The organism is Thermomonas fusca DSM 15424, assembly GCF_000423885.1.
Classification (GTDB): Bacteria; Pseudomonadota; Gammaproteobacteria; order Xanthomonadales; family Xanthomonadaceae; genus Thermomonas; species Thermomonas fusca.
The window spans coordinates 56,576-111,509 of sequence record NZ_AUIV01000001.1; the positions used below are offsets into that span (position 1 = coordinate 56,576).

Consider the following 54,934-nt stretch of genomic DNA (forward strand, 5'->3'; position numbering starts at 1 on the left):
GATGCCGGTGGGGTGGAACTGCACGAACTCCATGTCCTGCAGGCCCAGCCCGGCGCGCAGGGCCATGCCGCCGCCGTCGCCGGTGCAGGTATGCGCCGAGGTCGCGGAGAAATACGCGCGGCCATAGCCGCCGGTGGCCAGCACCACACCCTGGGCGCGGAACAGGTGCAGGGTGCCGTCGCTCATGTCCAGCGCCAGCACGCCGCGGCAGGCGCCCTCCTCGTCCATGATCAGGTCGAGGGCGAAGTATTCGATGAAGAAGCGCGCGTCATGCGCCAGCGCCTGCTGGTACAGGGTGTGCAGGATGGCGTGGCCGGTGCGGTCGGCGGCGGCGCAGGTGCGCTGCGCGGTGCCCTTGCCGTAGTGCGTGGTCATGCCGCCGAACGGGCGCTGGTAGATCTTGCCTTCCTCGGTGCGCGAGAACGGCACGCCGTAGTGCTCCAGCTCGATGATCGCGGCCGGAGCCTCCTTGCACATGTATTCGATCGCGTCCTGGTCGCCCAGCCAGTCCGACCCCTTGATGGTGTCGTAGAAATGGAAGCGCCAGTCGTCCTCGCCCATGTTGCCCAGCGCGGCGGAAATGCCGCCCTGCGCCGCCACGGTGTGGCTGCGGGTCGGAAAGACCTTGCTGATGCAGGCGGTCTGCAGGCCCTTCTGGGCCAAGCCGAAGGTGGCCCGCAGGCCGGCGCCGCCGGCCCCGACCACGATCATGTCGAACTTGTGTTCCTGAATCTTGTAGGCGGACATCGCAGGTCAGCTCCCGAGCGCGATGCGCAGCACCGCAAGCACGCTGGCGATGGCCGCCAGTGCGCAGATGAAAAGGACGGCAAGTTGGGCAACAGCGCCAGTCAGCGGCGTGTGCACGTAGTCTTCGATGATGACCTGCAGGCCGAGCTTGGCGTGCCAGAACATCCCCAGCAGGAAGGCCACCAGCACCGTGGCGTTGACCGCGTCGGCCACCAGCGCATGCACCACCGCGTAGTCGGCGGTGCGCAGCGAAAGCACCATGCCCAGCAGCCACAGCCCGCTCAGGCCGGTGGCAAGCGCGGTGATGCGCTGCCAGATGAAATGATGGGTACCGTCCTTCGCCGAACCCAAGCCGCGGGCGCGCTTCAGCGGCGTGCGCAGATCCTTCGCGTTTCCGTTCATGCCTGCCCCCAACGCGTCAGCACGATGCCCCAGGCGAGCACGGTGAACACCACGCTGCCGATGATCGAGATCCAGCTGCTGCGGATGAAATCCGGGATCGCGAAGCCCAACCCGCCGTCCTGCAGCAGGTGGCGGATGCCGTTGATGAGGTGGTAGGCCAGCGCCCAGCTGAAGCCGAACATCAGCAGCTTGCCCAGCGGCGAACCGAGGCAGGTGGCGAAAGCGTTCCAGCGGGCGGGCCCACCGGCCAGCGCCAGCAGCCCATAGACCAGCGCCAGCGCACCGACGGAAAGAGCGGTGCCGGTGGCGCGGTGGATGATCGACGTCATCATCTGCATCTGCCAGCGATAGACCTGCAGGTGCGGTGACAGTGGACGTTCGCGGATGCGAGGTTCAGGAGCAGCCATGAGCTGTGCTTTCTCCGGGCTGGGCGGCTTGCGCCGCGTGGCGGTGGATCAGAAGTCGATGCAGCGGCCGTTCTTTTCCCAATCCCCGTAACGGGTGGGATCCAGACCCCCGCGCCCGCCATGCTCTTCGGCGGCGGGCGGAACGTCCGGAACCGGTTGCGGCGCGGGCGTTCCGGGCGCGGCCTGTGCAGGCGCGGACTCGGGTGCGGGACTGGATTGGCCTATGATCGACACGTTCACAACCCGCTCAGTTTACGCCTCGCAACCGATGCACGACAAGCCGCAACCCGCACCAGACCACGAATTCCGACTGCCCGGCCATCGCCTGCTGTCCATATGCGGACGCGATGCAATCGCATTCGCGCAGGCGCAGCTCATGAATGACGTGGCTGCGCTGGCCGATGGGCACTGGCAATGGAACGGGTGGCTGACCGCCAAGGGCCGAGTGGTGGCGCTGTTCGCACTGCTGCGGCTGGACGCGGAAACGCTGTGGCTGCTGCTGGCGGATGCGGAGCCGACCGAGCTGGCCGCGCAACTGCAGCGCTATGTGTTCCGGAGCAAGCTGAAACTCGCGCCGCTGGACTTGCAGGTGATCGGTAGCTTCCAGCCGCCGGTACTCGCGCGCGGTTCCGCACTGGCGGCGTCCGCCGCCGATGACATCGAACTCGACATGGGCAGCGACGAAGCACCGCGCCGCCTGCAGATCCGTCGGACCACCGCCGTCGACGACGACGCCGCGCGCGAACGCTGGGATGCATTCGATCTTGCGCATGGCTTGCCCCGCCTGCCCGAATCGCAGGCCGGCCAGTGGACGCCGCAGCAGCTGTCGCTGGAACGGCTGCGCGCCTTCAGCGTCAGCAAGGGCTGCTACCCGGGCCAGGAAATCGTTGCCCGCACGCACTTCCTGGGCCAGGCCAAGCGCGGCCTTGGCCTGTTCGAAAGCGCAACGCCGCTGCCCGCCGCCACCGAGGTGACCGACGACGGCCGCGGCATCGGCACCATCATCGCCAGTGCCGGCAACCTGTCTCTGGCGGTATTGCCGCTGGAGCATCCCGATGCCGGCATCGTCGCGGCCGGTTTGCCGTTGCATCGTCGCCCGCTGGCGGACGGCCTGGCCCGCTGATCCGCACGCGGCCTCCGCTACGCAGCGGATCTCCGCCGCCGAACCGATACGGATTGACCCACGTGCTGCGCGTTGGCGTGACGGTTCGCCAATTGCCTTGGGGAACCGCTATGGTTGAGATCGCTGCAGCAACCGGCACGTGACCATGGCATTCCGGGGAATGGCCACATGGCATTACTGAATTCCGATGTACTGGTCGTCGGCGGCGGCCTTGCCGGCATCGTCACGGCGCTGGAACTGCTGCGCGCCGGCCACCGCGTGGTGCTGGTGGACCGCGACACGCCGGAGCGTTTCGGCGGGCTGGCGCTGTGGGCGTTCGGCGGCATGGCGCTGGTGGGCACGCCGCTGCAGGCGCGCCGCAAGATCATCGATACGCCGGAGATCGCGCTGCGCGACTGGATGCGCTTTGGCGAGTTCGATCCGGCCGACACCCACGCCACCGCGTGGGCGCGCCATTACGTCGAACACTCCCGCACCGACGTGCACGACTGGCTGCAGGCGCACGGCATCAGCTTCATGCCGGCGGTGAACTGGGTGGAGCGCGGGCGCGACGGCGACGGCAATTCGGTACCGCGCTATCACGTCGTCTGGGGCAGCTCGCGCGAGCTGGCGCGGCGGATGATCTCCGCGCTGCGCGAGGCTGGCGCGAACGGCAGGCTCACGCTCCTGCATCGCCACCGCATCACCACGCTGGAAACAAGTGACGGGCGCGTGGCCGGCGCGCGGGCCGTCGACGAAGCCAGCGGCAGCGAAGTCCGCATCGACGCGCCGGTGGTGGTGCTGGCCACCGGCGGCCTCAACGGCGGCCACGCCGAAACCCGCCGCAACTGGCCGCTGGAACGGCCGATGCCCGCCGCCATGCTCAACGGCGCGCATCCGTATGCCGACGGCGCCATGCATCACGCCGCCGAAGCGCTGGGGGCGCGCATCGTCCGCGCCGGCGAGATGTGGAACTACGCCGCCGGCTTCCCGCATCCGTTCCCGCATTTCGAGGGGCACGGGCTGTCGGCGATCCCGTGCAAGTCGGCGCTGTGGCTGGACCACGGCGGTCGGCGCATCGGTCCGGAGCCGCTGGTGACCGGCTTCGACACCCACTGGCTATGCCAGCGGGTGGCCGAGCAGGAAAAACCGTGGACCTGGCACCTGCTCAACTGGCGCATCGCGGCCAAGGAGTTCGCGATCTCCGGCGCCGAGCACAACCCGCGCATCCGCGACAAGCAGTTCCTGCGCTTCCTCAAGGAAACACTGCTGGGCAACCACCGGCTGGTGCGGCAGATGCAGCACGAGAGCGCGCACTTCCTGGTCGACGACACGCTGGCCGGGCTGGCGGACCAGATGAACGCGCTGACCTGCTCGCACGACGTCGATGCGGCCACGCTGCAGGCCACCGCCGATGCCTTCGATGCGAACTTCGCGGCAGGCGCGAACCCGGAGGCTGACCCGCAGGTGCAGCGCATCCTGCATGCGCGCCAGTGGGGGCCGGATGCGCTGCGCACCTGCAAACCCGCGCCGCTGCAGCAGCCTGGTGCCGGGCCCTACATCGCCATCCACATGCAGCTGATCACCCGCAAGAGCCTGGGCGGGCTGCGCACCGACCTGCATTCGCGCGTGCTGGACGCCGCCGCGGCGCCGATCGCCGGCCTGTACTGCGTGGGTGAAGCCGCCGGCTTCGGCGGCGGCGGTGCCTGCGGCAAGCGCTCGCTGGAAGGCACCTTCCTGCCCGGCTGCATCCTCACCGCGCGCGCCGCCGCGCGTGCCATCCACAGCGGAGCCTGAGCCATGAACGGCGCGCAAGCCCTGATGAAAACGCTGGCCGACGCCGGCATCGAGGTCTGCTTCTCCAACCCCGGCACCAGCGAAATGCACTTCGTCGCCGCGCTCGATTCGGAGCCGCGCATGCGCGCGGTGCTGGCGCTGTTCGAGGGCGTGGCCACCGGCGCCGCCGACGGCTATGCACGGATGGCCGGCAAGCCCGCCGCCACCCTGCTGCATCTTGGCTGCGGCCTCGGCAATGGCCTCGCCAACCTGCACAACGCGCGCAAGGGCAAGGTGCCGGTGGTCAACATCGTCGGCGACCACGCCACCCACCACGTGCCGTTCGACGCACAGCTGCAGTCCGACATCGAAACCGTGGCGCGCAACGTCTCGCCCGGCTTCGTGCGCACATCCAAAACCACCGCCACGCTGTGCGCCGATGCGGTGGCCGCGATCCAGGCCGCGCGCGGCCTGCCCGGACAGGTAGCGACACTGATCCTGCCCGCCGACGTCAGCTGGGGGGAAGGCGGCACGCCTTGCCCGCCTCCGCCCGCGCCCGCGCCGCCGCCGGCGGACGACGCCAGCGTTGCCGCCATCGCCAGCGCCATCCGGAGCGGCGGCAAGGCCGCCCTGCTGCTGGGCAGCAACGCGCTGCGCGAACCGGCGCTGCTGGCTGCGGCGCGCATCGCCGCGCAGTGCGGGGTGAAGCTTTTCTGCGAAGTCTTCCCCACCCGGCTGGAACGCGGCGCCGGGCTGCCGGCGGTGGAGCGCATCGCCTACCTGGCCGAACTGGCCACGCTGCAGCTCACCGGCATCGAGCACTTGGTGCTGGTGGATGCGAAACCGCCGGTGTCGTTTTTCGCCTATCCCGGCAAGGCCAGTGAGCTGGTGCCGGACGGCTGCCGCGTGCATGTGCTGGCGACGCCGGCGCAGGACGCCGGCGCCAGCCTCGACAGGCTCGCCGCCGCGCTGGGCGCGACGCAAGCGACGCCTGCGCTGCAACCCGTTGCGCGGCCTTCTCGCCCACGAGGCCGGCTCAGCGCCGCCAAGGTCTGCAAGGCGGTCGGCCACCTGTTGCCGGAGCGCGCCATCGTCATCGACGAGGCCATCACCTCCGGCCTGCTGCTGGGCGCGATGACCGCGGGCGCGCCGCGCCACGATCTGCTCACCCTCACCGGCGGCGCCATCGGGCAGGGCCTGCCGAATGCGGTGGGCGCGGCCATCGCCTGCCCGGATCGCCCGGTCATCGCGCTGGTCGGCGACGGCAGCGCGATGTACACGCTGCAGGCGCTGTGGACGATGGCGCGCGAGCGTCTGGACGTCACCACCATCATCTTCAACAACGCGTCGTATTCGGTCCTCAATGTAGAACTCGAACGCGTGGGCGCCGACGCCGCGCCGGGCCCCAAGGCCCGCTCGCAGCTCGACCTGCACGGTCCGGTGCTGGACTTCTGCCGACTGGCGCAGGGCATGGGCGTGCACGCCGCCCGCGCCGACAGCGCGGAAAGCTTCTGCAAGGCGCTCGAATACGCGCTGGCCCGGCCCGGTCCGCACCTGATCGAAGCGGTCGTGCCGGAAGCGCTGGGCGGCACCAAGCGCCGCATGCTGCCCTGGCTGCTGCGTTCGCTCCCACGATTGCCGCTGCCGCTGGCGCGGACGCTGAAACACAAAATCGCGCCCTGATGATCCAGATCAATCCTCGCGCTGGCGCCACGGACCAAGATCCCGAATCCATCCGTGTCCAAGGAGTCGTTATGCGCCTGCTCGCTGCATCCTGCATCCTCCTGTGCCTGTCCCTGCCGGCGCTGGCCGGCCAGCGCGTGGATCCCTCCAGCATGGATCGCGCCCCGCTGGTGGCCAATCCCGGCGCACCCGAGGCGGCCATTGCCGGCAGCTGGGACGTATGGATCCCGGGCGCGGTGATGTACTCCAGCGACGGCCGCAACGTCTACCAGCACTACCAGGCCGGCGCGGCGATGAACCGGTTGGAGATCGCCGCGGACGGCCGCTACCGTTGGGGCGGACGCAGCGGACGCCTGGAGGAGGTGCGCCCCTGGCACCACCAGCCCGGTCGCCGCTATTACCGGCTGCTGCATCCCTCCGGCGGCGAATACGAGTTCTATCGCGCCCCCGACGACCGCTTGATCGTCCTGTTCGGTGGCGTCGGCGGCCACGCGGCCACCGGCACCCGGCTGGGCGGCAACAGCGCCGCCGCAGCGCCACCGGCAGCTGCCAGCGGCGCCTACGCCCCCGGGGCGCGCGTGACCGTGGAATGGAGCGGGCGCTGGTATCCGGCGCAGATCCTGCAGACCCGCGACGGCCGGTCCCTGGTGCGCTACGACGGCTACGGCAGCAACTGGGACGAATGGGTGCCGCCAGGCCGCATCCGTTCCGGCGGCGACGGCGGCGCGCCCGGTGGAAACGCGACGGGCAGCCGCAGCGGCGGCAGCGCGACGCCGGCGTCCGGCAATCCGCTGGGGGTGCAATGGCAGGGGGGCTCGAGCGCCGCCCCCGCGCCGGCACCGGCATCGCCCGGCAATCCTCTGGGCGTGGAATGGCAGGGCCGCCGCGCTGGTGCGGCGCCCGCAACCGGGGCGTCGGGCGCCTCCAACCCGCTCGGCGTGGAGTGGGCAGGATCCACTCCCCGAACGGCAGGGCCCGCGCCCGCCACGCCGGCAACGCCGGCAACGCCGGCTCCGGCTCAACCGCGGCCTGCGCCGCCAGTGACCGCACCGCCCGCACCACCGGTCGCAGGACCGGCGCCAACGCGTCCCGCACCCAATACGCCGCCTGCCGCCGCGCCCTCGCTGGCCGATCGCTGGTTCTACCGCGCCGCGGCCTTCCACGACGCCAGCGGCGTGACCAGCGAACATCTCGACACCCGCGGCACCCTCACCCTCAAACCGGATGGCAGCTACGAGCAGAACCTCTACATCGGCGGCATCCTCAACGCGATGAAGGGCCGCTACACGCTCGCGGGAAACCGGCTGACCACCCACTACTCCTGGCGGGGGCAGCCGGCCAGCGACGACATGCAGGTGCAGCTCAGTGCCGACGGCAACACCCTGACGCTGCTGCGGCAGGGCTCGCCCACGGTGTACTACACGCTGGAACGGGCCGAATGACCGGCCCGCTCCCGCGCTGAAGCCTCGCCCGATGCAGCCGGCCCTCAGGCCAGCTGCTGCGCCGCCGCGACGATGTCCTCGTCCTTCGGGATCACCAGGAACGCCGCGCCGGCCAGCGGCGTGTAGGTGTCCGCACCGACGACGCGCCTGATCGGCTTGCCGCCGAAGCCGCCTTCCGTGATCGCGGTGATCACGCCTTCGCCAATGCCGGCGCTGAAGCGGCCTTCATCGACGACCAGGATGCGATCGCATTCGCCCGCGTGCCGGGCAATCGCGGCATGGTTCAGCGGCACCAGCCAGCGCAGGTCGACCACGCGCACCTTCCAGCCGTGCTTCTTCTCGATCTCGCGCGCGGCGCGCAGGCTCATCGGCACGCCGTTGCCGAAGCTGAAGATCACGCAATCGGTGGCGTCCGGGTTGTAGGCGCGCTCCTCGCCCAGCACCAGCGCCTGGTCGGGCGCCGGGTACTCGGTCAGCCACTGGCCGTCGCCAGGCTCGTACAGGTCCTTGGTCATGTACAGCGCGATGGGTTCGAGGAAGGCGGTGACGCGCCCGTCCACCTTCGCCAGCGCCGCCAGCGTGCGCAGCATCATCGCGGCGTCGTCGCCGCGCGAGGGGCAGCCGACCACCAGGCCCGGGATGTCGCGCAGCGCGGACACCGAGTTGTCGTTGTGGAAGTGCCCGCCGAAGCCGCGCTGGTAGCCCAGGCCGGCGATGCGCACCACCATCGGGTTGCGGAACTGGTCGTCGCTGAAGAACTGCAGCGAGCAGGCCTCGCCGCGCAGCTGGTCGATGGCGTTGTGCAGGTAGGCCAGGTACTGGATCTCGGGGATCGGCAGCATACCCATGTTGGCGAAGCCCTGCGCCATGCCAAGGATCATTGTTTCGTCCAGCAGCGTGTTGAACACGCGACGGTTGCCGAACGCCTTGTGCAGGCCCTTGGTGACCGTGTACACGCCACCCTTCTGGGCAACATCTTCGCCGAACAGCAGCGTTTCCGGATACTTGGCGAACAGGTCGTGCAGGGCCTGGTTGATCTGGATGGCAAGGTGCTTCGGCACCTGCTTCTCGGGCAGCCTCTCCTCGCTGCCGAAGGCCTTGATGCGCGCCTCATGCGACGGCGCGCGCGTCGCTTCGGCCTGCACCTTGTCCGGCGTGTACGGCGCCAGCGGCCGCATCACGTGCTCCAGCGTCTCGATGCGCGGACGGCTGTCGGCGTCCTCGGCGGCGGCGAAGCACTTCTTCCGCGTTTCCTCGTACAGCGCCAGCACTTCGTCCTTGCTCATCGCGCCGGACTCCAGCGCGATCGCGGCCGAACGCAGCAGCGGATCGCCCGCCTCCACCGCGCACAATTCCTCGATGCTGCGCCACTCGATCTCGAAGTCGGTGCCGGCGTGGCCCATGATGCGCTGTGTGCGCAGGTGCAGGAAGGTCGGCCGACGCGTCCGCCGGCAATGCTCGACCGCGCGCAGCACGTCGCCGTAACCGCTGGCAAGGTCGAGGCCATCGGCGAAGAAATAATCGAGGTCCGGACGGTTGCGGAAGCTTTCGCCGATCCAGCCGGTGGGCGTCTTCACCGAGATGCCGATGCCGTTGTCCTCGCAGACGTACAGCACCGGCGCCGGCAGCTTCTGGTAGGCCGTCCAGCTGGCGGCGTTGAACGCAGTCTGCGCGGTGGCGTGGTTGGCGGAGGCATCGCCGAACGAACAGATGGCGATGGAATCGTCCGGGATCGGCAGGCCCACGCCGAGGCGCTTGCCGGCTTCGATCGCCACCGCAGTGCCCAACGCCTTCGGCAGATGGGATGCAATCGTCGAGGTCTGCGGCAGCACCCACAGCGGCTTGCTGCCCCAGACCTTGTGGCGGCCGCCGCTGGCCGGATCTTCCGCGCTGGCGGCGAAGCTAAGCGCCGAATCCATGACCGGATCCATCCCCGGCAGCTTGCGGAAGCGCTCGGCCATGAAGCCGCCGCTGCGATAGTGCAGGAACGCCGGGTCGGTGTGGCGGGCTGCGCGCGCAACCATCGCGTTGCCTTCGTGGCCACTGGAGCCGATGGTGTAGAAGACCTTGTTCTGCACCCGCAGCACGCGCGCCATCAGGTCCAGGTGGCGCGAAATCAGCTGCGACTCGAACAGCTCGCGGAAGCCGCGGGCATCCAGCGCGCTGCCGTCGAGGATGGCCTCGTCCGGCGCCGGCCTGGGCTGCGCATGGCCGTTCCAGCCGCGCACGAATTCCTGGAAATTGACGTCGCAGATCTCGGCGCGGTTGAGGCCCTTCATGCGGGCCGGGATGGGGTTGGGAACGGTATTGAACATGCGGGTCTCCCCTCCCCGCCGCGCGGGAAGGACGATGGGAATGAAGGTCAGGTGGACTGGTCGATCAGCGCCTGCGCCGCGGCGTCCGGCGCCGGCATCGGCACGAAGCCGGGCGTGGCCTCGACGCGGGCCAGCCAGTCGCGCACGGCCGGGTACGCGTCCAGCGCGATGCCGCCGTGCGGGGCCACGCAGGTATACGCATACAGGGCGATGTCGGCGATGCCGTAATCGCTACCGGTGAACCACGGATGCGACGCGAGGTGCTGCTCCATCACCGCCAGCGCGGCGTGGCCGCGTTCGCGCAGCGTGGGCAGGCCGGGACGGCGCGGCGAATCCAGCGGCGTCCAGCCACAGATGAAGCGCGCCACCGCGATGCAGGGCTCGTGGCTGTACTGCTCGAAGAACATCCACGACAGCGCCTGCGCCTTCTGCCACGGATCGGCCGGCAGGAACGGCGTGCCGTCGGCCAGCCAGCACAGGATTGCGTTCGACTCGACCAGGACGCTGCCGTCCTCGCGCTCGACCATCGGCACCTTGCCGTTCGGATTCTTCGCCAGGTAGTCCGGCGTCCGAGTTTCGCCGATCGCGCTGTTCGTTTCGATCCAGCGGTAGTCGTGGCCAAGCTGCTCCAGCAGCAGCTTCACCTTGTGGCAATTGCCCGAAGGCGAGAAGCCGTGCACGGCGATCATGCGAAACGCTTCCGGTTTTCCGCCCAGTCCGCGCGGCTCTGGCCCCAGGCATCGGACGGCGCGTCTTCGTAAGGCGCCGGCAATTTCACCGCACCGAGGTTGCGCGAACCAAGCCGCTGCGCCAGCGCCTGCGACGCGGCGTTGACCGGATCGATGCAGTGGATGACATCGTCCCAGCCGAGGTTGGCGAAGGCCCAGTCGAGCGCGGCGACGGCCGCTTCGGTCGCATAGCCACGGCCCCAGGCGTCCGGATGGAAGGTCCAGCCGATCTCGTTGCCCGGCCAGCCATCCGGCTTCCACGGCCCGACCTGGCCCAGCCAGCGGCCGCTGGCCTTGTCGATCACCGAGAACATGCCGAATCCCTGCACCACCCAGGCACCCGGCATCTGCAGGAAGCGCCGCCACGCCGCGGCGCGCGGCTGCTGCCCGCCGATGTAGCGCGCGGCCTCCTCGTTGCCCAGCACCTCGGCAAAGCGCTCGAAGTCGCCCGCCTGCGGCACGCGCAGGCGCAGGCGAGCGGTTTCGAGGGTGGGACCGAACTCCATCGCCGGCCTCCGCCGAATCAGAACGCGTTGATGCCGGTCAGCTCGCGGCCGATCACCAGCTGGTGCACGGTTTCGGTGCCTTCGTAGGTGATGACGGACTCGAGGTTGAGCGCATGTCGGATCGCCGCGTGTTCGGTGGTGATGCCGGCGCCGCCAAGCAGGTCGCGGCATTCGCGGGCGATGTCGATCGCCATCCGGCAGTTGTTCCACTTCGCCAGGCTGACCTGGGCCGGCTGCATGGTCCCGGCATCCTTCAGCCGTCCCAGCTGCAGCGAGAGCAACTGCGCCAGGGTGATGCGACGGGCCATCTCGGCCATCTTGATCTGCGCGCTCTGGGTTGCGGCCACCGGGCGGCCGAACAGGATGCGCTCCTTGGTGTAGTGGACGACTTCGTCCAGGCAGGCGATGGCGGCGCCGATCGGACCCCAGGTGATGCCGTAGCGGGCCTGGGTCAGGCAGCCCAGCGGGCCCTTCAGCCCCTTCACGTTGGGCAGGCGGCTGGAATCCGGCACGCGCACGTTGTCGAAGAACAGCGCGCTGGTGACCGAGGCGCGCAGCGACATCTTGTGCTTGATCTCCTGCGCGCTGAAACCGGGCGTGCCCTTCTCCAGCAGGAAGCCCTGGATGCCGTCGTCGGTCTGCGCCCAGACAATGGCGATGTCGGCCAGGTTGCCGTTGGTGATCCACATCTTGCTGCCGTTGATCACCCAGTCATCGCCGTCGCGCTTGGCGTGGGTCTTCATGTTGGCCGGGTCTGAGCCGCCGTGCGGTTCGGTCAGGCCGAAGCAGCCGATCACCTTGCCCGCCGCCATGTCGGGCAGCCAGCGCATGCGCTGCTCCTCGCTACCATAGGCATAGATCGGGTACATGCACAGCGAGCTCTGCACGCTGACGAAGCTACGGATGCCGGAGTCGCCACGCTCCAGCTCCTGGCAGATCAGGCCGTAGCTGACGCCATTGAGGCCAGCGCAGCCGTATTTTTCAGGCAGCGACGAACCCAGCAGGCCCATTTCCGCGATCTCCGGCACCAGTTCCTTCGGGAAGCGGCCCGCGTCGAAGGCCTCGCCGATGATGGGACGCACGCGTTCGTCGGTGAAGCGCGCCACGGTGTCCTGCACCGCGCGTTCTTCCTCGCTCAGCAGGGAGCGGACGTCGTAGAGATCGTACGGATGCAGGGCCATGTTTTGACGGTCGAATTGGACGAACCGCCATTGTAATCGCGCATGCCGCGCAATCGGTACGTACGATTCGCCAATCCCGCTCAGGCGTAACGACGGGCTTTCCGCAAAAGCCGTGCGTTTCGCCGGCATCGCTATTTTGCCGGCAGCCAAACGCAGGCGGGACCGGATCGCTCCGGCCCCGCCATGGCAACTGGATGGGTTGAACTACGTGGGATCAGCGCAGCGTCGCGCCTTCAGCCGAGGCCGTCTGGGTCACTACCCGGCCATCGATCACCGGCAGCTGCGTGCCCGGATCCTGGTCCATGCGCACGGTGCGCTGCTGCCCATCCCAACGGTAGGTCACGTCATATCCCACCGTCTTCTCGGCATCCCCCAGGGCGATTCGCTCGCCGGGCTTGCTGTCGGTGCGCATGCTGCCGGTGGTGCCGTCGGGGTTGCGATAGGTCACGTTCCACGCCACGGTGCGGGCGCTGGTGGAGGTGCTGTTGACGGTGCGGCAGCGGCGATCGGTGCGATTGACCACCTGGCCGCCGACGTGGCGCCGGTCGACCTCGCGGCCTGCATAGCCACCAGCCACCGCGCCAGCCACGGTGGCCAGCTTGCGGCCATTGCCGCCGCCGACCTGATTGCCGACCAGGCCACCGATGACCGCACCGGCGACGGTGCCGCCGACGTTGCCATCGCGCTCCGGCAGGCGCTCCTGCACCGTCACGTTCTCACAGACCTCACGCGGCGTGCTGGTCGTATTGGATTCCCGGATCGGCTCGCTGCCGATGACGGTGGCGTACAGCGGCTCGCGCTCGGTCACCGGCTTGACGCCAACGACCTCGGCGAAATCGACCTGCGCCCGCGTGGCAGCGCCCCCGGCCAGCGACGGCGCGGTAATTCCCTCGTTGCTGCGGCTGTTCATGTAGCCCGCGGTGGCCACACCGCCAACCAGCAGCGCGGCAAGCGCAACGGCAAGAGTGTTGTTCTTCGGCATGGTGGTTCTCCCGCTGAAAGTTGAGTGGTCCCTGTTCCGCGACCGATTGCACCACGGGCAATCTGAATCGACCCCGAGCAGGCCGGCATGGCACCGGGCTGCGTTCAGCTTCACACACGCGATGTTTGCACCGCGTGCATGCTAGTTTCCGGACATGGCCAATCCCCTTGTTTCGCCGCTGATGCGCTGGTTCGGCAGGCTGAGCTTCCCGCGCCTGTTTCTGCTGGCTGCCGCGCTGTTCCTGCTCGACCTGGTGGTCCCCGACTTCATTCCGTTCGCGGACGAGATCCTGCTGGGCCTGGGCACCTTGCTCCTGTCGCGCTGGAAGAAAAAGCCGGGCACGCTCCCGCCCCCCATTGAAGGGCGCGCAAGCCGGCGCTGATGGCCTGATGCGCCTGGTCGACAGCCACAGTCATTTCGATGCCGCGGAGTTCGACGCCGACCGCGCCGATGCGCATGCGCGCGCGCTGGCGGCAGGCGTGCGCGTGCAGATCGTGCCCGCCGTGGACGCTGCAGGCTGGCCCAAGCTGAAAGCCGTATGCGCGCAGTTTCCCGGCCTGCACCCTGCCTACGGCCTGCACCCGATGTACCTGGCCGAGCATCGCCCGGAGCATCTGCACCGGCTGCGCGACTGGATCGAGCGCGAAAGGCCGCTGGCGGTCGGCGAATGCGGACTGGACTATTTCGTCGAAGGGCTGGACCCCGGGCGCCAGCAGCACTACTTCGACGGGCAGCTGGCGCTGGCTGCCGAATTCGACCTGCCGGTGATCGTGCACGCGCGCCGGGCGGTGGACGCGGTGATCGCTGCCGTCCGCCGTTTTCCGGGCCTGCGCGGGGTGGTGCACAGCTTTTCCGGCAGCGCCGAACAGGCCGCGCAACTGCACAAGCTCGGCTTCCTGCTCGGCATCGGCGGGCCGGTCACCTACCAGCGCGCCAAGCGCCTGCGCGCCACCGTTGCGGCCATGCCGCTGGAACAACTGCTGCTGGAAACCGACAGCCCCGACCAGCCCGGCGCCGCGCATCGCGGCCAACGCAACGAACCCGCGCACCTGCCGGAAGTCCTCGACATCGTCGCCACGCTGCGCAACGCAACGCAGGATGAGATCGCCAGTGCAACGAGCGCCAACGCGCGACGGCTTTTTGCTCTGTAAGACGCGATCGACTGCAGGCCTTGCCGGGCCTGGCGCTCGCAACCAAGCGAGTATCGGGGAGCGACTTGCGAGCGTCAGGCCCGGCAAGGCCGTCCGGAACCGAACCCGTATCCGCGACAACGGTCGAACCAATCGGCCCGCGGCCCGGCTGCGGGCCAAAACAACACTCAACCCTGCTTCGGCGGCTTCAGCAGCATCTCCATCGCCTTGCCCACCGCCGCGAACGCGAACGCGCCGGTCACATGGGTAGCAGCGCCCAGGCCCGCGCCGCAGTCCAGCTTCAGCGCCTCGTCCCTGCCCAGCTGCGGGCGGATGCCGCAGACGCTGCCGTCGGCCTGCGGATAGCGCACGTTCTCCAGCGAATACACCGCCGGTACGCCGAAATAGCGGTCGTGGTTCTTCGGGAAATTGAACTCGCCGCGCAGCTTCTTGCGGATGAGCGACAGCATCGCATCGTGCTCCGTCCGCGAAAGATCGCGCACCCGGATCTGGGTCACGTCGCTGCGCCCGCCGGCCGAACCCACCGCGATGAGCGGCTGCTTGCGGCGGCGGCAGTAGGCGATCATCTCGACCTTGGCACGAAAACTGTCGCAGGCGTCCAGCACCAGATCGACGGGCGTACCCAAGAGTTCCTCCAGGTTCGAAGGCGTGAGGAACAGCGGCTTCAATTCAAGCGCAATTCCGGGATTGATCGCGCGGCAGCGCTCGGCCATCGCCTCGATCTTGGCGCGGCCGTACTGCCCTTCCAGTGCCGGCAACTGGCGGTTGGTATTGGAGACGCACAGATCGTCGGCATCGATCAGGGTGAGCTTGCCCACGCCGCTGCGCGCCAGCGCCTCCACCGCCCACGAACCAACGCCGCCGATGCCGACCACGGTGACGTGGCAACCCGACAGCCGCGCCAGCGTGCCGCTGCCGTACAGGCGGTCGATGCCGCCGAAGCGGTCTTTCAATACGGTTTCCATCGCGCAAGTTTAATCGGGCGGCCCGGGGCCCACGCGTTCCGGCCACCATCCGGACCGTGGCGACCGCGCCTGGGCCTCAGCCGCGCGCGATGTCGGGAAACACCGTGAAATCCGGGATTTACGGAAAAATTTCCGGCAACTCCGACGCGCCTCCCGGGAGTTGCAACCCGTGCTGCGCTGCGCCATGCTGGCTGCAGTGCCGTCCAGAGTCCGTGCTCAATGTCCGCGATCCGCGTCATCAAGAAGTACCCGAACCGCCGCCTCTACGACACCGAGATCTCCAGCTACATCACCATCGAGGACGTGCGCCAGCTGATCGTGGACGGCGAATCCTTCGAGGTGCGCGATGCCAAGACCGGCGAGGACCTGACCCGGCAGGTGCTGCTGCAGATCATCACCGAACACGAACAGGACGGGCAGCCGATGCTGTCCACCCAAATGCTCAGCCAGCTGATCCGCTTCTACGGCGACTCGCTGCAGGGCTTCATGGGCAACTACCTGGAACGCTCGATGCAGCTGTTCCTGGAACAGCAGCAGCAGTTCCGCTCACAGATGGGCGGGATGCTGGGGCAGACCCCGTGGACGATGCTGAATCAGCTGACCGAGCGCAACATGACGCTGTGGAAGGATTTCCAGCAGAACCTCGGCAACGGCCTGGGCAGCGCCACCGCCGCGCCCGCCGCCAAGGACAGCGACAAGGCCGGGAACACGCGCAAGCCGCGCTGAGCGCGGGCGCCTCAATCCCCGTAGCGCAGCCAGCGGTGCGCGGCGTCCACGTCCGAGAAGATACGGATGGTGATGCCGCGCTCCAGGCACAGGATTTCGCCATGTTCGCTGCCCTGGATGTCATCCAGCAGCTCGACGAAGGCGATCCGCACCGCTGCCAAGCCGGCATCGACCATCGAATCGATGACCTGCGGCACATCGGCGACGTCGACGGTCGAATGCAGCTCTTCCAGCACCAGCATGCGGGTGGCACCCACCGCGCGGCATTCCTCGCCAAGCATGCGCCACATCGCGGTCGACACTTCCAGCGAGTCGGTGCCGTCGAAGACGTGCGCGCGCAGGTAGCCGGGCTCGCCGTCGTAACGGATCCGGAATCCCGGGCCGTCGACGACGCGGGAGTTGCTCACGTAACCACCGCCAACGGGATCTTGCCGATCTTCGCCTGCCATTCACGCGGCCCGGTCTGGTGCACCGAGGTGCCGCTGCTGTCCACCGCCACCGTCACCGGCATGTCCTTGACCTCGAATTCGTAGATCGCCTCCATGCCGAGGTCGGCGAAACCGACCACGCGCGCCGCCTTGATCGCCTTCGACACCAGGTAGGCCGAACCGCCGACCGCCATCAGGTACACCGACCGGTGCTTGCGGATCGCCTCCAGCGCCGCCGGGCCGCGCTCGGCCTTGCCGATCATGCCCAGCAGGCCGGTGGCGCTGAGCACCTGCTCGGTGAACTTGTCCATGCGGGTTGCGGTGGTGGGGCCGGCCGGGCCGACCACCTCGTCGCGCACCGGATCGACCGGGCCGACGTAGTAGATGAAACGCCCGGCCAGGTCGACCGGCAGCGGCTCGCCCTTGTTGAGCATGTCGACCATGCGCTTGTGCGCGGCGTCGCGGCCGGTGAGCATCTTGCCGTTGAGCAGCAGCACCTCGCCCGGCTTGAAGGTCTGCACTTCCTCGCGGGTGATCGTGTCCAGGTTCACCCGGCGCGCGTTCTGCGGGCTGTAGGTGAGCCTGGGCCAGTCTTCCAGCGAGGGCGGGTCCAGCATCACCGGGCCGCTGCCATCGAGGGTGAAATGCGCGTGGCGGGTAGCCGCGCAGTTGGGGATCAGCGCCACCGGCAGATTGGCGGCATGGGTCGGGAAGTCCTTGATCTTGACGTCCAGCACCGTGGTCAGGCCGCCCAGGCCCTGCGCGCCGATGCCCAGCGCGTTGACCTTCTCGAACAGCTCGATGCGCAGCTCTTCCACACGATTTTGCGGCCCGCGCGCGATCAGCTCCTGGATGTCGATCTCCTCCATCAGCGATTCCTTGGCCAGCAGCATCGCCTTCTCGGCGGTGCCGCCGATGCCGATGCCGAGCATGCCCGGCGGGCACCAGCCCGCGCCCATGGTCGGCACGGTCTTGAGCACCCAGTCGACGATGGAATCGGAGGGGTTGAGCATCGCGAACTTGCTCTTGGCCTCGCTGCCGCCGCCCTTCGCCGCCACGATCACCTCGAGCCTGTCACCGGCGACGATCTTGGTGTTGATGACGCAGGGCGTATTGTCCTTCGTGTTGACCCGCTTGCCCGCCGGGTCGGCCAGCACGCTGGCGCGCAGCTTGTTGTCAGGATCGAGGTAGGCGCGGCGCACGCCCTCGTTGACGGCATCTTCCAGCGAGCCGGTGAAGCCTTCCCAGCGCACGTCCATGCCCACTTCCAGGAACACGGTGACGATGCCGGTGTCCTGGCAGATCGGGCGGTGGCCTTCCGCGCACATGCGCGAGTTGATCAGGATCTGCGCCATCGCGTCCTTGGCCGCGGGCGACTCCTCGCGCTCGTACGCGGCAGCAAGGCTCTTGATGTAATCGACCGGGTGGTAGTAGCTGATGTACTGCAACGCGTCGGCGACGGACTGAATCAGGTCGTCCTGCTTGATGATGGTCACGATGGCGTCAATGCGAGGGGGCTTGGGGGTATTTTACGACCAGTCGCCCCCACCATCTGAACGCCCACGATGCCGACCCCTCCCCCGCAGCCGCGGCTCGACCTGCGCCAGCGTTTCGACGCGATGCGCAACCTGCGGCCGTTCCTGCGCGAAATCTGGAACACCAGCCGACCGCTGACGCTGGCCGCCATCGGCCTGCGCCTGCTGCGGGCGCTGCTGCCGATCGCCACGTTGTACATCGGCAAGCTGATCATCGACGAGGCGGTACGCCTGATCGGGCTGGGCCTGCCACACGAGCTGGCGTCGGCCTGGCGCTCCGGCCAGCTCGACCACATGGTCCTGCTGTTGGCGCTGGAGCTGGCGCTGGCGATCAGCTCCGACCTGCTGGGCCGACTGGCCGGCTACGTCGATGCGGTGCTGTCCGAGCTGTTCACCAACGCCACCAGCATCCGCCTGATGGAACACGCTGCGCTGCTGGACCTGGAGGATTTCGAGGACGCCGACCTGCAGGATCGGCTGGACCGCGCGCGCCGGCAGACGGTGGGGCGGATGAACCTGCTCAGCCAGCTGTTCGGGCAGGCGCAGGACGCCATCACCGTGCTGACCTTCGCCGCCGGCCTGCTGGCCTACGCGCCATGGCTGATGGTGCTGCTGGCGGTGGCGCTGGTGCCGGCCTTCATCGGTGAATCGCACTTCAACGCGCTGAACTATTCGCTCAATTTCCAGTGGACGCCGGAGCGCCGCCAGCTGGAATACCTGCGCCAGATGGGCGCCAGCGTGGAAACCGCGAAAGAGGTCAAGATCTTCAACCTCAACCGCTTCTTCATCGAGCGCTTCCGCACGCTGTCGACCAAGTTCCTCGAAGCCAACCGGGCGTTGGCCGGCAAGCGCGCGCTGTGGGGCACGCTGCTGGCCACGCTGGGCACCCTGGGTTATTACGTTGCCTACGGCTACATCGCCTGGCGCACCGTGCGCGGCGACTTCTCCATCGGTGACCTGACCTTCCTTGCAGGCAGCTTCCGCCGCCTGCGCCAGCTGCTGGAAAGCCTGCTGAGCGGCTTCTCGCAGGTGGCGGGACAGGCGCTGTACCTGGACGACCTGTATTCGTTCTTCCGGATCGAGCCGGAGATCGCCAGCAAACCCGGTGCCATCGCGGTACCCGACCCGATCCGCAGCGGCTTCGTGTTCGAGGACGTCGGCTTCCGCTACGAGGGCAGCGAACACTGGGCGCTGCGCGGCCTGAGCTTTACGCTGCATGCCGGCGAAGTGCTGGCGCTGGTGGGCGAGAACGGGGCAGGCAAGACCACCCTGGTGAAGCTGCTGGCGCGGCTGTACGACCCCGACGAGGGCCGCATCCTGCTGGACGGACGCGACCTGCGCGACTACGACCTGGACGACCTGCGCGCCAATACCGGGGTGATCTTCCAGGACTTCGTGCGCTACCACCTGACCGCGGCGGAGAACATCGGCGTGGGCCAAATCGACGCGATGGGCGACCGCGAACGCATCGAGCGTGCCGCGCGCAAGGGCCTGGCCGACGAGGTGGTGGCGGCGCTGCCGAACGGCTTCGACCAGATCATCGGCCGCCGCTTCAAGCAGGGCGTGGACCTGTCCGGCGGGCAGTGGCAGAAGATCGCGATCGCCCGCGCCTACATGCGCGACGCACAGGTGATGATCCTCGACGAACCCACCGCGGCGCTGGACGCGCGCGCCGAATTCGAAGTCTTCGAGCGCTTCAAGGAGCTGTCGGCCGGCAAGACCGCGGTGCTGATCAGCCACCGCTTCAGCAGCGTGCGCATGGCCGACCGCATCCTGGTGCTGGCCGATGGCCGGGTGGAAGCCAGCGGCACCCACGAACAATTGATGGCGCAGGGCGGACGCTATGCGGAGCTGTTCGAATTGCAGGCCGCCGGCTACCGTTGACCCGCCACCCCGCGCCACCAAGAGAAGGAGTACCCGCCATGCATCGAACTTCCCGGTTCCTGCTCTCCCTCGCGCTGCCGTTGGCATTGAATGCCTGTGCGCGGCCCGTGCCCGCCGCCGGGACCGCCGCACCGCAGACCGAAGCTTCCAAGGCCGGCGAACTGCGCATCGAAACGGTGGCCAGCGGGCTGGAGCACCCGTGGGCGGTGGCGCTGCTGCCGGACGGCAGCTTCCTGGTGACCGAACGACCGGGCCGATTGCGGCGGATCTCCGCCGACGGGACGGTGTCAGCGCCACTCGTCGGGGTGCCGGCCGTATTCGCCGAAGGCCAGGGCGGATTGCTGGATGTCGTGCTCGATCCCGGCTTCGCCGGCAACCGGCGCATCTGGCTGAGCTACGCCGAACCCGGCCGGGACGACACCGCCGGCACCGCCGTCGCCACCGCCACCCTCGGCGATGCCGCGCTCTCCGACCTGCGCGTCATCTATCGGCAGATCCCCAAGCTCAAGGGGCCGAACCATTTCGGCTCGCGCATCGCCTTCGACGGCAACGGCCACGTCTTCATCAGCCAGGGCGAGCGCAACCAGAAGGAACTCGCACAGGATCTCGAAGTGCTGCAAGGCAAGCTGGTGCGGCTGAATCTCGATGGCAGCCTGCCCGCCGACAACCCGTTCGCCGACGGCGTCGGCGTGCGCCGCGCGATCTGGAGCTATGGCCACCGCAACATGCAGGGCATGGCGGTGGACCCGCGCAGCGGCCGGCTGTGGCAGAGCGAACACGGCCCGCGCGGCGGCGACGAGATCAACCTGCCCGACGCGGGAAAGAACTACGGCTGGCCGATCATCAGCGACGGCATGGACTACCTGACCAACCGGCCGTACGCGGAAACCCGCGGCCGCGAGGCACCCGGCATGGAGCGCCCCTATCACGTCTGGGCGAAGTCGCCGGCGCTGTCGGGCATGGCGTTCCTGGTGGGCCATCCGCAAAGCGCGTGGAACGACAGCCTGCTGCTAGGCGCGCTGGCCGGCCAGAGCCTGATCCGGCTGCGCCTGCAGGGTGACCGCATCGTCGCCGAGGAGCGCCTGCTGACCGACCTGCGCAGCCGCATCCGCGACGTGCGCGTGGGCAAGGACGGCAAGGTTTACGTGCTGACCGACGAGAGCGACGGCCAACTGCTGCGGCTGCTGCCGCCGGCCGCATCAAAACAGTGAAGGCTGCGGCCGCGGATAGCACAGCACCCCGTCCACCATCACCGCGTCGGGATTGAGCAGGTGCGGCTGGGCATTGCCCGGCCCCAGCAAGTGCAGCACCGTCCAGCCGCGGGCGACGAAATCATCGGCGATCAGCCGGCGGTGGCAGCGCCACCACACTGCTTCGGCGCACATCACGCAGGTGCGCTCGCTGCACGCCGCGGCCATCAGCGCCTCGCGCGCGTCGATGTACTCGGCGCTGGCCAGATGGTCGGCATAGGCGCGGAAGGCATCCACCCGCCACGCGGTGTTGGGCGAATCCGGCGCAGCCTTGCGCCGGCCGCCCAGCGCTGGCAGCGGCCAGTAGCGGATATCGGCAGCAGCCAGCGCCGGCGGCAGCGTGTCGCGCGAGAACTGCGGGTTGCGGCGCGAGCCGGCAAAGCGGCGCACATCCACCAGCTGCATGATCCCGGCTTCGGCCAGCATGGATTCGAATTCCGCCCACGGCCGGTTGGAATGGCCAATGGTCCAGAGCGTGTCAGTGGTCTGCATGGCCCCAGCATGTCCCGGACCATGAAAAATCCGGGTCAATTTGTCCCGGATCAACCGCCATGCTGCCTCGCCACGTAAAATAGGCGGCTACCCCGCAGCTCTCCCCACGCGCATGGCCTCCCCCTTCGGCACCGAAACGGTGCTCGATGTCCGTCATTGGACGGACGCCTACTTCAGCTTCACCACCACCCGCGACGACGGCTTCCGTTTCGACAACGGCCAGTTCGTGATGATCGGGCTGGAAGTGGAACAGCCGGACGGCAGCCGCAAGCCGCTGATGCGCGCCTATTCGATCGCCAGCGCCAACTGGGAGGAGCAGCTGGAGTTCTTCAGCATCAAGGTGGCCGAAGGCCCGCTGACCTCGCGCCTGCAGCACGTCAAGCCCGGCGACACCATCCTGATCGGCCGCAAGCCCACCGGCACCCTGCTGATCTCGGACCTGCACGCCGGCCGCAACCTGTACCTGCTGGGCACCGGCACCGGGCTGGCGCCGTGGCTGTCGGTGATCAAGGACCCGGAAACCTACGAGCGCTTCGAGCGCGTGGTGCTTTGCCACGGCGTGCGTGGCGCCGAAGACCTGGCCTACCGCGACTACATCGAGCGCGAGCTGCCCAACCACGCGCTGCTGGGCGACATGGTCGGCGACCGCCTGCTGTACTACCCGGCGGTCTCGCGCGAGGCGTTCGAATACCGCGGCCGCGACCATACCGGCCGCATCACCGACCACCTCGACCAGGGCCGGATCGCCGCCGCGCTGGGGCTCGACGCGCTGGACCCGGCTTTCGATCGCGCGATGATCTGCGGCAGCCCGCAGATGCTGGCGGATTTCCGCGCCATTCTCGATGCGCGCGGCTTCAGCGCCTCGCCGCGGATCGGCAGCGCCGGCGAATACGTGTTCGAGCGCGCGTTCGTCGAGAAATAACCACCGGCGCCGGCCGCTGCGGCGCTAGTCGCCGCCGTAACGCAGCCAGAGCCGGGCTTCCGACTCGTTGGCGAACATGCGGATCCGGTAGCCGCGCTCCAGCGCCAGCTGCTCGACGTATTCGATCCGCGATATCTGATCGACGCGGGCCTCGACATAGGCAATCCGCACCCGTTCCAGGCCCAGCCCGGCCACGCCGTTGAAGAAGCGCGCCAGGTCCGCATCGTCCATCACCTCGCCGGGCAGCGCGTCGAGCACCAGCAGCGCGCTGGCACCGCTGGCAGCCACCCTGTCGGCGATGTGCCGCCAGTATTCGCGGGTCATCTCGAGGTTGTGCTCGGCCGCAACCTCGCCCAGCAGCTGCACGGTCAGCAGCGGCGGCTGGTAGTCGAACTCCAGCCGATAGCTGCCGCCGGCCAGCGTTTCCCGGGTCATGCCAAGGCGTCCTCGATGTCGCCGGCCAGGGATTCCGGCTTGTCGGTGGGCGCATAGCGCGCCAGCACCCGGCCATCGCGCCCGACCAGGAACTTGCTGAAGTTCCACTTGATCGCGTCGATGCCCAGCAGGCCGCCCTTCTCCTTCTTCAACCACCGCCACAATGGATGCGCACCGGCGCCGTTGACCTCCACCTTGGCGAACATCGGGAAGCTCACGTCATAGGTCAGCGAGCAGAAATCGCGGATCTCGTCGGCATCGCCGGGTTCCTGGTGGCCGAACTGGTCGCAGGGGAAGCCCAGCACCACCAGCCCGCGCTCGCGGTACTCGCGCCACAGCGCCTCCAGACCCGCGTACTGCGGGGTGAACCCGCACTTGCTGGCGACGTTGACGATCAGCAGCACCTGCCCGCGCCACTGCGACAGCGGCTGCGGGGTGCCATCCAGGCCGATGGCCTCGAATTCGAATGCGGTAGACATGGGCGGCTCGATCGCGGCAACGCAGTGCAGGGGGATCGACCCAGCCTATCCGCAAACCGCGGGAAATCAATCAACCGTTGGCCATACCTGAGCTGCTTCACTCCTGCCGCCGGCAGGCATGCGATACCCTTGCGGGTGCGCAAACCGCGTAGCGCCGAGCCCGCTTGGCTGCCTTCCTCCGTCGAACTACCGGACCCAGAAACCATGAAACAACCCATCGCCTGCGCGCTCGCGCTCGCCATTGCCGCCGCCCTGGGCGCCAACACCGCCAACGCCGCCGCGCAGAAGCAGGAGGCTTCGACTTCGATGAACACCGCCACCGCCTACAGCGGCCCGTTCGCCGCGCCCAGCACGCTGGACCTGAACTACCCGCAGTTCGACCGGATCGAGGACAGCGACTTCGCCCCCGCCTTCGACGCCGGCATGGCCGAGCAGCTGCGCGAGATGGACGCGATCGCCAACAACCCGGAAGCGCCGAGCTTCCAGAACACCATCGTGGCGATGGAGAAGAGCGGCCAGCTGCTGGATCGCGCCACCAACGTGTTCTTCAACCTGGTCGGCACCGACAAGAACGACGCCCGCGACAAGCTGCAGACCGAGTACGCGCCGAAGTTCTCCGCGCACCGCGATGCGATCACCCTGAACCCGAAGCTGTTCGCGCGGATCAAGGCGCTGCACGACGCCCGCGACACACTGGGACTGGACGCAGTCGACCGCCGCCTGCTGGAAAAGCGCTACGAGGACTTCGTCCGCGGCGGCGCCGCGTTGACCGACGCGCAGAAGGCGCGCATCCGCGACATCAACACGCAGATGTCCAAGCTGGGCACCCAGTTCAACCAGAACGTGCTGGCGGAAGTGAATGCGTCGGCCTTCGTGGTGGACACCCGCGCCGAACTGGCCGGGATGAGCGACGAGCAGATCGCCGCCGCCGCCGAGGCCGCCAAGGCGCGGTCGCTTCCCGGCAAGTACGTGATCGCCCTGCTCAACACCACCGGCCAGCCGGCCGAGGCGCAGCTGGCCAATCGCGCCCTGCGCCAGCGCCTGCACGAGGCCTCGGTGGCCCGCGGCAGCCGCGGCAACCAGTGGGACAACACCGCCATCGTCTCGCAGGTGCTGAAGCTGCGCGCCGAACGCGCGCGCCTGCTGGGCTACGACACCTCGGCCAACTTCGTGCTGGCCGACGAAACCGCCGCCAACCAGGACAACGTCAACGCCATGCTGCGCCAGCTGGCGCCGAAGGCGGTGGCCAATGCCCGCCGCGAGGGCGCCGACCTGCAGGCGATGATCGACGCCGAGCAGAAGGCCAAGGGCGAGCCGACCTTCGCCCTGCAGCCGTGGGACTGGGCCTACTACAGCGAGAAGGTGCGCGCGGCGAAGTTCAGCTTCGACGAAAGCCAGCTCAAGCCGTACTTCGAGATGAGGAACGTGCTCGAGAATGGCGTGTTCTATGCCGCCAACAAGCTGTACGGGATCAGCTTCAAGGAACGCACCGATCTGCCCAAGTACCACCCGGACACCTGGATCTACGACGTGTTCGACAAGGACGGCAAGCGCCTGTCGATCTTCATCTGGGACCCCTACGCGCGTGCCTCCAAGCGCGGCGGCGCGTGGATGAACACCTACGTGGCGCAGTCGGCGCTGCTGGGCGAGAAGCCGGTGGTGGCCAACCACCTGAACGTGCCCAAGCCGTCCGAAGGCAAGCCCACCCTGCTCACCTGGGACGAGGTCACCACCGCCTTCCACGAGTTCGGCCACGCGCTGCACGGCTTCTTCCAGGACGTGCGCTACCCGTACTTCTCGATGAACGTGCCGCGCGATTTCGTCGAATACCCGTCGCAGGTCAACGAGATGTGGGCCGACTGGCCGGAGATCCTGGCCCACTACGCCAAGCACTACCAGACCGGCGAGGCGATGCCGAAGGAATTGCTGGACAAGGTGATCGCGGCGTCGAAGTTCAACCAGGGCTTCGCCACCACCGAGTACCTGGAGGCGGCGATGCTGGACCAGCGCTGGCACCAGCTGGCGCTGGAGAACATCCCCGAGGCCAGTGGCGTGATGGCATTCGAGGCGCAGGCGCTGAAAGCCGACGGCTTCGACTACGCGCCGGTGCCGCCGCGCTACCGGACGCCCTACTTCAGCCACATCATGGGCGGCTATGCGGCCGGCTACTACGCCTACATCTGGTCGGAGGTGCTGGGCGCCAATACCACCCAGTGGATCCGCAAGAACGGCGGATTGAGCCTTGCGAACGGCGATCGCCTGCGCGAATTCGTGCTGGCGCCGGGCGGGCAGATCGAAGCCGGCAAGCTGTTCCCCAACTTCGCCGGCTACGAGGCGAAGATCGAGGCCCTGCTGGAACAGCGCGGGCTGGACAGCAAGTAAGCGATCCGCGGAGCGGGCTGCAACCCGCTCCGCGCGACCGCCGACGCGGCGCGCAACCATCACCGCATGAAAAAACCCCGCCGAGGCGGGGTTTTTTCTGACAATCGCAGCTGCGAGGCTCAGTCGCCCATCTGCTTCTGCATGTGCTCCCAGCGCTCTTGGGCGTCGATGGTGCGCTCGGCGGTCAGCCGCGCTTCCATCCGGTCCAGGCCGATCTCCTCGCCGGTATCGACGCAGAAGCCGTACTCGCCGCTGTCCACGCGCTTGAGCGTGCTGTCGATCTTGCCGATCAGCTTGCGGTAGCGGTCGCGGGTGCGCAGCTCCAGCGAATTCTCGGTTTCGCGGGTCGCGCGCTCGGCCTCGTCGCCGATGTCACGCACTTCCTCGCGCAGGTTCTCGATCGTCTGCTTGGATTCCTCCACCAGGTCGGCCCGCCACTGCAGCAGGCGCTGGCGGAAATATTCCAGCTGCAGCGGACTCATGTATTCCTCGTCCGCCGACGGCTTGTAGCCGGCCGGCAGGATCGGGCGACCGCTGGCATCGTCGACCTTGTACGGCACGACCTTGTGCTTGCCCTTGGGCGCGGACTGGCCCCCGGACGTTTTCTTCACCGCAACCATCACTTTCCCTTTCTTCTTGTTGTCCGCGGCCGGCGCCGGCTTTGCGGCCGGCGGTGCCACGGGCTTGTGCGTTTCTTTCTTTGGCGCTTCCGCCGCCTTGACCGCCTTCTGCGGCTGCGGCTTGGGCGCTGGCGTCTTCTTGTTCACATTCTTCGCAACCACCGGGGCTCTGGCAGCCGCCGGCTTTTTGGCCGGCGCAGGCTTGGCGACCGCGGCAGCCTTCTTCGCCACCGGTTTCGCAGCGGGTTTGGCGGCGGGCTTTGCAGCAGGCTTGGTGACCGGCTTGGCGACAGGCTTTTGCGCCATCGGTTTGGCAACCGGCTTAGCCGCCTTGGCGACGGGCTTGGCGACCGGCTTCTTGGCTACCACCGCCTTCTTGACCGGCGCGGCCTTCTTCACTGGTGCCTGCTTGGCCACCGCCTTCTTCGCGGCGGGCTTGGCCGCCGGCTTCGCCGCCTTTTTGGCGACCGGCGCTGCCTTCTTGGCGGCCACGGGCTTCTTGGCCGGAGCGGCCTTCTTGGCCGCCTTGGCGACCTTCTTCGCGGGTTTTTTCGCTGCCACGTCGAGGTGTTCCTTGGGTTTTCCCTTGAGGCGGGAAGGCGCGCTGTTATACCCTGCCACGCGCAAGGCGGCAACCACGTGAATCCCGCGGCGCCGCCTGCCTCCCCGTCCGTGGCCGCTCCGTGATCGACAGACTCCTCATCGCGCTGCTGCGCGGCTACAAGCGCTGGATCAGCCCCCTGCTGGGGACGCGCTGCCGGTTCGTCCCCACCTGTTCGGAATACGCGATGGACGCCATCGGCCGCTTCGGCGCGCTCCGCGGCGGGTGGCTGGCGATCCGCCGCATCGGCCGCTGCCATCCCCTTCACCCCGGCGGGCACGACCCCGTGCCGCCAGGCTGAGCAGGCCGGTTTCAGCCCTGCAGAGTCTCAATCGCCGGCAGACGGTCGAAAGACGCGATCGCGGCGGCAGCCATCGTCATTGAACGAAGTAGAGGCGCGCAGATGCGTTGCTCAGGCGTTCCTGCCGCTGACGCTGGCGACGGCGTCGTGCGGATGCAGGCTTTCGAAATGGGCCACGCGGGCGCTCCACGCGGCGATCCGCGCATCAGCCGCAAGCACCGAGGACACCCGCCGCGCGGCATCCTCGCAGAACATCAGGTTGGCAGCATTGGCCTGCGCGAAGGCCTGCTCGTCCTCGCGCTTGACCGCCGTCTGCACCGGGGTGCCCAGCGCGGCTTCCAGCGCATCCACCAGCGACGCCAGCGGCAGTTCATCGAAGGCAGGCCGCAGTTCCACCCGCACGTCGGCGCGGCTGCGCTGCGCATGCGGGGTGGCGGCCATGCCGCGCTCGCCGGCCAGCCAGTCGTGCACCATGAGCAGCGACAGCGCAGGCACGGCGGCAAAATCCTCGGCGAAACGCTGCGCGTTGACCTGCCGCGACAGTGCCGCCGAGGCCGGACAGGTGCTGGAATACTCGACGGAGAAGCCCAGCGTCAGCCGAAGATGGCCATCGACAAGCTCCGCCTCGATCTCCACCGGATAGCGTTTCCAGCCGGCATTGTCGCTCAGCAGCGCGCGGCGCAGCAGCAGGTGGTCGAAGCGCAGGCGCAGGCGCGCGCGTTCGGCCAGGCCTTTCTGCGAAACGATGCAGGCATCCAGCAGCCGCCGCAGCGAGGGCGCGCCCAGCGCTTCGTTGGCCAGCCCTTCCTGCAATTGCAGGTACAGCCGCGACATGTGGATGCCGCGGGCGTCGGGATCGCGCAGGTTGACCGCCACGTCGACGCTGGCCGGCACCAGCAGCGGCGCGCCGCCCTCGCCGGCCAGCCGGATCGGCAGGGCCATGCCATCCATTCCCACCCAGTCCAGCGGGCGCGCCAGCGCGACCGGGTCAAAGGCGACATCGGGTAGGGAGACGGGGGAAACGATCTTGTGCATCGCCACATTGTACCGTTGCGGGCATGCGCGCCTGCGCAACGCTCTGGTGCATCCGCACCGCTGCGCGCGATCAGCCGCGGGCGGCGCGCCAAGCAGCCAGCAGCGCGACCGGCGCCGGCAGCGGGCCCTTGGCGCCACGCGCCAGCCGGCCCAACCGCGCCCGCACCAGCGCGGCATGGATGCGCTCGGTGCGGGGCGCATCACGCAGCGACGGCAGCGCCAGCAGGCTGGGGATATCGGTTCCGGCCGCCGGCACGCCGCGTATCGGCAGATGCAGCACCCATTCGGCCAGCAGCGCTTCGGCCGTCGCCTGGGTGGATGCGGGCGCCGTGGCATCGAACAGCTGCGCCGACAGCGTCGCCTGCGCACGCGCAAACGGCTCCAGCCCGCGCAGGCTCGCCGCGCGGTCGGCTTCGGGGCTGCGGCTGGCGCGCAGCGCCGGGATGGCGGCCGCCAGCAGCGGCCAGTCCAGCGGCAGCTTCTGCAGCGCCAGCCCCAGCGGGTGGCGGCGCGCGCCGCGCGACCAGCCCGCGAGTTCTTCTTCCCACCAGCCCAGCTTGGCCGCGCCCGGGGTCGGGTCGTCCCCGCCCCAGGCGGCCTCGGTCAGCTCGCCGCGCAGGGCCAGCCAGGCGCGCGCGCGCTGGCGCTGCGGCATCGGCAGGAACACTTCCGCCACGGACCATTCCGGCCACTGCGTCCGCCATTTGGCGAGGAAACTGTCGAGGGAAGCGCTGTCGTTCATGGGGAAATTGTAGGCGGGCGGAGGCGTGGAAGCCGATGCGGTGGTCAGCAGGTCGGGATGCCGCCCAGCAGATCGCGCGACGTTTCCACCATCACGTCGCCGCCCCACTCCGCTGGCTGGTCGCCATCGGGGCGATAACCCCAAAGGGCCACCACCGAGCGCATGCCGGCAGCACGGGCGGCGTCGATGTCGCGACGGTCGTCGCCGACGTACACGCAATCGTCGATGGCGGCGCCCAGTTCGGCCGCGGCGTGCAGCAGCGGCAGCGGATGCGGCTTGCGTTCGGCAAGGGTATCGCCGCCGATCAGGATGGCGCAGCGCGTTTCCCAGCCCAGCCCCGGCAGCACCTGCCGGGCCAGGTATTCCGGCTTGTTGGTGACGATGCCCCAGCGGCTGCCGGCGGCCTCGATGGCGTCCAGCAATTCGGCCACGCCGTCGAACAGCACGCTGTGCCGGCCCAGCACCTGTTCGTAGATATCGAGGAACTCGCGGATCATCTCGCCCGGCACTTCGCCGCCCAGCTGCGGGAATGCCGCCGCGCTCATCGCCCGCGAGCCTTTGGATACGTGCGGACGCAGCGCCTCCAGCGCCATCGGCCCCTGCCCGCGGGCCGCGCGCATGCGGTTGACGGTGGCCACCATGTCCGGCGCGCTGTCGAGCAGGGTGCCGTCGAGGTCGAACAGCACCAGCTTCGGAAACACTGCGCTCATTCCGGCCTGCGCGCGCAGGCGAGGTAATTGACGTCGGTGCGCCGCACCACCCGCGCCGCGTTGCGCCACGGTTCGTACATCAGGCCGCTGACGTCTTCCAGCGCCAACCCGGCCTCGCGCAGCAGCCGCGCCAGTTCCGAGGGCTTGATGAAGTCGCGGTACTGGTGGGTGCCCCTGGGCAGCAGGCGGGCGATGTATTCCGCGCCGACGATTGCCAGCGCGAACGCGGCCGGGGTGCGGTTGAGAGTGGACAGGAACAGGCGGCCACCCGGCTTCAGCAGGGTCGCACAGGCGCGCACGATGGCGGCCGGATCGGGCACGTGCTCGAGCATTTCCATGCAGGTGACGACATCGAACGAAGCCGGCGCTTCCTCGGCCAGCGCTTCCACCGCCAGCTGCCGGTATTCGACCTTCACTCCCGACTCCAGCCCGTGCAGGCGCGCGACTTTCAGCAGGTTCGGCGCCAGGTCGATGGCAGTGACACGGGCACCAGCCTTGGCCAGCGCCTCGCTGAGCAGGCCGCCGCCGCAGCCCACGTCCAGCACGGCCGCATCGCGCAGGGTGGTCCGGTCCAACACGTAACCCAGCCGCGCCGGGTTCAGCGCGTGCAGCGCCTTCTGCGGGCCGTTGGGGTCCCACCAGCGCTGCGCAAGCTCGTCGAACTTGTCGAGTTCGGACTGGTGGAAATTGGTCTGGGCGGTTGCGCTCATGGTTGGCGTCCTGCGGATCCCTGCGGGAGGAAAATCATCGTTGGATGGCGGCAATGCGCTGCCGCCACTGCCTGGCGTTGGCGACGATGGCGTCGACGTCCATGTCCACCAGCACGCGCTGGCGCAGCTTGGGCACGCCATCGATCCAGACATCGCTGACCTGCTGGCGACCGGTGGCGTAGACCAGCTGCGAGACAACGTGGTGCAGCGGCTGCGTCTCGAGCTGCGACAGGTCGACGCACACCAGATCGGCGCGCTTGCCAATTTCAATACTGCCGATGCGCGCATCGAAACCCAGTGCCTTGGCACCACCCAGCGTGGCCGCGTGCAGCGCCTCGAACGCGGAGAAGCCGGCGGCGTCGTTGGCCACCGCCTTGCCCAGCAGCGCGGCGGTGCGGGTTTCGCCGAACATGTCGAGGTCGTTGTTGCTGGCGCAGCCGTCGGTGCCGATGGCAAGGTTCACCCCCGCCTTCAGCAGCGCGCAGGCCGGGCAGAAGCCCGAGGCCAGCTTGAGGTTGGACTCCGGGCAATGCACCACGCTGACGCCGCGCTCGGCGCAAAGGTGGATTTCGGCCTCGGTGAGCTGGGTCATGTGCACCGCGATCAGGCGGTCGTTGACCAGGCCCAGCCGGTCCAGCCGCGCCAGCGGGCGCTGGCCGTGCAGGCTGATCGAATCGGCGACTTCCTGCGCGGTCTCGTGGGTGTGCAGATGCACCGGCACGTCGAGCTGGTCGGACAGCATCCGCACGCGCTCGAAATTGGCATCGTTGACCGTGTACGGCGCGTGCGGGGCGAACGCGGTGCCGACCAGCGGATCACCGCGCCAGGCATCGTGCAGTTCGCAGGCGCGGTCGAAGTATTCGTCGTCCGACTTCGCCCAGGCGCTGGGGAAGTCGATGATCACCGCGCCGACCAGCGCGCGGAAACCGTGCTTCTTGTAGACGCCGGCCTGCACGTCGGGGAAGAAGTAGTTCTCGTTGGCGCAGGTGGTGCCGCCACGCAGCATCTCGGCGATCGACAGCGCCATGCCGTCGGCCACGAATTCCGGCCCGATCACCGCCGCTTCCACCGGCCAGATGTGCTCGCGCAACCAGGTCATCAGCGGCAGGTCGTCGGCGATCCCGCGCAGCAGGGTCATCGGGTTGTGGGTGTGGGCGTTGACCAGGCCGGGGATCAGCGCGGCATCCGGGCGCGACACGGTTTCCTTCGCCGCGAAGCGCGTGCGCGCCTCGGCGATGGGCAGCACGGCAACGATGGCGCCGGCAGAAACGGCAACGGCGTGATCCGGGAGGACCACGCCGTGCGGCACCACCGGGACCACCCAGCCGGCTTCGATCAGCAGATCGCAGGGCTGCGGGGCGGCATCGGTCATGACTTACTTGACCCGGCTGACGTATTCGCCGCTGCGGGTGTCGACCTTGATGATTTCATCCTGGGCGACGAACAGCGGCACGCGCACCACCGCTCCGGTTTCCAGGGTGGCCGGCTTGCCGCCGGTGCCGGCGGTATCGCCCTTCACGCCCGGGTCGGTCTCGACGATCTTCAGCTCGACGAAGTTCGGCGGGGTCACCTGGATCGGGTTGCCGTTGAACAGGGTGACCACGCAGTCTTCCTCGCCCTTCAGCCACTTGGCGGCATCGCCGACGCCGGCCTTGTCGGCCTGCACTTGCTCGAACGACTCCTGGTTCATGAAGTGCCAGTACTCGCCATCGGTGTACAGGTACTGCATGTCGGTATCGACCACGTCGGCGGCTTCCACCGAATCGGTGGACTTCATGGTGATTTCCTGCACGCGGCCGGTGCGGATCTGGCGGTAGCGCACGCGGGTGAACGCCTGGCCCTTGCCCGGCTTCACGTAATCGGTTTCGAAAATGACCGCGGGCTCGTTGTTGACCAGGATTTTCTGACCGGATTTGACGTCGTTCATGCCCAGGCTGGCCATGGGTACTCCTTGGGGCCACCCGGCAGGGCGGCTAGACTGTGGGTTTGGCGAGGATTCCGGTGTGGCCGGAATGGTTTTCTTGCAGCCCGACATGATACCCGCAGCCCCTACCCCATTGCAGCAGGGCGAGCCGCAGCGCTGGCAGGCGCTCTGGCGCGACGCCGTGCGCGACCCGCGCCAGCTGCTGGCGATGCTGGACCTGGACGCCCTGGCCGACGGCCTGTCCGAGGCCGCGGCCCGGCAGTTCCCGCTGCGGGTTCCGCGCGGCTTCATCGCCCGCATGCGCCCGGGCGATCCCCACGACCCGCTGCTGCGGCAGGTGCTGCCAGTGCTGGACGAAGAGCGCCTCGTGCCCGGTTTCGGCGTGGACGCGGTGGGCGATACCGCCGCCCGCAGCGGCCACGGCGTGATCCAGAAATACAACGGCCGCGCACTGCTGATCGCCACCGGCAGCTGCGCGGTCAACTGCCGCTACTGTTTCCGCCGCCACTATCCCTATGCCGAGGACAGCGCTGCGGCCGCCGGCTGGCGCGAGGCGGTGGCGCTGATCGCGGCCGATCCGTCCGTGCACGAGGTGATCCTGTCCGGCGGCGACCCGCTGTCGCTGGCCGACCACAAGCTGGCCGAATTGACCGAGGCGCTGCGCGGCATTCCGCATATCCGCCGCCTGCGCATCCACAGCCGCCTGCCGATCGTGCTGCCGGAGCGGGTGGACGCCGGCCTGCTGGCGTGGCTGCGCGGCCTGCCGTGGCCGCTGGCGGTGGTGGTGCACGCCAACCACGCCAACGAGTTCGACGCGTCGGTCGATGCAGCGATGGCGGCACTGCGCGATGCCGGCGCCACCCTGCTCAACCAGGCGGTGCTGCTGCGCGGGGTCAACGACTCGGCCGAAGCGCTGGCCGATTTGTGCGAGCGCGGTCACGAAGCCGGCGTGCTCCCCTACTACCTGCACCAGCTCGACCGCGTCGCCGGCGCCGCCCACTTCGAGGTGAGCGATGCCACCGCACTCGCGCTGCACGCCGCGCTGGCAGCGCGTCTGCCCGGCTATCTGGTGCCGAAACTGGTGCGGGAAATCGCCGGGCAGCCGGGCAAGACGCCGCTGCTGCAGGGGACTACAGCCGCAGCAGGATGATGTAGCCTGTCGGCAACGAACACCGCAAGATCCTCCGCATGGCCACAGGCAAAGACATTGCGCTGCGACTGATGCTCGTGGCCGATCTGGTCAACGAGGCCGAGGCCCTCGTCAGCCGTTTGCGCAACGCCGGCACCGCGGTGCGCCCGCTGCGCCCGGAATCGCTGGATGAAATGGTCGAGATGCTGGCCGCGCAGCCGGTCGACATGGTGCTGGCCGACTACGCCTCCAGCCTGCTGCCGTTCGAACAGGTGGCCAAGGCGGTGATCGGTTGCGGCCGCGACGTGCCGCTGCTGGCCACGCTGGACGGCGTCAGCGACGACATCCTGGAGAACGTGCAGGCGCTGGGCGCGCAGGCGGTGGCCCTGCGCGATCGCCCGCAGCAGTTCCTGAAGACCGTGCAGACCGAATGGCAGGCGCTGGAGGCCCGCCGCACCCAGCGCCGGCTGGAAGCGCAGATGCGCGAGACCCAGCGCCGCTGCGACATGCTGATCGATTCCTCGCGCGAGCCCATCGCCTACATCCACGAAGGCATGCACATCCGCGCCAACCAGGCGTATCTGGAGATGTTCGGCTTCGCGTCGTTCGAGGACATCGAAGGGATGTCGCTGCTGGACCTGGTGGCCTCTGGCGATGTCACCGCGTTCAAGGCGCTGCTCAAGAGCCTGTCCAAGGGCGAGGAAGCGCCGCCGCGCTACGAGCTGACCGCGCACGACGCCGACGGCAACGAATTCCCGGCGGTGATGGAGTTCACCGCCGCGCGGTACCAGGGCGAAGCCTGCCAACAGGTGATCTTCCGCCACCAGGCCGCCGAGGTGGACCCGGAGCTGGCGCGCGAGGTCGAGGAACTGCGCCAGCGCGACCAGAGCACCGGCCTGCTCAACCGCCCCACCTTCCTGCGCGTGCTGGAAGACGCAGTGGCCGAAACCGCCCAGCAGCGCGCCCAGTACGGCCTGCTGCTGCTGGAACCGGACAACTACCAGCGCATCCTGCAGGAAATCGGCCTGGACAGCGCCGACGACCTGCTGGCGGCGATCGCCGACTGCATCCGCCAGGAAGTCGGCGAACAGCTGGCCGACGGCAGCGCCCACGCGGCGCGCTTCAGCGAACACAGCTTCGCGGTGCTGGCCCGCGGCGACCACGCGCGCACCGCCGCGCTGGCCGAGCGCATCATCGGCGCGTTCGCGGCGCGGTTGTTCGAGGTCGGCGGCAGCTCCAGCACCATCACCGCCAGCATCGGCGGCGTGCAGATCGGCGAGAAGATCGCCAGCGTCACCCAGGTGCTGGCCAAGGCCAGCCAGTGCCTGCAGTCGTCGCTGAGCGTGGGCGGCAACCATTCCGAGGTGTTCGACCCCAGCGCCACCGATCGCGCCGAGGAGGAGCGCGTCCAGGCGTGGGTGGAGCGCCTGCACGACGCACTGGCCAACGACCGTTTCCTGCTGCACTACCAGCCGATCATCCACCTGCTGGGCGAACCGCGAGCGATGTATGAAAGCTACCTGCGGCTGGAATCGGGCACCGGCGAAACCATCACCCCGATGAACTTCCTGCCGATCGCCGAAGAACATGGCCTGATGGGGCAGATCGATCGCTGGGTGATCGGCCACGCCGTCTCGGTGCTGGGCGCGCGCGCGCGCGCCAACAAGCCGGTGACCCTGCTGGTGAAGATCACCCAGGCTTCGCTGCAGGACCCGGACCTGCCCGCCTACATCGGCGAACAGCTGGCCACGCACGGCGTCGGTGGCGATGCGCTGCTGCTGCAGCTGCCGGAGTCGAAGGTATTCATCAACCTGCGTGCCACCCAGGATTTCGCCGCCGCGATCGGCAAGCTGGGCTGCAAGTTGGTGCTGGAACAGTTCGGCGCCGGCCTGGATTCGTTCCAGCTGCTGTCCCACTTCACGCCGGGCTTCGTCAAGATCGACCGCAGCTTCATGGAAGACCTGTCGAAGCACCAGGCCAACCAAAACCGGGTGCGCGAACTGGCGGAGAAGGCGCGCGAGCTGGGCATCCAGAGCATCGCCGAGTTCGTGCAGGACGCGGCCAGCATGAGCATCCTGTTCTCGCAGGGCATCGACTACGTCGAAGGCAACTTCCTGGCCATTGCCGGCCCTGACATGAACTACGAGTTCGACGCCTGATACGACGAAGCCCGCCGGGCGGCGGGCTCCGTGCGTTGCTTGCGGATTCCGGAGATCAGCCGACCTGGCGCAGCGCCGCGATGCGTTCCTCCAGCGGCGGATGGCTGCGCAGCAGGCCGCTCATGCCGCCACTGATACCGAACGCCGCCACCTGCTTGGGCAGGGTGCTGGCGCCGTGGGTCTGCGCCAGCCGCTCCAGCGCGGCGATCATCTTGTTGCGGCCGGCCAGCGACGCACCGCCGGCATCGGCGCGGAATTCGCGATGGCGCGAGAACCACATCGCGATCATCGAGGCGAACAGCCCGAACACCATCTCCAGCACGAACACGATGATGTAGTAGCCGAAGCCCGGCGCATCGCTGTCGCGGTTGCCGCTGATCGCGCCGTCCACCACCCGGCCGACCACGCGGGCCAGCACGATCACGAAGGTGTTGAGCACGCCCTGCAGCAGCGCCATGGTCACCATGTCGCCGTTGGCGACGTGGCTGACCTCGTGCGCCAGCACCGCCTCGGCCTCGTCGCGGTTCATCGCCCGCAGCAGGCCGGTGGACACCGCCACCAGCGCGTTGTTGCGGTTGGCGCCGGTGGCGAAGGCGTTGATCTCGGGGGCGTCGTAGATCGCCACCTCGGGCATGCCGATGCCGGCCGCCTCGGCCTGCCGGCGCACGGTGGACAGCAGCCACTGCTCGGCCTCGTTGCGCGGCTGCTCGATGACGTGGGCACCGGTGCTGCGCTTGGCCATCCACTTCGACAGCAGCAGCGAGATGATCGAGCCGCCGAAACCGAACAGCGCGGCCATGATCAGCAGGCCCCCGAACTGGTTGGGGTTCACCCCGAGCACGGACATCACGATGCTGACCAGTGCCAGTACCGCCAGGTTGGTCGCCAGGAAGAGGAAGACGCGATTGAACATGGATAATCCGGTCCTTCCGCGCCCGATGCGCGGCTTCACCCGGTAGTGTGGCCGATCACGTGCGAAATCAATACGCCGACCTGAACCCATGACCGGGCCACGCTACCGCGGCCGCTTCGCCCCGTCCCCCAGCGGGCCGCTGCACGCCGGATCGATGTTGGCCGCGCTGGGCAGCTGGCTGCTGGCGCGGCGGGCCGGTGGGGATTGGCTGGTGCGGATCGAGGACATCGACCCGCCGCGTGAAGTGGCCGGGGCAGCGCAGGCGCAGCTGGACACACTGGCGGCGTTCGGCCTGCACCACGATGGCGCGATCGAATACCAGAGCCGTCGCGGCCACCTCTACCAGGCCGCGCTGGAGCGCCTGCTGGCGGATGGCTCGGCGTTCGAATGCCATTGCAGCCGCAGCGAACTGGCCTCTTCCGGCGGCATCCATCGCCGCTGCGTCACCCGCCGCCCGCGCCCGGACCCTGCCATCCGTCTGCGCGTGGCCGACGGCTGCAGCATTGCGTTCGACGACGCCGTGCACGGGCGCGTCGCCCAACGCGTGGACCTGGAGGTGGGCGACTTCGTCCTGCGCCGCAGCGACGGCCTGTGGGCCTACCAGCTTGCAGTGGTGGTGGACGATGCCGACCAGGGCATCACCGACGTGGTGCGCGGCGCCGACCTGCTGGACTCGACCCCGCGGCAACTCCTGCTGCAGCGGGCGCTGGGGCTGCCAACGCCGCGCCATGCCCACCTGCCGCTGCTGCTGGGTGCCGACGGTCGCAAGCTGTCGAAGTCGGAAGCGGCGCTGCCGGTGTCCGCCGACGCCCCGCTGGCGACCCTGCAGATGCTCTGGGACTGCCTCGGCCAGGCGCCGCTTGCAGGCAGCGGAGCGCACGGCGCGACTGAATTCCTGCGCGCGGCCGTGGCCGGATTCCGGCTGGATCGCGTTCCTCTCCGGGCCCGGCACGTTTGCGCCGCAGCGCACAACGCAAACGCCACCTGCCGTGCCTAGAATCGAGACAACCACCTTCCCGTCATTCACAAGGAGCTGTACATGACTTCCAGGGTTGCACTGGTCACCGGCGGCACCGGCGGCATCGGCACCGCCATCGTCAAGCGCCTGGCCAACATGGGGCACAGGGTCGCCACCAACTACCGCAACGAGGAGAAGGCGCGCGCCTGGCAGGAAAAGATGAAGGCCGAGGGCTTCGACGTCGCCATCGTGAAAGGCGACGTCACCTCGCCACAGGAGGCGGAAGCGATGGTGCGCGAGGTTGAAGCGATGCTTGGCCCGATCGACATCCTGGTCAACAACGCCGGCATCACCCGCGACGGCACCTTCCACCGGATGAAGGCCGACCAGTGGACGGACGTGATCAACACCAACCTCAATTCCTGCTTCAACGTCACCCGCCCGGTGATCGAGGGCATGCGCGAGCGCAAGTGGGGCCGGATCATCCAGATCAGCTCGATCAACGGCCTCAAGGGCCAGTACGGCCAGGCAAACTACGCCGCGGCGAAGGCCGGCATGCACGGTTTCACCATTTCGCTGGCGCGCGAGAACGCGAAGAACGGCATCACCGTGAACACCATCTGCCCCGGCTACATCGCCACCGACATGGTGATGGCGGTGCCGGAAGAGGTGCGCGCCAAGATCGTCGCCGACATCCCCACCGGCCGCCTCGGCACGCCGGAAGAGATCGCCTACGGCGTCGGCTTCCTCGCCGACGAACAGGCCGGCTGGATCACCGGCAGCAACCTCGACATCAACGGCGGCCACCACATGGGCTGGTGATGCCACGCCGGCCCGCACCGGCGCGTGCTTCCACGCACAGGAAGCAATGCGCCGGTGGTTACGCGAGACCGGCCGCTATGCCACCATCCACGGGTTCCATTTCCACTCGATCCTTCCGGAGACGCCATGTCCAATCCCGATCCCAACGGCAAGCCTGACGCGGCCCGTTCCTCCAACGCCGGGCGCTACCTGTTCCTGCTGATCCTCGGCCTGGTGGTTGGCGCGATCGCCACGGTCATGGCGATGCGTGCGCTGGACGCACGCAAGGATCATTTCCCCGACTCGCTGATGGAAGTCCAGGGCTGGCACATGGGCCAGCTGAAGACAGCGATGGAGCAGAACCGCTGCGGGGCTACCGACGTGCTGCCGCACCTGCAGACCCTGCGGATGCTCGGCAACGACCTGGAGCCGGCGTTCCCCGACCTGCGCGACGACGAGCGCTTCCGCACCGCCGCCGCGGCGATGCGCGCGGCCACCGACAAGGCGATCACCGCGCCGCCGCTCAGCTGCGGAAGCCTGGCCGCCACCATGAAGTCGCTCGGCGACTCCTGCAAGGCCTGCCATCGCGACTTCCGCGGCTGAGCCCGCCGCGCCCGCAGCAGCCGTGCAGGAAGGCCGCCTCCGGGCGGCCTTCTCCTTTCAGGGCGTCGGGATGGCCAGTGGCCGACACGGCTTGCCGATCCCGCGCCTTCACCCCGCCTCCACTGCGGTGAACAATCGCTGAGCGCGCGCGCCCGCATCCGGCCGATGTCGGTCGCCGTTCATGCGCGGCGGCACAGGATCGGGGCATCACGGCATTCCCCGCGCACTGAAGGAGACAGAACATGGCTGTTCGCATCCACACCATCCTGGGTACCACCGCGCTCGCACTGGCCCTGGCCGCCGCTACCGGCTGCGCCAGCACCAACCCGACCTACGGCTCCGGCTATGCCGGCAGCTCCGGCTACGACAGCACCTGCGGCAACTGCGGCACCGTGACCCAGATCACCGTCGGCGGGGCATCCGGCACTGCAGGTGCGCTCATCGGCGGCCTGATCGGCGCGGTGGCCGGCCATGAGGTCTCCGCCCAGACCGGCGGCAGCAAGGGCAACCAGAACATCTCCACCGTGGCCGGCGCGGCTGCGGGCGCCGCGGCAGGCAGCGCCATCCAGAAGAACCGCAGCGAGGGCTACACCGTCCATGTGCGGATGGATGACGGTCGCACGGTGAAGGTCACCCAGTCGAACGTCTCCGGTTTCCGCGAAGGCTCGCGGGTGCGCATCGACAACGGCCAAGCCTACCTGCGCTGACCAGCCGGGCGCTTCGCGCGCCGCCCTTCCCCGAACGGCCCGCAGTGCGGGCCGTTCGCATGCCTGCTGGCACAATGTCCCGCCACCCCGTCGCGAGCCGCCATGGACCTCACCACGATTTACTACCTGATCGCCGCGTTGCTGGTGCTGATCGGACTGCTGGGCACCGTGCTGCCGATCCTGCCCGGCGTGCCGCTGATGTTCGCCGGCATGCTGCTGGCGGCGTGGGCGGGTGATTTCCAGCACATCGGTGCGGCGACCTTGGTCGTACTGGCGGTGCTGACCCTGGTGTCACTGGCGGTGGACTTCTGGGCCACCGCGCACGGCGCCAAGCGCGTCGGCGCCAGCCGGTTGGCGATGCTCGGCGCCGTCATCGGCACGGTGGTCGGGCTGCTGTTCGGCCTGCCCGGTTTGCTGTTCGGCCCGTTCGTCGGCGCGCTGGCCGGCGAGCTGCTGCACCACCGCAGTCTGCATCCACATCGGGTTGGGCACGCGACCAAGGTCGGCGCCGGCACTTGGGTCGGCCTGCTGCTCGGTACTGCGCTCAAGCTTGCGCTGGCCTTCGCCATGCTGGGGCTGTTCGCGCTGGCGTGGTGGCTGTAGACGCGCCACGCAGAGCGCCGCATCGCTCCCGTGCCGAAGCAACCGAAAAGCAGGCGGGCGGCTGCGGCGCGCCGTTCCTGGCACCTCACCGCAGCGCGATGTCAGCTCAACCCTGCGCGGCGCTTTCGCAGAACTTCGCCCGATACTGCAGCGCCTTCGGCATCAGTTTTTCCAGCTCGCTGATCCGGGTACCGGCGCTGGGATGGGTGGAGGCGAATTCCGGCGGCGCGCCGCCCCCCGAATTCTTGTCCATGCGCTCCCACAGTGGCACCGATTCGCGCGGATCGAAACAGGCCGCCGCCGCCAACATCAGGCCCAGCTCGTCGGCCTGGGTCTCCTGGCTGCGCGCATACGGCAGCGCGCTGCCGTAGCCATAGGCCTGCATCACCGTCTGCATCGTGCCCTGGTCCATGCCGCTGGCGGCGCCGGCCATCTGCCCCAATTGCTCCAGCTTGCCGCGGGTCATCCGCTGCGCGCCGTGGCGCAGCAGCGCATGGGCGATTTCATGCCCCATCACCACGGCCATCGCATCAGCGTTCTGCGCCACCGGCAGCAGGCCGGTGTAGACCGCCATCTTGCCGCCCGGCAGGCAGAACGCGTTGACCTGGTCCGACTGCAGCACGCTGACCTTCCAGTCGAAGGATTTTTCGATATGGCTGGCCTGCAGCCCGTGTTCGGCGGCCAGCGCGTCCGACACCGGCGGGATCTTGGCGATCAGCCGCTGCGCGATGGCGCCAACCTGCCGCGATACCTGCGCGTCCGCCGGCAGCGGACGCTCCTGCTGCAGCACCTGCTGGTAGGCCTGCAAGCCCAGCGCGGTTTCCTGTTCGGGCGAGATGCTCCTGTCGATCACCACAGCCTGCCCGGTCAGCGGGTCGATGCTGCGATTGGAGAACCAGTAATAGGCCGCATAGCCGGCAAACAACACCAGCACCCAGATGCGCAGGCCGCCCCTGCGGGTTCCAACCGGATTGCGATTCATCGTGTCCTCCGAGCCCGCCATGGGCATGCGTAAAAGACTAGCCTGCAACACTCAACGCCGCGTGAGCGCCGGCCTCACAGCTGCCGCACCAGCCTGAATCCCACCCGCGCGTTGGTGGCATCGACGCCGCCGGAGGCCCGCCAGGCCGAACGCGCCTGCGCCGGCGCACTGGCCCAGGAACTGCCGCGATACATTCGGGTGCGGCAGCCCGGATTCACCCACGCCTGGCCGTTCGACGGCGCGCGCCGATAGCCGCGGTGCCAGCAGTCCGCGACCCACTCGCTGACGTTGCCCACCATGTCGTACAGACCATAGGCATTGGCCGCGAAGCGGCCCACCGGCGCCGGCCCCCACCAGCCATCGCCGTAGCCCGGAAACGCGTTGCTCCAGCTGCGCCCGCGCGTCGACACGTCCTTGCCGCCCGCCAAGTTGCCGGCGTCCGCCGGCGGCGCGCCGACGCCCCAGGGATAGATGGTCTGCCCGCCCGCACGCAGGGCGTATTCGAATTCGGCCTCGCTGGGCAGCCGGTAATGCACGCCAGTCTGCTCCGACAGCCAGGCCGCGTAGGCCTCGGCATCGCGCGCGGTGACGTGGATCACCGGCATGTCCTCGCCGGCCGGGCGGCCGTCGTAGCCGGACTGCCAGTCGATTCCGCTGCCGCGCAGGAAGTTGCCGCTGCGCGCGTCATAGGCCAGCGAGTGGCCGCGCTGGGTGGCGCGCGGGGTAGCACCGGTGGCGATCACGAAGCGGCGGAACTGGCCGACCGTGATCTCGTGCCGGGTCATCGCGAAGCCGCGTTCGAAGCGCACCGGGTGCTGCGGCTGCTCGTCCGGGTTGGCGCCCTCCTCGTCTTCCGGTGCTCCCATCGAGAAACCGCCGCGCGGCAGCACGCTGAGCGCCGGCCCGCGCCCGCCATCGGCCATTTCATCGGTGAACACCTGGCCGGGGCGGAACAAGCCGTAATGGCCCACCAGGTCGATGCGCTGGCGCAGCGCCACGCCGGCACCGCTGCCAGGCAGCGCGATGCGCAGGATCTCGGCCAGCCGCTCGCGGGCCATCTGCAGCCCGGCGGGGTCGGCCAGCGCCATCAGGCCTTCATCGCCCAGCCTGCGGATGCGGTCGGTGCGCGTCGCCTCGATCCGTTGCCGCGCCGTGGCGATGGCTTCCGCATCGCTGCGCACCCGCCCCGCGCGGCCCAACTCGGCATAGGCGCCCTCGAAATCGCCCTCCGCTGCCTGTGCCTGGGCGCCCGCCAGCAATGCCGCCTGGACCGCGGCGATGCCGCGCTGCGCGCGCGTCTGCAGCGGCCACAGCGCCTGCGCGCGGCGGAACAGCTCCAGCGCGCCGCCGGGCGTATCCAGATTGCCGGCGTGCAGCGCGCGCTCGCCGCCGACGCACAGGTCGAACGCCTGGCCGGCGCGGTCCACCGCGTCCAGATAGGTTTTCGCCTCCGGCAGCGCCGGCCACAGCGTGCGCAGGACGGTGCCGTGGCGCTGGGCGTAGCGCAGCGACGCCAGGTCTTCGCCGGCATCCAGTGCAATCCAGGCCTGCGCCAGCAGCGCCGCGCGGGCTTTTTCCAGCAGGCGCGCATCCTGTGCGTTGTCCGGCTGCGCCTTGCGCAGCGCCAGCAGCAGCGGGATCGCCGATTCCTCGGTTTCGAACAGGTCCCCCTTGGCCAGCGCCCGCCGCGCGGCGGCGCGGACGCGCGCCGGCTGTTCGATGCTGGCTTCGGGCAGGGTCCAGCTCAGCACGTCGGCCAGCGCATCGTCGCCGCGGATGCTGACCCGACCGGATTCCAGCGCCGGTGCAGGCACCTGCGCCGGCAGACGCTGCTGCGCCGGCACCGGGTGCAACGCCAGTGCCGGCGCCTCCGGCTCCGGCTTGCAGCCGGCCAGCACCAACAGCACCGGGATGAGGAAACCACCTGCGCGCAAACCCTGACTCCATCAGCACCGGCAGACGCCGGTTCACGATGCAGACGAACTTAGGGCATGGGCCAGCCTCCGGCAACCGCATAATGTGCGGATGACACATTGGATCGATACCCCCGGCGCGCTGCGCGCGCGCCTCGCCACCCTGCCCGCCGCCATCGGCCTGGACACCGAGTTCATCCGCGAACGCACCTACTGGCCACAGCTGGCCCTGGTGCAGATCGCGCTGGGCGAAAGCGATGACGACATCCTGCTGGTCGACCCGCTGCGCCCCGGCATGCGCGAAGCGCTGGCCCCGCTGCTGGCCAACCCCGACGTGCTGAAGCTGATGCACAGCCCCAGCGAGGACCTGGTGGCGTTCCAGTACGCCTGCCGCACCCTGCCGACGCCGCTGTTCGATACCCAGGCCGCGGCCGCGATGTGTGGACTGGGGGCCGGCCTTGGCTACCAGAAGCTGGTGCAGGCCGTGACCGGGGTGGAGCTGGCCAAGGGCGAAACCCGTTCCGACTGGCTGCGCCGGCCGCTGTCGCCCGCCCAGCTGGAATACGCAGCCGACGACGTGCGCCACCTGCACGCCCTCCATCGCGACCTGCAGGCGCGCCTGGCCGGCAACGGCCGTACCGCGTGGCTGGAAGAAGACAGTGCCCGCCAACTGGCCAATGCCGCCAGTGACGACGGCGAGCGCTGGCCGCATCTTGCGATCCGCAGCGCGCAGTTCCTCGACGCGGAGGGCCAGCGCCGGCTGCTGCGCATGCTGCGCTGGCGCGACGCGCAGGCGCGCAGCAGCGACCGCCCCCGCAGCTGGATCCTCGACAACGAATTGGCGGTGGCGCTGGCCCGCCAGAAGCTGGATAGCCGGCTGCGCTTCGACGCCCTGCTGGATGCCAACCCCAAAGCCCCGCGCAGCCTGCGCACGCCGCTGTGGGAAGCCTTGATCACGCCGCTGGCCGACGAAGCGAAAGCACCGCTGGCGCGCGGCGACGACCGCGACAAGAAACAGCTGCGCGCCCTGCAGGAAGCGGTGGCCGCGGTCGCCGGCGAACTGCAGCTGCCCGAAGGCCTGCTGGCCTCGCGCAAAGTGCTGGAAGCGCTGCAGGACGGCGGCGGCTGGAACGGCCAGCTGGCCGGCTGGCGCCGCGCACTGCTGGAACCGCGGCTGGCGCCGCTGCTCTGATCGTCGCCCCTGCCGGCCTTGCTTCCCGCCGGCACCAATGGAGTCGGGGCAACGGCCACCAAAAAAGAAAAACCCCAACCGAAGCCGGTTGGGGTTTTGGAAGATGGTGGAGGTGGCGGGAGTCGAACCCGCGTCCGAAGGCACTCCATCCCCGGCACTACATGCTTAGCTCACCGTTGGGTCTCGTCCCGCAGCAGCACGGTGTGCAAAGCGCACCGCAGGACCAGCCTGTTTTGGTTAAGCCGTGACTGACAGGCAGCCATCACAGCCGGTTCCGTGATAATGACCCTACATCCACGAGCACGGGCACAAGTGGGTTCGGGGCTTACGCCTTAAGCGGCGAGAGCGTAGTTGTCGTCGTTGGCAACTAGAGTTTTGCAGCTGGATTAACGAGGAAAGCTACCCCCTCGGCATGCGCCAAGTAATTTCGCGACCCCCGTCGAAGCCAGTGCACCCCCGGGAAGTTGTCGATCTTACCGACAGGGCCAGTATAGGGGCGGTGGCGGCATTCACAAGGCCGGGGCGGCAGGCGTTCATCCGCCGGATACGGAAACGGGCCGCATCGCGCGGCCCGCTTCGGCAAACGGCTTGCGGCCCGCTTATGAACGCAGCGGCAGCAGGCGGATCTCCACCCGGCGGTTCAGCGCACGGCCGGAGTCGGTGTCGTTGCTGGCGATGGGATAGCGCTTGCCCATGCCGACGATCTCGAAGCGCTCGCGCTGCACGCCCTGACCCATCAGGTAGCTGGCCACCGAATTGGCGCGCTGCTCGGAAATGCGCTGGTTGATCGCGTCCGTGCCGATGCTGTCGGTATGGCCGCTGACCTCGACGATGGTCTGGTTGTACTCCTTCAGGGTGCCGGCAATGGTGTTCAAGGCCGGATAGAACTGCGGCTTGACGTTGGTTTTGTTGAAGTCGAAGGTCACGCCGTCCGGCAGGTTGAGTTTGATGACGTCGCCGTCGCGGCTGACGTCAACGCCGGTGCCGGCAGTGGCACGGCGCAGTTCGGCTTCCTGGCGGTCCTGATAGGCACCGATGGAGCCACCGGCCAGCGCGCCGATGCCGGCGCCGACCATCGCATGCTGGCGACGCTCCACCGCGCTATCACCGCTGAGCAGGCCGGCGGCGGCACCGATGGCCGCGCCGATCAGCGCGCCGCGCTTGGTGCGATTGGGATCATTGGGATCATTGGTCTGCCCGGTGTAGGTGGCACAGCCGGCAGTCAGGGTGGCCAGGCAAACGCCCAGGATGGCGAGCTTGAAATGGGGCTTCATCGGGTAATTCCTCGTCTGGATGGCGCGGTGGCGTTACGACCCAGAGGCTAGGCGGCGGACCGTGGCCTGAATGTGAACGGGCGCCGCCGCGTTAAGCCACGGTTGCGTCTTGCAGCAGTGCTTCCGCGGCGGCGGCATCCAGCGGCGCATCCCAAGGGCCCATCATCGCCAGGTACAGGAGCTTTTCGAACTCCTCGCCGAAGCGGCGCACCACCGCGTCCGGATCGGGGATCAGGCGGGCATCGGCAATCAGCCCGAAGTGCACCTTGCCGCGATAGCTGAGGATCGACAGGCCCAGCCCGATCGAGCCGGTCTGCGGCACCCAGAACATGATTTCTCGAACCGTGCAGCCGGCCATGTACAGCGGCTGCTGCGGGCCCGGCACATTGGTGGCCACCGCGCTGGCCTTGCGACTGAACAGCTCCAGCGCGATCTCCTGCACCGGCTGCGGGGCGATGCCCAGTGCGGCCAGCAGGCCGTAGGCGACGATGGCCTGGCGGGATGCCTTGAGCTGGTTCATGCACTCGGCCACGCGCTGCAGGCGGCGCAGCGGATTGTCCTCGCCCACCGGCAGGTCCAGGAACACCAGGCCGAAGTGGTTGCCCAGCTTCTTCGCGTGTTCCAGCGGACGCAGGTTGACCGGCACGGTGGCACGCAGGCTCATGCCCTCCAGCGCCTCGCCACGCTCGCGCATGTAGCTGCGCAGCGCGCCGGCGGCGGCGGCCATCAACACGTCGTTGACGGTGCAGCCGCAGGCGCGGCCGACCGCCTTCACTTCCTCCAGGTCCAGCGGCTCGGCCCACGCCACGCGCTTGCTCACGCCCAGCTGGCCGCGCAGCAGCGATGGCGGGTCGTCCGGCAGCGAGAGCGCATGGACGAGCTCGCGGGCGATGTCCCCGCCCTCCTTCGCCAGCAGCGTGGCCAGCGACGGATCCTGCATCATCGCCATGCCCTGGCCCAGCGCCTTGCCGCCGAGCTTCATGTAGCGCTCCATCGCGCCCATCCGGCGGGCCACCGGCACCGCTTCATGCTTGAGCCAGCTCTTGTCGAGGCGCGAAGCCGAAGACGATTCGCGGCTGGTATCGGTCAGCGACAGCAGCACCTGCACCAGCGCGATGCCGTCGGCATAGCAGTGGTGGATGCGCGCCACCACCGCCGAACCGCCCTGATAGCGCTCGATCAGGTGGAACTGCCACAGCGGCTTGGTGGGATCCAGCGGACTCGACGCCAGCTCACTGACGAAGCGCTCCAGCGCGCGCTTCTCGGAGGCCTTGCCGGGCCGCCCCGGCAGCCCGGACAGGCGCACATGCCAGTCGAGGTCGAAGTGCGCATCCTCCACCCACTGCGCACCGGCGGCGCCATCGACCGGCTTCTGCCGGAACCTCGCGTAGGAGAGGAAGCGCTGCTGGATCACCTTCTTCAGCTGCGCAAGCTGCATCGGCTCGGCGAGCATCAGCACGCCGGTGATCATCATCGGGTTGGTGGGCCGCTCCATCCGCAGCCAGGCGGTGTCCACGCGCGACATCGGCTCGCGTTTCGGCCGGCGCGATGGCTCGGCAGAACGCTTCAGGCGCGGCTTCGACGTGGCCATCCTGCACTCCCCCGATAGTCCCGGCGAGTGAATCACGCCGCGTCGTGGGCGGTCAACGCGAGGCGCGTTCCGTCCACACCGGAATGCCCTGCACCGGCGGCTTACGCGACCGCAGCCGGCCCGCCCACGTATTCGCGCGGCACGCGTTCGTTGAGGCGGGTCAGGATTTCGTAGCCGATGGTGCCGGCGCGCCTGGCCACGTCCTCGACGCTGATCGTTTCCCCGCCCTGGGTGCCGATCAACACCACATCGTCCTCGACATAGGCAGTGCCTTCGGCTCCCAGGTCGACCATGAACTGGTCCATGCACAGCCGCCCCACGATCGCTCGCCGCTGCCCGCGGATCAGCACCTCGCCGCAGTTGGACAGCGCGCGCGGATAGCCGTCGCCATAGCCGATCGGCACGGTCACGACGTGGGTGTCGCGCTGCGGCGCCCAGGTGGCGCCGTAGCCCACCGGGTGCCCGGCCAGCACGGTCTTGAAATAGACCACCTGCGAGATCAGCGACAGCGCCGGCTTCACGTCCACAGTGCGGTGCGCGCCCGGATCCGGCAGCACGCCGTAGAGCATGATCCCCGGCCGCACCATGTCCAGCCAGGTCTGCGGGTAGTGCAGCACGCCGCCCGAATTGGCGAGGTGGCGGATCGGCATCGGTGCACCGATGCGTTCGAAATGCGCGCAGGCTTCAAGGAAGCGCTCCAGCTGCAGCGCGGTCATCGGTGATGCCGGATCGTCGGCGCAGGCCAAGTGCGAATACACGCCCTTGACCGTGCACCATGGCGACGCCACCGCCGCTTCGATCATCGGCCCGCACGAATAACTGTGCACGCCGATGCGCTCCATGCCGGTGTCGATCTTCAGGTGGATCACCGCCTTGCGGCCCAACCGCTCGGCCGCGGCCTCGACCTTGCGCAGCTTGTCCAGCGAGGAAACGGTGATTTCCAGATCGTGCTGGATCAGCTGCCCGGTCTGACGCCCGAGGATGCCGCCCAACACCAGGATCGGCACGGTAATGCCGGCCCGGCGCAGCGCCATGCCTTCCTCGACGAAGGCCACGCCCAACTGCTCCACGCCCTGCGCCTGCAGGTGGTGGGCCACCGGCACCAGGCCGTGGCCGTAAGCATTGGCCTTGACGATCGCCATCACCGGCACGCCAACCTTCGCGCGGATCGCGCGCAGATTGCCGCCCAGCACGTCCAGGTCGACCACGATGCGGGTCGGCCGCTGGCTCATCAGTTCGCTCATAGGGGCGCTATTCGAACACGCGCAGCCGCGGCTGCCTAGCCAACCTTCGGCATGCCGCCATCACTGGCGGCCGGCCTAACCCTCGAAACTGCCGACGGTGTCGTGGGCGAGGTTGTCGAAGCGCGTGTATTCGCCGAAGAACTTCAGCTTGAAGCTGCCGGTGCTGCCGTTTCGGTGCTTGCCGATGATGATCTCGGCCAAGCCCTTGTCCGGCGAACTTTCCTTGTTGTAGTACTCGTCGCGGTAGATGAACACGATCATGTCGGCGTCCTGCTCGATCGCGCCGGATTCGCGCAGGTCGGCCATCACCGGGCGCTTGTCGGTGCGCGACTCCAGCGAGCGGTTGAGCTGCGACAGCGCGATCACCGGCACGTTCAGCTCCTTCGCCAGCCCCTTCAGCGAGCGGCTGATCTCGGAGATCTCGGTGGCGCGGTTCTCGCTGTTGCCGGGCACCTGCATCAGCTGCAGGTAGTCGATCACGATCAGGCCCAGATCGTGTTCGCGCTTGAGCCGGCGCGCCTTGGCGCGCAGCACCTCCGGCGACAGGCCGGGGGTGTCGTCGATGAAGATCTTGATCCCGCTGAGCTGGGCGATGGCGCCGGTGACGCGGCTCCAGTCCTCGTCCTCCAGGTCGCCCACCTTCAGCCGCTGCGCGTTGACCCGGCCCAGCGAAGAGATCAGGCGCATCGCCAGCTGGCCGGCGGACATTTCCATCGAGAACACCGCCACCGCCTTCTTCGACTTCAGCGCGCCGTACTCGGCGATGTTGAGGGCCAAGGTGGTCTTGCCCATCGCCGGTCGCGCGGCCAGCACGATCAGGTCGGTGGGCTGCAATCCGGCCGTCATCTGGTCGAATTCGGAATAACCGGTCGGCAGGCCGGTGATGCCGCCGCCGTTCTCGGCGCGCTTCTGCAGGATCTCGAACGCCTCGGCCAGCGCGCGCCGCACCGGCACGAAGTCCTGCTTGCCGCGCGAATGGCCTTCGGCGATCGCGAACACCGCCGATTCGGCCTGCGCCAGCAATTCGCCGGAATCGCGGCCTTCGGGCTGGAAGCCGTCGTTGACGATGGTGGTGCCGATGTCGATCAACCGGCGTTGCACCGCCTTGTCGCGGACGATTTCGGCATAGGCCTTGATGTTGGCCGCGCTGGGCGTGCTGGCGGCCAGCTCGACCAGATAGGCACCGCCGGCAACCTGTTCGCCGAGTCCCTGCGAATCGAACCACTCACCCACCGTCACCGCATCGCAGGGCCGGTTCTTCTCCACCAGTTCGCGCACCGCGCGGTAGATCAGCTGGTGGTCGCGGCGGTAGAAATCCTCTTCCAGCAACTGGTCGGCGACGCGGTCGAACGCGTTCGGGTCCAGCATCAAGCCGCCCAACACCGCCTGCTCGGCTTCGATCGACTGCGGTGGCACGCGCAGCTGCTCGACCCGATGCTCGTTGCGGGTCTGGAAGCTGGCATCGGAACGGATCCCCGACCTTGCGCTCATCGGCTGCGTGACTCCCCTGTCGGCCCGTCATGGCGGGCCGGTTGTTGTTGTGCGGCGGAAACGATCATCGTAGTTGGCGCCGGCGGCGAGCGTTGCAGATAACCCTGTGGATAACCGGTGGGCATCTCACAGGTTGCGACACCGACGACAGACGCCACGACGTTGGTGGCGCTGGGCCCGGGTCGGGCGCGGGACAATCGGCGACATGGATGTCGCCGATTAGCCTACATGGACGTACTTGCGGCGTGTCCCGCACCCGATCCGGGCCCGGCGCCGCCAGCGCCCGGGGACACTTCGCAAAAAACGGAACGGGCGCCTTGCGGCGCCCGTCCGGATACTGCATGGCGCGGAAAACTCAGGCGGCTTCCGGCACCACCACCACCTTGACGGTGGTGTCGATGTCGGCGTGCAGGTGCACCAGCACCTCGAACTCGCCGGTGTGGCGCAGCGGGCCTTCGCCCATCACCACTTCCGACTTGTTCACTTCCACGCCCAGCTGCTTGGTCAGGGCCTCGGCGATTTCGCGCGGACCGACCGAACCGAACAGCTTGCCTTCGGTGGACGCATTGGCGGCCACGGTCACGCTGGCATCGGCCAGCTTGGCCTGACGCGCGGAAGCGGCATCGAGGTTGGACTGGGCCTTGGCTTCGTACTCGGCGCGCTTGGCTTCGAACTCGGCCAGGTTGGCGGCCGTGGCCGGCACGGCCTTGCCCTGCGGCACCAGATAGTTGCGGCCGTAGCCCGGCTTCACGTCGACCTTGTCGCCGAGGTTGCCGAGGTTGGTGACCTTCTGCAGGAGGATCAGTTGCATGGTATTGCTCCGTATTCGTTAGCGGCGCGCGATGCGCCGCAACGGTTGCTGTCCGAATGGACGGGATTCAATCTGGCTGACGTACAGGCAAAGCGTCAGATGTTGTGGTTGTCCGTGTACGGGATCAGGGCCAGGAAGCGGGCGCGCTTGACCGCGTTCTGCAGCTGGCGCTGGTACTTGGACTTGGTGCCGGTGATGCGGCTCGGCACGATCTTGCCGGTCTCGGTCAGGTACTGGCGCAGGGTGTTGAGATCCTTGTAATCGATCTCGGTCACGCCCTCGGCGGTGAACTTGCAGAACTTGCGGCGACGGAAGAACTTGGACATGGCGTGATCCTCAGGCGGCTTCGGCGTTTTCGTTATCGCCAGTGCCCACGGCACTGTCGCTCTCGTCGTCGCGGCGGCGACGCTCGGGCTTGTCGCCCTTCTCGTCCTTGTTCTTCATGATCAGGGACTGCTCGGTCACCGCGTCGTCGCGACGCATGACCAGGTGGCGCAGGATCGCGTCATTGAAGCGGAAGGTGTCGACCAGCTCGTCCAGCACGGACTGCTCGGCTTCGATGTTCAGCAGCACGTAGTGCGCCTTCACCAGGTTCTGGATCGGGTAGGCCAGCTGACGGCGGCCCCAGTCTTCCAGACGGTGGATTTTGCCGTTGCCGGCCTCGATGGCGCTCTTGTAGCGCTCGATCATCGCCGGGACCTGCTCGCTCTGGTCCGGATGGACCAGGAACACGATTTCATAATGACGCATGGTGGTTTCCTTGTGGATGGCGGCTGGCGCGATGCCGGCCGGGCAGCCCTCGGCCACCTGCCGGTGACATGGACAGGCGCGTTCGGGCAAGAATTCCCGCAAGCGGGAGCCGGCCATTATGGCCAGTCAGGGGGTTGCGCGCAAATCAGACCGGCTGGACAGATCCGGTAGTGAAACTGGATCCGCAGCCGCAGCCGCCGGTGACGTTGGGGTTTTCGAAGGTGAACTGTTCGTTCAGCCCCTGCTTCACGAAGTCGATGCGGGTGCCGTCGACCTGCGGCAGGCTGGCGGCGTCGACGAAGATGCGCACGCCGCCGGCATCGAACACCACGTCGTCCGCGCCCTGCTCGCGGGCCATGTCCACCTTGTAGCCCCAGCCCGAGCAGCCGCTGCGGGAGACGCCGAAGCGCAGGCCCACGGCCTTGGGGTCGGCATCGAGGTAGCCGAGGATGCGTTCGCGGGCGGTGTCGGTCAGCAGGATGGCCATGCGTCGATTCTAATCCAAGGGGAGCGGCTGCTCCGGTAAACTCCCGAATCTATTTCATGCTTGCAGTGCAGGATTTCAAGATGACGACGATCTCCGTGGCCCAGGCGCTGGCCGGGAAGGTACCGGAAGGCGGCCAGGTGTCCGTGCGCGGCTGGGTGCGCACCCGCCGCGACTCCAAGGCCGGGCTGAGCTTCGTCAACGTCAGCGACGGCTCCTGCTTCGCACCGATCCAGGTGGTGGCGCCGGACACGCTGGCCAACTACGAAACCGAGGTGAAGCACCTGACCACCGGCTGCGCGGTGATCGCCACCGGCACCCTGGTGAAGTCGCAGGGCCAGGGCCAGAGCTTCGAGGTGCAGGCATCGAACATCGAAGTCGTCGGCTGGGTGGAAGACCCGCTGACCTACCCGATGCAGCCCAAGCAGCATTCGCTGGAATACCTGCGCGAATTCGCCCACCTGCGTCCGCGCACCAACCTGTTCGGCGCCGTCACCCGCATCCGCCACTGCCTGGCACAGGCGGTGCACCGCTTCTTCCACGAGCGCGAGTTCTACTGGATCAGCACGCCGATCATCACCTCCAGCGACGCCGAAGGCGCCGGCCAGATGTTCCGCGTCTCCACCCTGGACATGGCCAACCTGCCGCGCGACGGCAAGGGCAACGTGGACTTCAGCCGCGACTTCTTCGGCAAGGAAACCTTCCTCACCGTGTCCGGCCAGCTCAACGTCGAGGCCTACTGCCTGAGCCTGAGCAAGGTCTACACCTTCGGCCCGACCTTCCGCGCCGAGAACAGCAACACCACGCGCCACCTGGCCGAGTTCTGGATGATCGAGCCGGAGATCGCCTTCGCCGACCTCAACGACGATGCCAACCTCGCCGAGGACTTCCTCAAGTACCTGTTCAAGGCGGTTCTGGACGAGCGCGCGGACGACATGGCGTTCATCGCCGAGCGCGTGCAGAAGGATGCGGTCACCCGGCTGGAAAAATTCATCAACGCGCCGTTCGAGCGGATCGACTACACCGATGCGATCACGCTGCTGCAGAAGTCCGGGAAGAAGTTCGATTTCCCGGTCGAATGGGGCCTGGACCTGCAGACCGAGCACGAGCGCTGGCTGACCGAGGAGCACGTGGGCCGCCCGGTGGTGGTGATGAACTATCCCGAGCAGATCAAGGCCTTCTACATGCGCATCAACGACGACGGCCGCACCGTCGCCGCGATGGACGTGCTGGCGCCGGGCATCGGCGAGATCATCGGCGGCAGCCAGCGCGAGGAGCGGCTGGACGTGCTGGACGCGCGCATGGCCCAGTTCGGCCTTGACCCGGCCCATTACGGCTGGTACCGCGACTTCCGCCGCTACGGCACGGTGCCGCACGCCGGCTTCGGGCTGGGCTTCGAGCGGCTGGTGGTCTATGTCTGCGGGCTGGCCAACATCCGCGACGCGATTGCCTACCCGCGCGCGCCGGGCTCGGCAGAGTTCTGATGGATGCCGACCTGATCCTGTTTTTGGCCCTGACCGCATTCGCCATCGCGATCGCCGGCGCCACCGCGTTCGTGATTTTCTGGCCGCTGACGCTGGTGCACCTGCGCGATCGCCACCCGCAGCTGGTGGCGCAGTTCAGCCCCGGCGCCTTCCTCAATCCCGTCGCGCTGTGGTGGCTGCTGCGCGGCGGCTATCGCAGCGCGGCCGACCGCAGCCTGTCGGGATTGGCCACGCCTTCACGCATCTCCCTGCTGGTGATCCTGGGCGGGATCGCGATGGGCGGGGTGCTGTGGATCATCGGAAAGGGATTGGCATGAGCGAGACGGACAACGACAGCTGGTGGCTGGCCACGCTCGGCCGCACCGTGGTCTGGGCGCGCCTGCGCGAGCGCGAGGCCGGCACCGCCGAGGTGTTCGACAGCGACGGCAACACCCTCGCCTACGACAGCATCGACACCGCGCGCGCCGCGCTGATGGACGCCGAGTTCGTGTCGTTCGAGGGGCTGGACGAGGACGATGCGCTGACGCGCGGGTTCTCGCTGACCGAAATCGCGCCACCGCAGGCGCGCGACGACGACGGCCTGCGTCCGCAGATGCTGCAGTCGTTGGGCGCGCGCGCGTAAGCCGACCGCTTCCCTGACTGCCGGCAGCGCGAGCGCGCCAGCCGGCGCTTCAACAGCACGCGCGGCGCTGCGGCGCCGCTACGGGTTGTCGGCAGGCACCGGCGCCGGGCGCACGCTGCCGTTGTCTTCCTGCAGCTCCGGCTTGAACGGCACCGCAGGTGCGGCACGGCCGGTCGACGACTGTTCGTTGACGTCCGGGTTCACTGGCATGCAGCCGCCACCGAACTGCAGCAGCGACACCACGCATTTCAATTTGAGGCTGGTGCCGGGAATCGGGATCGACAGCTCCTTGATCCCGCGGCGCACCCATTCCTGCAGCAGCGTGCCCTGCGGGATCCAGTATTTGTCGAAGCGGGTGCCGCGGTATTCCAGCCCCGGCCGCTTCAGCCAGGTGCCGGCGCGGTCGAGGTCGACGCTGTTCTGATCCAGCCATTCATCGGGCAGGCGCGCGCTGCCGTCGGCGTTGAACAGGCCGGACCTGCCGTCGCCCTCGCGCCCCTGGCCATTGCCGGTGCCAGCGACGTTGCGTTGCGAAGCGCCCCAGTCGTCGCTTTTCGCCGCGCCCGGCCAGCCGCCCGGTGCCGGCTTGAGCCCCGGTCCGGCGCCGGTGCCTGCTGCCGCAACACCGCGCCCGCCGACCGCTGCCGGCCGTGCACCCTG

General features: G+C 68.4%; 57 protein-coding genes and 1 other RNA gene (2 of these 58 cut by a window edge). 23 read left to right on the forward strand and 35 right to left on the reverse strand.

Annotated features, from left to right (window positions below):
* The 4 genes in view from sdhA to G582_RS17345 are tightly spaced (at most 48 nt apart) and all read right to left on the reverse strand, a layout consistent with a single transcriptional unit that may run on beyond the window.
* Positions 1-747, reverse strand: partial view of a succinate dehydrogenase flavoprotein subunit gene (gene sdhA / locus G582_RS0100260; RefSeq protein WP_028838112.1) — the 5' end (the start) only. Its footprint begins 1,041 nt before the window's first position; the window shows 747 of its 1,788 coding nt (coding positions 1-747); it begins with the start codon at positions 745-747; the stop codon falls past the left edge of the window.
* A 6-nt stretch (positions 748-753) separates the two neighbouring features.
* Positions 754-1,149: a succinate dehydrogenase, hydrophobic membrane anchor protein gene (gene sdhD, locus G582_RS0100265; protein ID WP_028838113.1), complete on the reverse strand. Its 396-nt coding sequence runs from the start codon at positions 1,147-1,149 to the stop codon at positions 754-756.
* A complete protein-coding gene (gene sdhC, locus G582_RS0100270; RefSeq protein WP_028838114.1) occupies positions 1,146-1,556 on the reverse strand; it encodes a succinate dehydrogenase, cytochrome b556 subunit in 411 nt (136 codons plus the stop codon). Before sdhC ends, sdhD begins: the two co-directional genes overlap by 4 nt.
* Before the next feature lie 48 nt (positions 1,557-1,604).
* Positions 1,605-1,796 carry a DUF1674 domain-containing protein gene (locus tag G582_RS17345; RefSeq protein ID WP_343122278.1) on the reverse strand — a complete coding sequence of 64 codons (192 nt, stop codon included), beginning with the start codon at positions 1,794-1,796 and terminating at the stop codon, positions 1,605-1,607.
* 28 nt (positions 1,797-1,824) lie between these two features.
* Between G582_RS17345 and ygfZ the strand changes: the two genes are divergently transcribed.
* The 4 genes from ygfZ to G582_RS17010 all read left to right on the forward strand — a co-directional run bounded on the left by ygfZ (position 1,825) and on the right by G582_RS17010 (position 7,559).
* Positions 1,825-2,679, forward strand: a complete 855-nt coding sequence (ygfZ, locus tag G582_RS0100275) for a CAF17-like 4Fe-4S cluster assembly/insertion protein YgfZ (RefSeq protein WP_028838115.1) — start codon at positions 1,825-1,827, stop codon at positions 2,677-2,679.
* 168 nt (positions 2,680-2,847) lie between these two features.
* Positions 2,848-4,455, forward strand: coding sequence for an FAD-dependent oxidoreductase (locus G582_RS0100280; protein ID WP_028838116.1), 1,608 nt, complete (start codon positions 2,848-2,850; stop codon positions 4,453-4,455).
* 3 nt (positions 4,456-4,458) lie between these two features.
* The gene (locus G582_RS0100285; protein WP_028838117.1) at positions 4,459-6,117 is read left to right on the forward strand and encodes an acetolactate synthase large subunit; all 1,659 of its coding nucleotides are present in this window, start codon (positions 4,459-4,461) and stop codon (positions 6,115-6,117) included.
* Between the two features lie 71 nt (positions 6,118-6,188).
* Positions 6,189-7,559, forward strand: a complete 1,371-nt coding sequence (locus G582_RS17010) for a Tudor-knot domain-containing protein (RefSeq protein ID WP_051246357.1) — start codon at positions 6,189-6,191, stop codon at positions 7,557-7,559.
* Positions 7,560-7,603: 44 nt separating this feature from the next.
* Here G582_RS17010 and G582_RS0100295 read toward each other — a convergent pair whose 3' ends face one another.
* From G582_RS0100295 to G582_RS0100315, 5 genes are all read right to left on the reverse strand, one after another.
* Positions 7,604-9,874 carry a thiamine pyrophosphate-dependent enzyme gene (locus tag G582_RS0100295; RefSeq protein WP_028838118.1) on the reverse strand — a complete coding sequence of 757 codons (2,271 nt, stop codon included), beginning with the start codon at positions 9,872-9,874 and terminating at the stop codon, positions 7,604-7,606.
* Between the two features lie 47 nt (positions 9,875-9,921).
* Positions 9,922-10,563, reverse strand: coding sequence for a glutathione S-transferase family protein (locus G582_RS0100300; RefSeq protein WP_038052252.1), 642 nt, complete (start codon positions 10,561-10,563; stop codon positions 9,922-9,924).
* Positions 10,560-11,108, reverse strand: a complete 549-nt coding sequence (locus tag G582_RS0100305; protein WP_028838120.1) for a GNAT family N-acetyltransferase — start codon at positions 11,106-11,108, stop codon at positions 10,560-10,562. Before G582_RS0100305 ends, G582_RS0100300 begins: the two co-directional genes overlap by 4 nt.
* A gap of 17 nt (positions 11,109-11,125) precedes the next feature.
* Positions 11,126-12,289, reverse strand: a complete 1,164-nt coding sequence (locus G582_RS0100310) for an acyl-CoA dehydrogenase family protein (protein WP_028838121.1) — start codon at positions 12,287-12,289, stop codon at positions 11,126-11,128.
* Positions 12,290-12,503: 214 nt separating this feature from the next.
* Positions 12,504-13,271, reverse strand: coding sequence for a glycine zipper 2TM domain-containing protein (locus tag G582_RS0100315; RefSeq protein ID WP_028838122.1), 768 nt, complete (start codon positions 13,269-13,271; stop codon positions 12,504-12,506).
* 154 nt (positions 13,272-13,425) lie between these two features.
* On the opposite strand from G582_RS0100315, the gene G582_RS0100320 reads away from it, so the two are divergent.
* Entirely contained in the window at positions 13,426-13,653 is a 228-nt protein-coding gene (locus G582_RS0100320; RefSeq protein WP_028838123.1) for a DUF6116 family protein, read from the forward strand.
* Between the two features lie 4 nt (positions 13,654-13,657).
* Positions 13,658-14,422: a TatD family hydrolase gene (locus G582_RS0100325; protein ID WP_028838124.1), complete on the forward strand. Its 765-nt coding sequence runs from the start codon at positions 13,658-13,660 to the stop codon at positions 14,420-14,422.
* A gap of 167 nt (positions 14,423-14,589) precedes the next feature.
* On the opposite strand, the gene G582_RS0100330 is transcribed toward G582_RS0100325, so the two are convergent.
* Entirely contained in the window at positions 14,590-15,387 is a 798-nt protein-coding gene (locus G582_RS0100330; protein ID WP_028838125.1) for a tRNA threonylcarbamoyladenosine dehydratase, read from the reverse strand.
* Between the two features lie 219 nt (positions 15,388-15,606).
* Between G582_RS0100330 and phaR the strand changes: the two genes are divergently transcribed.
* Positions 15,607-16,113, forward strand: a complete 507-nt coding sequence (gene phaR / locus G582_RS0100335) for a polyhydroxyalkanoate synthesis repressor PhaR (RefSeq protein ID WP_028838126.1) — start codon at positions 15,607-15,609, stop codon at positions 16,111-16,113.
* Positions 16,114-16,124: 11 nt separating this feature from the next.
* Here phaR and G582_RS0100340 read toward each other — a convergent pair whose 3' ends face one another.
* Both G582_RS0100340 and G582_RS0100345 read right to left on the reverse strand, forming a co-directional pair.
* Positions 16,125-16,520: a hypothetical protein gene (locus G582_RS0100340; RefSeq protein ID WP_028838127.1), complete on the reverse strand. Its 396-nt coding sequence runs from the start codon at positions 16,518-16,520 to the stop codon at positions 16,125-16,127.
* Positions 16,517-18,037, reverse strand: coding sequence for a fumarate hydratase (locus G582_RS0100345; protein ID WP_028838128.1), 1,521 nt, complete (start codon positions 18,035-18,037; stop codon positions 16,517-16,519). Before G582_RS0100345 ends, G582_RS0100340 begins: the two co-directional genes overlap by 4 nt.
* Before the next feature lie 69 nt (positions 18,038-18,106).
* Between G582_RS0100345 and G582_RS0100350 the strand changes: the two genes are divergently transcribed.
* Together G582_RS0100350 and G582_RS0100355 are read left to right on the forward strand one after the other, a co-directional pair.
* Positions 18,107-19,960: an ABC transporter ATP-binding protein gene (locus tag G582_RS0100350; protein ID WP_028838129.1), complete on the forward strand. Its 1,854-nt coding sequence runs from the start codon at positions 18,107-18,109 to the stop codon at positions 19,958-19,960.
* 38 nt (positions 19,961-19,998) lie between these two features.
* Positions 19,999-21,171 carry a PQQ-dependent sugar dehydrogenase gene (locus tag G582_RS0100355; protein ID WP_083960876.1) on the forward strand — a complete coding sequence of 391 codons (1,173 nt, stop codon included), beginning with the start codon at positions 19,999-20,001 and terminating at the stop codon, positions 21,169-21,171.
* Here the strand turns inward: G582_RS0100355 and G582_RS14910 are convergent.
* Positions 21,160-21,702, reverse strand: coding sequence for a DUF488 domain-containing protein (locus G582_RS14910; protein ID WP_038052256.1), 543 nt, complete (start codon positions 21,700-21,702; stop codon positions 21,160-21,162). The two genes, G582_RS0100355 and G582_RS14910, sit on opposite strands and share 12 nt — an antisense overlap.
* A gap of 112 nt (positions 21,703-21,814) precedes the next feature.
* Here G582_RS14910 and G582_RS0100365 point away from each other — a divergent pair, with 112 nt between their 5' ends.
* Complete coding sequence (locus G582_RS0100365) at positions 21,815-22,624, forward strand: ferredoxin--NADP reductase (RefSeq protein WP_028838131.1); 810 nt, start codon at positions 21,815-21,817, stop codon at positions 22,622-22,624.
* A 24-nt stretch (positions 22,625-22,648) separates the two neighbouring features.
* Here the strand turns inward: G582_RS0100365 and G582_RS0100370 are convergent, their stop codons facing one another.
* The gene (locus G582_RS0100370) at positions 22,649-23,059 is read right to left on the reverse strand and encodes a hypothetical protein (RefSeq protein WP_028838132.1); all 411 of its coding nucleotides are present in this window, start codon (positions 23,057-23,059) and stop codon (positions 22,649-22,651) included.
* A complete protein-coding gene (locus tag G582_RS0100375; RefSeq protein ID WP_028838133.1) occupies positions 23,056-23,538 on the reverse strand; it encodes a glutathione peroxidase in 483 nt (160 codons plus the stop codon). The genes G582_RS0100370 and G582_RS0100375 overlap by 4 nt, the downstream gene beginning before the upstream one ends.
* A gap of 216 nt (positions 23,539-23,754) precedes the next feature.
* Here G582_RS0100375 and G582_RS0100380 point away from each other — a divergent pair, with 216 nt between their 5' ends.
* Positions 23,755-25,920 (forward strand): M3 family metallopeptidase, encoded by a 2,166-nt coding sequence (locus tag G582_RS0100380; protein ID WP_425476526.1) that lies wholly within the window; start codon positions 23,755-23,757, stop codon positions 25,918-25,920.
* 119 nt (positions 25,921-26,039) lie between these two features.
* Here the strand turns inward: G582_RS0100380 and dksA are convergent, their stop codons facing one another.
* Complete coding sequence (gene dksA / locus G582_RS0100385) at positions 26,040-27,101, reverse strand: RNA polymerase-binding protein DksA (RefSeq protein WP_028838135.1); 1,062 nt, start codon at positions 27,099-27,101, stop codon at positions 26,040-26,042.
* Between the two features lie 122 nt (positions 27,102-27,223).
* Here dksA and yidD point away from each other — a divergent pair, with 122 nt between their 5' ends.
* Positions 27,224-27,442 (forward strand): membrane protein insertion efficiency factor YidD, encoded by a 219-nt coding sequence (yidD, locus tag G582_RS14915; RefSeq protein WP_038052258.1) that lies wholly within the window; start codon positions 27,224-27,226, stop codon positions 27,440-27,442.
* Between the two features lie 111 nt (positions 27,443-27,553).
* On the opposite strand, the gene folE2 is transcribed toward yidD, so the two are convergent.
* From folE2 to efp, 6 genes are all read right to left on the reverse strand, one after another.
* Positions 27,554-28,477: a GTP cyclohydrolase FolE2 gene (gene folE2 / locus G582_RS0100395; RefSeq protein ID WP_028838136.1), complete on the reverse strand. Its 924-nt coding sequence runs from the start codon at positions 28,475-28,477 to the stop codon at positions 27,554-27,556.
* A gap of 70 nt (positions 28,478-28,547) precedes the next feature.
* Positions 28,548-29,219: an isoprenoid biosynthesis enzyme family protein gene (locus G582_RS0100400; RefSeq protein WP_028838137.1), complete on the reverse strand. Its 672-nt coding sequence runs from the start codon at positions 29,217-29,219 to the stop codon at positions 28,548-28,550.
* 44 nt (positions 29,220-29,263) lie between these two features.
* Positions 29,264-29,947 (reverse strand): phosphoglycolate phosphatase, encoded by a 684-nt coding sequence (gene gph / locus G582_RS0100405; protein ID WP_425476527.1) that lies wholly within the window; start codon positions 29,945-29,947, stop codon positions 29,264-29,266.
* Positions 29,926-30,639 (reverse strand): bifunctional 2-polyprenyl-6-hydroxyphenol methylase/3-demethylubiquinol 3-O-methyltransferase UbiG, encoded by a 714-nt coding sequence (gene ubiG, locus G582_RS0100410; protein ID WP_028838139.1) that lies wholly within the window; start codon positions 30,637-30,639, stop codon positions 29,926-29,928. Before ubiG ends, gph begins: the two co-directional genes overlap by 22 nt.
* Positions 30,640-30,673: 34 nt before the next feature.
* Positions 30,674-32,011, reverse strand: coding sequence for a TRZ/ATZ family hydrolase (locus G582_RS0100415; RefSeq protein WP_028838140.1), 1,338 nt, complete (start codon positions 32,009-32,011; stop codon positions 30,674-30,676).
* 3 nt (positions 32,012-32,014) lie between these two features.
* Positions 32,015-32,581: an elongation factor P gene (gene efp, locus G582_RS0100420; RefSeq protein ID WP_028838141.1), complete on the reverse strand. Its 567-nt coding sequence runs from the start codon at positions 32,579-32,581 to the stop codon at positions 32,015-32,017.
* A gap of 91 nt (positions 32,582-32,672) precedes the next feature.
* Between efp and epmB the strand changes: the two genes are divergently transcribed.
* Together epmB and G582_RS0100430 are read left to right on the forward strand one after the other, a co-directional pair.
* A complete protein-coding gene (gene epmB, locus G582_RS0100425) occupies positions 32,673-33,713 on the forward strand; it encodes an EF-P beta-lysylation protein EpmB (protein WP_028838142.1) in 1,041 nt (346 codons plus the stop codon).
* A gap of 38 nt (positions 33,714-33,751) precedes the next feature.
* The gene (locus tag G582_RS0100430; RefSeq protein ID WP_028838143.1) at positions 33,752-35,851 is read left to right on the forward strand and encodes an EAL domain-containing protein; all 2,100 of its coding nucleotides are present in this window, start codon (positions 33,752-33,754) and stop codon (positions 35,849-35,851) included.
* A gap of 55 nt (positions 35,852-35,906) precedes the next feature.
* On the opposite strand, the gene htpX is transcribed toward G582_RS0100430, so the two are convergent.
* Positions 35,907-36,764 (reverse strand): protease HtpX, encoded by an 858-nt coding sequence (gene htpX / locus G582_RS0100435; protein WP_028838144.1) that lies wholly within the window; start codon positions 36,762-36,764, stop codon positions 35,907-35,909.
* An 88-nt stretch (positions 36,765-36,852) separates the two neighbouring features.
* On the opposite strand from htpX, the gene gluQRS reads away from it, so the two are divergent.
* From gluQRS to G582_RS0100460, 5 genes are all read left to right on the forward strand, one after another.
* Complete coding sequence (gluQRS, locus tag G582_RS0100440) at positions 36,853-37,761, forward strand: tRNA glutamyl-Q(34) synthetase GluQRS (protein WP_028838145.1); 909 nt, start codon at positions 36,853-36,855, stop codon at positions 37,759-37,761.
* A 42-nt stretch (positions 37,762-37,803) separates the two neighbouring features.
* Complete coding sequence (phbB, locus tag G582_RS0100445) at positions 37,804-38,544, forward strand: acetoacetyl-CoA reductase (protein ID WP_028838146.1); 741 nt, start codon at positions 37,804-37,806, stop codon at positions 38,542-38,544.
* A 126-nt stretch (positions 38,545-38,670) separates the two neighbouring features.
* Positions 38,671-39,126, forward strand: coding sequence for a cytochrome c (locus G582_RS0100450; RefSeq protein ID WP_028838147.1), 456 nt, complete (start codon positions 38,671-38,673; stop codon positions 39,124-39,126).
* A gap of 242 nt (positions 39,127-39,368) precedes the next feature.
* The gene (locus G582_RS0100455; protein WP_038052263.1) at positions 39,369-39,833 is read left to right on the forward strand and encodes a glycine zipper 2TM domain-containing protein; all 465 of its coding nucleotides are present in this window, start codon (positions 39,369-39,371) and stop codon (positions 39,831-39,833) included.
* 102 nt (positions 39,834-39,935) lie between these two features.
* Complete coding sequence (locus G582_RS0100460) at positions 39,936-40,436, forward strand: DUF456 domain-containing protein (RefSeq protein WP_028838149.1); 501 nt, start codon at positions 39,936-39,938, stop codon at positions 40,434-40,436.
* A 106-nt stretch (positions 40,437-40,542) separates the two neighbouring features.
* Here the strand turns inward: G582_RS0100460 and G582_RS0100465 are convergent, their stop codons facing one another.
* Together G582_RS0100465 and G582_RS0100470 are read right to left on the reverse strand one after the other, a co-directional pair.
* A complete protein-coding gene (locus tag G582_RS0100465) occupies positions 40,543-41,418 on the reverse strand; it encodes a M48 family metalloprotease (protein ID WP_028838150.1) in 876 nt (291 codons plus the stop codon).
* A 74-nt stretch (positions 41,419-41,492) separates the two neighbouring features.
* Positions 41,493-43,352 carry a formylglycine-generating enzyme family protein gene (locus tag G582_RS0100470; protein WP_083960877.1) on the reverse strand — a complete coding sequence of 620 codons (1,860 nt, stop codon included), beginning with the start codon at positions 43,350-43,352 and terminating at the stop codon, positions 41,493-41,495.
* 91 nt (positions 43,353-43,443) lie between these two features.
* Here G582_RS0100470 and rnd point away from each other — a divergent pair, with 91 nt between their 5' ends.
* Entirely contained in the window at positions 43,444-44,523 is a 1,080-nt protein-coding gene (gene rnd / locus G582_RS0100475) for a ribonuclease D (protein ID WP_028838152.1), read from the forward strand.
* Between the two features lie 104 nt (positions 44,524-44,627).
* On the opposite strand, the gene ssrA is transcribed toward rnd, so the two are convergent.
* The 9 genes from ssrA to G582_RS0100515 all read right to left on the reverse strand — a co-directional run bounded on the left by ssrA (position 44,628) and on the right by G582_RS0100515 (position 52,171).
* Positions 44,628-44,981, reverse strand: a transfer-messenger RNA (tmRNA) gene (ssrA, locus tag G582_RS17350).
* A gap of 141 nt (positions 44,982-45,122) precedes the next feature.
* The gene (locus tag G582_RS0100480) at positions 45,123-45,797 is read right to left on the reverse strand and encodes a YiaD family glycine zipper/OmpA-like lipoprotein (protein ID WP_028838153.1); all 675 of its coding nucleotides are present in this window, start codon (positions 45,795-45,797) and stop codon (positions 45,123-45,125) included.
* Between the two features lie 91 nt (positions 45,798-45,888).
* On the reverse strand, positions 45,889-47,388 hold the full coding sequence (locus G582_RS0100485; RefSeq protein WP_028838154.1) for a WS/DGAT/MGAT family O-acyltransferase: 1,500 nt from the start codon (positions 47,386-47,388) through the stop codon (positions 45,889-45,891).
* Positions 47,389-47,489: 101 nt separating this feature from the next.
* Positions 47,490-48,632, reverse strand: a complete 1,143-nt coding sequence (alr, locus tag G582_RS0100490; protein ID WP_051246359.1) for an alanine racemase — start codon at positions 48,630-48,632, stop codon at positions 47,490-47,492.
* A 75-nt stretch (positions 48,633-48,707) separates the two neighbouring features.
* Positions 48,708-50,123, reverse strand: coding sequence for a replicative DNA helicase (locus G582_RS0100495; RefSeq protein WP_028838156.1), 1,416 nt, complete (start codon positions 50,121-50,123; stop codon positions 48,708-48,710).
* Between the two features lie 355 nt (positions 50,124-50,478).
* Positions 50,479-50,934 carry a 50S ribosomal protein L9 gene (gene rplI / locus G582_RS0100500; RefSeq protein ID WP_028838157.1) on the reverse strand — a complete coding sequence of 152 codons (456 nt, stop codon included), beginning with the start codon at positions 50,932-50,934 and terminating at the stop codon, positions 50,479-50,481.
* Positions 50,935-51,029: 95 nt separating this feature from the next.
* Positions 51,030-51,260, reverse strand: a complete 231-nt coding sequence (rpsR, locus tag G582_RS0100505) for a 30S ribosomal protein S18 (RefSeq protein WP_028838158.1) — start codon at positions 51,258-51,260, stop codon at positions 51,030-51,032.
* A 10-nt stretch (positions 51,261-51,270) separates the two neighbouring features.
* The gene (gene rpsF / locus G582_RS0100510; protein ID WP_028838159.1) at positions 51,271-51,684 is read right to left on the reverse strand and encodes a 30S ribosomal protein S6; all 414 of its coding nucleotides are present in this window, start codon (positions 51,682-51,684) and stop codon (positions 51,271-51,273) included.
* Between the two features lie 145 nt (positions 51,685-51,829).
* Positions 51,830-52,171: a HesB/IscA family protein gene (locus G582_RS0100515; protein ID WP_028838160.1), complete on the reverse strand. Its 342-nt coding sequence runs from the start codon at positions 52,169-52,171 to the stop codon at positions 51,830-51,832.
* Between the two features lie 80 nt (positions 52,172-52,251).
* Between G582_RS0100515 and asnS the strand changes: the two genes are divergently transcribed.
* The 3 genes from asnS to G582_RS0100530 are packed head-to-tail and all read left to right on the forward strand — an operon-like array spanning position 52,252 to position 54,274.
* Positions 52,252-53,652, forward strand: a complete 1,401-nt coding sequence (asnS, locus tag G582_RS0100520; protein WP_028838161.1) for an asparagine--tRNA ligase — start codon at positions 52,252-52,254, stop codon at positions 53,650-53,652.
* 11 nt (positions 53,653-53,663) lie between these two features.
* Positions 53,664-53,969 carry a hypothetical protein gene (locus tag G582_RS0100525; RefSeq protein WP_028838162.1) on the forward strand — a complete coding sequence of 102 codons (306 nt, stop codon included), beginning with the start codon at positions 53,664-53,666 and terminating at the stop codon, positions 53,967-53,969.
* Positions 53,966-54,274 carry a hypothetical protein gene (locus tag G582_RS0100530; RefSeq protein WP_028838163.1) on the forward strand — a complete coding sequence of 103 codons (309 nt, stop codon included), beginning with the start codon at positions 53,966-53,968 and terminating at the stop codon, positions 54,272-54,274. Before G582_RS0100525 ends, G582_RS0100530 begins: the two co-directional genes overlap by 4 nt.
* Before the next feature lie 78 nt (positions 54,275-54,352).
* On the opposite strand, the gene G582_RS0100540 is transcribed toward G582_RS0100530, so the two are convergent.
* Positions 54,353-54,934, reverse strand: the end of a protein-coding gene (locus tag G582_RS0100540) for a hypothetical protein (protein ID WP_028838164.1). Its footprint extends 1,149 nt past the window's final position; 582 of the gene's 1,731 nt are visible here — the last part of the coding sequence; its start codon lies off the right edge, out of view; the stop codon is at positions 54,353-54,355.

What these genes read in the sequence shown, in the direction of transcription:
- sdhD (WP_028838113.1), bottom strand. Translation starts at nt 1,149, where the DNA reads ATGAACGGAAACGCGAAGGATCTGCGCACGCCGCTGAAGCGCGCCCGC.
- sdhC (WP_028838114.1), bottom strand. Translation starts at nt 1,556, where the DNA reads ATGGCTGCTCCTGAACCTCGCATCCGCGAACGTCCACTGTCACCGCAC.
- ygfZ (WP_028838115.1), top strand. Translation starts at nt 1,825, where the DNA reads ATGCACGACAAGCCGCAACCCGCACCAGACCACGAATTCCGACTGCCC.
- G582_RS0100280 (WP_028838116.1), top strand. Translation starts at nt 2,848, where the DNA reads ATGGCATTACTGAATTCCGATGTACTGGTCGTCGGCGGCGGCCTTGCC.
- G582_RS0100285 (WP_028838117.1), top strand. Translation starts at nt 4,459, where the DNA reads ATGAACGGCGCGCAAGCCCTGATGAAAACGCTGGCCGACGCCGGCATC.
- G582_RS17010 (WP_051246357.1), top strand. Translation starts at nt 6,189, where the DNA reads ATGCGCCTGCTCGCTGCATCCTGCATCCTCCTGTGCCTGTCCCTGCCG.
- G582_RS0100295 (WP_028838118.1), bottom strand. Translation starts at nt 9,874, where the DNA reads ATGTTCAATACCGTTCCCAACCCCATCCCGGCCCGCATGAAGGGCCTC.
- G582_RS0100300 (WP_038052252.1), bottom strand. Translation starts at nt 10,563, where the DNA reads ATGATCGCCGTGCACGGCTTCTCGCCTTCGGGCAATTGCCACAAGGTG.
- G582_RS0100305 (WP_028838120.1), bottom strand. Translation starts at nt 11,108, where the DNA reads ATGGAGTTCGGTCCCACCCTCGAAACCGCTCGCCTGCGCCTGCGCGTG.
- G582_RS0100310 (WP_028838121.1), bottom strand. Translation starts at nt 12,289, where the DNA reads ATGGCCCTGCATCCGTACGATCTCTACGACGTCCGCTCCCTGCTGAGC.
- G582_RS0100315 (WP_028838122.1), bottom strand. Translation starts at nt 13,271, where the DNA reads ATGCCGAAGAACAACACTCTTGCCGTTGCGCTTGCCGCGCTGCTGGTT.
- G582_RS0100320 (WP_028838123.1), top strand. Translation starts at nt 13,426, where the DNA reads ATGGCCAATCCCCTTGTTTCGCCGCTGATGCGCTGGTTCGGCAGGCTG.
- G582_RS0100330 (WP_028838125.1), bottom strand. Translation starts at nt 15,387, where the DNA reads ATGGAAACCGTATTGAAAGACCGCTTCGGCGGCATCGACCGCCTGTAC.
- phaR (WP_028838126.1), top strand. Translation starts at nt 15,607, where the DNA reads ATGTCCGCGATCCGCGTCATCAAGAAGTACCCGAACCGCCGCCTCTAC.
- G582_RS0100350 (WP_028838129.1), top strand. Translation starts at nt 18,107, where the DNA reads ATGCCGACCCCTCCCCCGCAGCCGCGGCTCGACCTGCGCCAGCGTTTC.
- G582_RS0100355 (WP_083960876.1), top strand. Translation starts at nt 19,999, where the DNA reads ATGCATCGAACTTCCCGGTTCCTGCTCTCCCTCGCGCTGCCGTTGGCA.
- G582_RS14910 (WP_038052256.1), bottom strand. Translation starts at nt 21,702, where the DNA reads ATGCAGACCACTGACACGCTCTGGACCATTGGCCATTCCAACCGGCCG.
- G582_RS0100365 (WP_028838131.1), top strand. Translation starts at nt 21,815, where the DNA reads ATGGCCTCCCCCTTCGGCACCGAAACGGTGCTCGATGTCCGTCATTGG.
- G582_RS0100370 (WP_028838132.1), bottom strand. Translation starts at nt 23,059, where the DNA reads ATGACCCGGGAAACGCTGGCCGGCGGCAGCTATCGGCTGGAGTTCGAC.
- G582_RS0100375 (WP_028838133.1), bottom strand. Translation starts at nt 23,538, where the DNA reads ATGTCTACCGCATTCGAATTCGAGGCCATCGGCCTGGATGGCACCCCG.
- folE2 (WP_028838136.1), bottom strand. Translation starts at nt 28,477, where the DNA reads ATGCACAAGATCGTTTCCCCCGTCTCCCTACCCGATGTCGCCTTTGAC.
- G582_RS0100400 (WP_028838137.1), bottom strand. Translation starts at nt 29,219, where the DNA reads ATGAACGACAGCGCTTCCCTCGACAGTTTCCTCGCCAAATGGCGGACG.
- ubiG (WP_028838139.1), bottom strand. Translation starts at nt 30,639, where the DNA reads ATGAGCGCAACCGCCCAGACCAATTTCCACCAGTCCGAACTCGACAAG.
- G582_RS0100415 (WP_028838140.1), bottom strand. Translation starts at nt 32,011, where the DNA reads ATGACCGATGCCGCCCCGCAGCCCTGCGATCTGCTGATCGAAGCCGGC.
- efp (WP_028838141.1), bottom strand. Translation starts at nt 32,581, where the DNA reads ATGGCCAGCCTGGGCATGAACGACGTCAAATCCGGTCAGAAAATCCTG.
- epmB (WP_028838142.1), top strand. Translation starts at nt 32,673, where the DNA reads ATGATACCCGCAGCCCCTACCCCATTGCAGCAGGGCGAGCCGCAGCGC.
- G582_RS0100430 (WP_028838143.1), top strand. Translation starts at nt 33,752, where the DNA reads ATGGCCACAGGCAAAGACATTGCGCTGCGACTGATGCTCGTGGCCGAT.
- htpX (WP_028838144.1), bottom strand. Translation starts at nt 36,764, where the DNA reads ATGTTCAATCGCGTCTTCCTCTTCCTGGCGACCAACCTGGCGGTACTG.
- gluQRS (WP_028838145.1), top strand. Translation starts at nt 36,853, where the DNA reads ATGACCGGGCCACGCTACCGCGGCCGCTTCGCCCCGTCCCCCAGCGGG.
- phbB (WP_028838146.1), top strand. Translation starts at nt 37,804, where the DNA reads ATGACTTCCAGGGTTGCACTGGTCACCGGCGGCACCGGCGGCATCGGC.
- G582_RS0100450 (WP_028838147.1), top strand. Translation starts at nt 38,671, where the DNA reads ATGTCCAATCCCGATCCCAACGGCAAGCCTGACGCGGCCCGTTCCTCC.
- G582_RS0100455 (WP_038052263.1), top strand. Translation starts at nt 39,369, where the DNA reads ATGGCTGTTCGCATCCACACCATCCTGGGTACCACCGCGCTCGCACTG.
- G582_RS0100460 (WP_028838149.1), top strand. Translation starts at nt 39,936, where the DNA reads ATGGACCTCACCACGATTTACTACCTGATCGCCGCGTTGCTGGTGCTG.
- G582_RS0100465 (WP_028838150.1), bottom strand. Translation starts at nt 41,418, where the DNA reads ATGAATCGCAATCCGGTTGGAACCCGCAGGGGCGGCCTGCGCATCTGG.
- rnd (WP_028838152.1), top strand. Translation starts at nt 43,444, where the DNA reads ATGACACATTGGATCGATACCCCCGGCGCGCTGCGCGCGCGCCTCGCC.
- G582_RS0100480 (WP_028838153.1), bottom strand. Translation starts at nt 45,797, where the DNA reads ATGAAGCCCCATTTCAAGCTCGCCATCCTGGGCGTTTGCCTGGCCACC.
- G582_RS0100485 (WP_028838154.1), bottom strand. Translation starts at nt 47,388, where the DNA reads ATGGCCACGTCGAAGCCGCGCCTGAAGCGTTCTGCCGAGCCATCGCGC.
- alr (WP_051246359.1), bottom strand. Translation starts at nt 48,632, where the DNA reads ATGAGCGAACTGATGAGCCAGCGGCCGACCCGCATCGTGGTCGACCTG.
- G582_RS0100495 (WP_028838156.1), bottom strand. Translation starts at nt 50,123, where the DNA reads ATGAGCGCAAGGTCGGGGATCCGTTCCGATGCCAGCTTCCAGACCCGC.
- rplI (WP_028838157.1), bottom strand. Translation starts at nt 50,934, where the DNA reads ATGCAACTGATCCTCCTGCAGAAGGTCACCAACCTCGGCAACCTCGGC.
- rpsR (WP_028838158.1), bottom strand. Translation starts at nt 51,260, where the DNA reads ATGTCCAAGTTCTTCCGTCGCCGCAAGTTCTGCAAGTTCACCGCCGAG.
- rpsF (WP_028838159.1), bottom strand. Translation starts at nt 51,684, where the DNA reads ATGCGTCATTATGAAATCGTGTTCCTGGTCCATCCGGACCAGAGCGAG.
- G582_RS0100515 (WP_028838160.1), bottom strand. Translation starts at nt 52,171, where the DNA reads ATGGCCATCCTGCTGACCGACACCGCCCGCGAACGCATCCTCGGCTAC.
- asnS (WP_028838161.1), top strand. Translation starts at nt 52,252, where the DNA reads ATGACGACGATCTCCGTGGCCCAGGCGCTGGCCGGGAAGGTACCGGAA.
- G582_RS0100530 (WP_028838163.1), top strand. Translation starts at nt 53,966, where the DNA reads ATGAGCGAGACGGACAACGACAGCTGGTGGCTGGCCACGCTCGGCCGC.